The 57,671-nt window shown below is 63.8% G+C and carries 51 protein-coding genes (1 of these 51 running past the window's edge); 26 read left to right on the top strand and 25 right to left on the bottom strand.

Going from position 1 to position 57,671, the window contains the following annotated elements:
* Positions 1–292 (bottom strand): hypothetical protein (locus PV375_RS03745; protein WP_332106187.1); only part of this gene is annotated, 292 nt, incomplete at its 3' end.
* A gap of 383 nt (positions 293–675) precedes the next feature.
* Here PV375_RS03745 and PV375_RS03750 point away from each other — a divergent pair.
* The 4 genes from PV375_RS03750 (at position 676) to PV375_RS03765 (ending at position 5,110) form a co-directional block, all read left to right on the top strand.
* Positions 676–2,172 (top strand): endonuclease/exonuclease/phosphatase family protein, encoded by a 1,497-nt coding sequence (locus PV375_RS03750; protein ID WP_332106188.1) that lies wholly within the window; start codon positions 676–678, stop codon positions 2,170–2,172.
* 300 nt (positions 2,173–2,472) lie between these two features.
* Entirely contained in the window at positions 2,473–3,009 is a 537-nt protein-coding gene (locus PV375_RS03755; RefSeq protein WP_332106189.1) for a DUF421 domain-containing protein, read from the top strand.
* 149 nt (positions 3,010–3,158) lie between these two features.
* Positions 3,159–4,580, top strand: a complete 1,422-nt coding sequence (locus PV375_RS03760; protein ID WP_332106190.1) for an MFS transporter — start codon at positions 3,159–3,161, stop codon at positions 4,578–4,580.
* Between the two features lie 41 nt (positions 4,581–4,621).
* On the top strand, positions 4,622–5,110 hold the full coding sequence (locus PV375_RS03765) for a GNAT family N-acetyltransferase (protein ID WP_332106191.1): 489 nt from the start codon (positions 4,622–4,624) through the stop codon (positions 5,108–5,110).
* 26 nt (positions 5,111–5,136) lie between these two features.
* On the opposite strand, the gene PV375_RS03770 is transcribed toward PV375_RS03765, so the two are convergent.
* Entirely contained in the window at positions 5,137–7,308 is a 2,172-nt protein-coding gene (locus PV375_RS03770) for a heavy metal translocating P-type ATPase (protein WP_332106192.1), read from the bottom strand.
* Complete coding sequence (locus PV375_RS03775) at positions 7,301–7,510, bottom strand: heavy-metal-associated domain-containing protein (protein ID WP_201518334.1); 210 nt, start codon at positions 7,508–7,510, stop codon at positions 7,301–7,303. The genes PV375_RS03770 and PV375_RS03775 overlap by 8 nt, the downstream gene beginning before the upstream one ends.
* 172 nt (positions 7,511–7,682) lie before the next feature.
* On the opposite strand from PV375_RS03775, the gene PV375_RS03780 reads away from it, so the two are divergent.
* The 6 genes from PV375_RS03780 to recQ are packed head-to-tail and all read left to right on the top strand — an operon-like array spanning position 7,683 to position 14,100.
* Positions 7,683–8,828: an efflux RND transporter periplasmic adaptor subunit gene (locus PV375_RS03780; RefSeq protein WP_332106193.1), complete on the top strand. Its 1,146-nt coding sequence runs from the start codon at positions 7,683–7,685 to the stop codon at positions 8,826–8,828.
* On the top strand, positions 8,825–9,598 hold the full coding sequence (locus tag PV375_RS03785) for an ABC transporter ATP-binding protein (protein ID WP_201518336.1): 774 nt from the start codon (positions 8,825–8,827) through the stop codon (positions 9,596–9,598). The genes PV375_RS03780 and PV375_RS03785 overlap by 4 nt, the downstream gene beginning before the upstream one ends.
* Positions 9,595–10,833, top strand: coding sequence for an ABC transporter permease (locus PV375_RS03790; protein WP_201518337.1), 1,239 nt, complete (start codon positions 9,595–9,597; stop codon positions 10,831–10,833). Before PV375_RS03785 ends, PV375_RS03790 begins: the two co-directional genes overlap by 4 nt.
* Positions 10,834–10,880: 47 nt before the next feature.
* Positions 10,881–11,177: a rhodanese-like domain-containing protein gene (locus PV375_RS03795; protein ID WP_201518338.1), complete on the top strand. Its 297-nt coding sequence runs from the start codon at positions 10,881–10,883 to the stop codon at positions 11,175–11,177.
* Positions 11,178–11,181: 4 nt separating this feature from the next.
* Positions 11,182–12,267: a serine hydrolase domain-containing protein gene (locus PV375_RS03800; RefSeq protein WP_332106194.1), complete on the top strand. Its 1,086-nt coding sequence runs from the start codon at positions 11,182–11,184 to the stop codon at positions 12,265–12,267.
* 21 nt (positions 12,268–12,288) lie between these two features.
* Entirely contained in the window at positions 12,289–14,100 is a 1,812-nt protein-coding gene (gene recQ, locus PV375_RS03805; protein WP_332106195.1) for a DNA helicase RecQ, read from the top strand.
* On the opposite strand, the gene PV375_RS03810 is transcribed toward recQ, so the two are convergent.
* From PV375_RS03810 to PV375_RS03840, 7 genes are all read right to left on the bottom strand, one after another.
* Complete coding sequence (locus PV375_RS03810; protein ID WP_332106196.1) at positions 14,097–15,014, bottom strand: Abi family protein; 918 nt, start codon at positions 15,012–15,014, stop codon at positions 14,097–14,099. The genes recQ and PV375_RS03810 overlap by 4 nt on opposite strands.
* A 189-nt stretch (positions 15,015–15,203) precedes the next feature.
* Positions 15,204–15,569 (bottom strand): hypothetical protein, encoded by a 366-nt coding sequence (locus PV375_RS03815; RefSeq protein WP_332106197.1) that lies wholly within the window; start codon positions 15,567–15,569, stop codon positions 15,204–15,206.
* Positions 15,566–16,441 (bottom strand): KPN_02809 family neutral zinc metallopeptidase, encoded by an 876-nt coding sequence (gene ypfJ / locus PV375_RS03820; RefSeq protein WP_332106198.1) that lies wholly within the window; start codon positions 16,439–16,441, stop codon positions 15,566–15,568. The genes PV375_RS03815 and ypfJ overlap by 4 nt, the downstream gene beginning before the upstream one ends.
* 95 nt (positions 16,442–16,536) lie before the next feature.
* Positions 16,537–18,669, bottom strand: coding sequence for an acyl-CoA dehydrogenase family protein (locus tag PV375_RS03825; RefSeq protein WP_332106199.1), 2,133 nt, complete (start codon positions 18,667–18,669; stop codon positions 16,537–16,539).
* Between the two features lie 204 nt (positions 18,670–18,873).
* On the bottom strand, positions 18,874–20,079 hold the full coding sequence (locus tag PV375_RS03830; protein WP_201518344.1) for an ABC transporter permease: 1,206 nt from the start codon (positions 20,077–20,079) through the stop codon (positions 18,874–18,876).
* The gene (locus PV375_RS03835) at positions 20,079–20,972 is read right to left on the bottom strand and encodes an ABC transporter ATP-binding protein (RefSeq protein WP_332106200.1); all 894 of its coding nucleotides are present in this window, start codon (positions 20,970–20,972) and stop codon (positions 20,079–20,081) included. Before PV375_RS03835 ends, PV375_RS03830 begins: the two co-directional genes overlap by 1 nt.
* Before the next feature lie 130 nt (positions 20,973–21,102).
* Positions 21,103–21,474, bottom strand: coding sequence for a response regulator (locus PV375_RS03840; protein WP_201518346.1), 372 nt, complete (start codon positions 21,472–21,474; stop codon positions 21,103–21,105).
* A gap of 237 nt (positions 21,475–21,711) precedes the next feature.
* Here PV375_RS03840 and PV375_RS03845 point away from each other — a divergent pair, with 237 nt between their 5' ends.
* From PV375_RS03845 to PV375_RS03860, 4 genes are all read left to right on the top strand, one after another.
* Positions 21,712–22,257 (top strand): NADPH-dependent FMN reductase, encoded by a 546-nt coding sequence (locus tag PV375_RS03845; protein WP_332106201.1) that lies wholly within the window; start codon positions 21,712–21,714, stop codon positions 22,255–22,257.
* 149 nt (positions 22,258–22,406) lie between these two features.
* The gene (locus PV375_RS03850; protein WP_332106202.1) at positions 22,407–22,994 is read left to right on the top strand and encodes an ECF transporter S component; all 588 of its coding nucleotides are present in this window, start codon (positions 22,407–22,409) and stop codon (positions 22,992–22,994) included.
* 7 nt (positions 22,995–23,001) lie between these two features.
* Positions 23,002–24,747 carry an ABC transporter ATP-binding protein gene (locus PV375_RS03855; RefSeq protein WP_332106203.1) on the top strand — a complete coding sequence of 582 codons (1,746 nt, stop codon included), beginning with the start codon at positions 23,002–23,004 and terminating at the stop codon, positions 24,745–24,747.
* The gene (locus PV375_RS03860) at positions 24,744–25,571 is read left to right on the top strand and encodes an energy-coupling factor transporter transmembrane component T family protein (protein ID WP_332106204.1); all 828 of its coding nucleotides are present in this window, start codon (positions 24,744–24,746) and stop codon (positions 25,569–25,571) included. Before PV375_RS03855 ends, PV375_RS03860 begins: the two co-directional genes overlap by 4 nt.
* 448 nt (positions 25,572–26,019) lie before the next feature.
* On the opposite strand, the gene PV375_RS03865 is transcribed toward PV375_RS03860, so the two are convergent.
* A complete protein-coding gene (locus tag PV375_RS03865) occupies positions 26,020–29,001 on the bottom strand; it encodes a lamin tail domain-containing protein (RefSeq protein WP_332106205.1) in 2,982 nt (993 codons plus the stop codon).
* A 178-nt stretch (positions 29,002–29,179) separates the two neighbouring features.
* Between PV375_RS03865 and PV375_RS03870 the strand changes: the two genes are divergently transcribed.
* Complete coding sequence (locus tag PV375_RS03870; protein ID WP_332106206.1) at positions 29,180–29,467, top strand: hypothetical protein; 288 nt, start codon at positions 29,180–29,182, stop codon at positions 29,465–29,467.
* A 103-nt stretch (positions 29,468–29,570) separates the two neighbouring features.
* Here the strand turns inward: PV375_RS03870 and PV375_RS03875 are convergent, their stop codons facing one another.
* Positions 29,571–32,756 (bottom strand): efflux RND transporter permease subunit, encoded by a 3,186-nt coding sequence (locus tag PV375_RS03875; protein ID WP_332106207.1) that lies wholly within the window; start codon positions 32,754–32,756, stop codon positions 29,571–29,573.
* Positions 32,757–33,016: 260 nt separating this feature from the next.
* Between PV375_RS03875 and PV375_RS03880 the strand changes: the two genes are divergently transcribed.
* The 4 genes from PV375_RS03880 (at position 33,017) to PV375_RS03895 (ending at position 36,298) form a co-directional block, all read left to right on the top strand.
* On the top strand, positions 33,017–34,150 hold the full coding sequence (locus PV375_RS03880; protein WP_332106208.1) for a hypothetical protein: 1,134 nt from the start codon (positions 33,017–33,019) through the stop codon (positions 34,148–34,150).
* Entirely contained in the window at positions 34,147–34,968 is an 822-nt protein-coding gene (locus tag PV375_RS03885) for a PadR family transcriptional regulator (protein ID WP_332106209.1), read from the top strand. Before PV375_RS03880 ends, PV375_RS03885 begins: the two co-directional genes overlap by 4 nt.
* 527 nt (positions 34,969–35,495) lie before the next feature.
* Positions 35,496–35,942, top strand: coding sequence for a fluoride efflux transporter FluC (locus PV375_RS03890; protein WP_332106210.1), 447 nt, complete (start codon positions 35,496–35,498; stop codon positions 35,940–35,942).
* Positions 35,939–36,298 carry a fluoride efflux transporter FluC gene (locus PV375_RS03895; RefSeq protein ID WP_332106211.1) on the top strand — a complete coding sequence of 120 codons (360 nt, stop codon included), beginning with the start codon at positions 35,939–35,941 and terminating at the stop codon, positions 36,296–36,298. The genes PV375_RS03890 and PV375_RS03895 overlap by 4 nt, the downstream gene beginning before the upstream one ends.
* A gap of 26 nt (positions 36,299–36,324) precedes the next feature.
* Here PV375_RS03895 and PV375_RS03900 read toward each other — a convergent pair whose 3' ends face one another.
* On the bottom strand, positions 36,325–37,458 hold the full coding sequence (locus tag PV375_RS03900) for an NAD(P)-binding domain-containing protein (protein WP_332106212.1): 1,134 nt from the start codon (positions 37,456–37,458) through the stop codon (positions 36,325–36,327).
* Between the two features lie 190 nt (positions 37,459–37,648).
* Here PV375_RS03900 and PV375_RS03905 point away from each other — a divergent pair, with 190 nt between their 5' ends.
* Positions 37,649–37,864 carry a DUF3073 domain-containing protein gene (locus tag PV375_RS03905; protein ID WP_332106213.1) on the top strand — a complete coding sequence of 72 codons (216 nt, stop codon included), beginning with the start codon at positions 37,649–37,651 and terminating at the stop codon, positions 37,862–37,864.
* A 7-nt stretch (positions 37,865–37,871) separates the two neighbouring features.
* Positions 37,872–38,252 (top strand): SdpI family protein, encoded by a 381-nt coding sequence (locus PV375_RS03910; RefSeq protein ID WP_332106214.1) that lies wholly within the window; start codon positions 37,872–37,874, stop codon positions 38,250–38,252.
* A gap of 358 nt (positions 38,253–38,610) precedes the next feature.
* Here the strand turns inward: PV375_RS03910 and PV375_RS03915 are convergent, their stop codons facing one another.
* Positions 38,611–39,783 carry an FAD-dependent monooxygenase gene (locus tag PV375_RS03915; RefSeq protein ID WP_332106215.1) on the bottom strand — a complete coding sequence of 391 codons (1,173 nt, stop codon included), beginning with the start codon at positions 39,781–39,783 and terminating at the stop codon, positions 38,611–38,613.
* Positions 39,784–39,881: 98 nt separating this feature from the next.
* Entirely contained in the window at positions 39,882–40,985 is a 1,104-nt protein-coding gene (gene purM, locus PV375_RS03920; protein WP_332106216.1) for a phosphoribosylformylglycinamidine cyclo-ligase, read from the bottom strand.
* A 477-nt stretch (positions 40,986–41,462) separates the two neighbouring features.
* Here purM and PV375_RS03925 point away from each other — a divergent pair, with 477 nt between their 5' ends.
* Both PV375_RS03925 and PV375_RS03930 read left to right on the top strand, forming a co-directional pair.
* Positions 41,463–42,266, top strand: coding sequence for a DsbA family protein (locus tag PV375_RS03925; RefSeq protein ID WP_332106217.1), 804 nt, complete (start codon positions 41,463–41,465; stop codon positions 42,264–42,266).
* 6 nt (positions 42,267–42,272) lie between these two features.
* Positions 42,273–43,112 carry a cytochrome c biogenesis CcdA family protein gene (locus PV375_RS03930; protein ID WP_332106218.1) on the top strand — a complete coding sequence of 280 codons (840 nt, stop codon included), beginning with the start codon at positions 42,273–42,275 and terminating at the stop codon, positions 43,110–43,112.
* Positions 43,113–43,153: 41 nt separating this feature from the next.
* Here the strand turns inward: PV375_RS03930 and PV375_RS03935 are convergent, their stop codons facing one another.
* Together PV375_RS03935 and PV375_RS03940 are read right to left on the bottom strand one after the other, a co-directional pair.
* The gene (locus PV375_RS03935; protein WP_332106219.1) at positions 43,154–43,981 is read right to left on the bottom strand and encodes a hypothetical protein; all 828 of its coding nucleotides are present in this window, start codon (positions 43,979–43,981) and stop codon (positions 43,154–43,156) included.
* Positions 43,982–44,020: 39 nt separating this feature from the next.
* On the bottom strand, positions 44,021–44,794 hold the full coding sequence (locus PV375_RS03940; RefSeq protein WP_332106220.1) for a tyrosine-protein phosphatase: 774 nt from the start codon (positions 44,792–44,794) through the stop codon (positions 44,021–44,023).
* 167 nt (positions 44,795–44,961) lie between these two features.
* On the opposite strand from PV375_RS03940, the gene purF reads away from it, so the two are divergent.
* Positions 44,962–46,425 carry an amidophosphoribosyltransferase gene (gene purF, locus PV375_RS03945; protein ID WP_332106221.1) on the top strand — a complete coding sequence of 488 codons (1,464 nt, stop codon included), beginning with the start codon at positions 44,962–44,964 and terminating at the stop codon, positions 46,423–46,425.
* A 183-nt stretch (positions 46,426–46,608) separates the two neighbouring features.
* On the opposite strand, the gene PV375_RS03950 is transcribed toward purF, so the two are convergent.
* Genes PV375_RS03950 through PV375_RS03965 form a run of 4 tightly spaced genes read right to left on the bottom strand, consistent with a single transcriptional unit; the run spans position 46,609 to position 50,985 of the window.
* Entirely contained in the window at positions 46,609–47,379 is a 771-nt protein-coding gene (locus PV375_RS03950) for an amino acid ABC transporter ATP-binding protein (RefSeq protein ID WP_332106222.1), read from the bottom strand.
* Between the two features lie 20 nt (positions 47,380–47,399).
* The gene (locus PV375_RS03955; protein ID WP_332106223.1) at positions 47,400–48,347 is read right to left on the bottom strand and encodes an amino acid ABC transporter permease; all 948 of its coding nucleotides are present in this window, start codon (positions 48,345–48,347) and stop codon (positions 47,400–47,402) included.
* A gap of 26 nt (positions 48,348–48,373) precedes the next feature.
* On the bottom strand, positions 48,374–49,345 hold the full coding sequence (locus PV375_RS03960) for an ABC transporter substrate-binding protein (RefSeq protein ID WP_332106224.1): 972 nt from the start codon (positions 49,343–49,345) through the stop codon (positions 48,374–48,376).
* Positions 49,346–49,347: 2 nt separating this feature from the next.
* The gene (locus tag PV375_RS03965; protein ID WP_332106225.1) at positions 49,348–50,985 is read right to left on the bottom strand and encodes an amidohydrolase; all 1,638 of its coding nucleotides are present in this window, start codon (positions 50,983–50,985) and stop codon (positions 49,348–49,350) included.
* Between the two features lie 101 nt (positions 50,986–51,086).
* On the opposite strand from PV375_RS03965, the gene PV375_RS03970 reads away from it, so the two are divergent.
* Positions 51,087–52,013: a LysR family transcriptional regulator gene (locus PV375_RS03970; RefSeq protein ID WP_332106226.1), complete on the top strand. Its 927-nt coding sequence runs from the start codon at positions 51,087–51,089 to the stop codon at positions 52,011–52,013.
* Positions 52,014–52,395: 382 nt separating this feature from the next.
* On the opposite strand, the gene PV375_RS03975 is transcribed toward PV375_RS03970, so the two are convergent.
* Positions 52,396–52,911, bottom strand: coding sequence for a hypothetical protein (locus PV375_RS03975; RefSeq protein ID WP_332106227.1), 516 nt, complete (start codon positions 52,909–52,911; stop codon positions 52,396–52,398).
* Positions 52,912–52,939: 28 nt separating this feature from the next.
* The gene (locus PV375_RS03980; RefSeq protein ID WP_332106228.1) at positions 52,940–53,302 is read right to left on the bottom strand and encodes a sterol carrier family protein; all 363 of its coding nucleotides are present in this window, start codon (positions 53,300–53,302) and stop codon (positions 52,940–52,942) included.
* Positions 53,303–53,466: 164 nt separating this feature from the next.
* Here PV375_RS03980 and purD point away from each other — a divergent pair, with 164 nt between their 5' ends.
* Entirely contained in the window at positions 53,467–55,767 is a 2,301-nt protein-coding gene (gene purD / locus PV375_RS03985) for a phosphoribosylamine--glycine ligase (protein WP_332106229.1), read from the top strand.
* A 287-nt stretch (positions 55,768–56,054) separates the two neighbouring features.
* Here purD and PV375_RS03990 read toward each other — a convergent pair whose 3' ends face one another.
* Together PV375_RS03990 and PV375_RS03995 are read right to left on the bottom strand one after the other, a co-directional pair.
* On the bottom strand, positions 56,055–56,816 hold the full coding sequence (locus PV375_RS03990) for an ABC transporter substrate-binding protein (RefSeq protein WP_332106230.1): 762 nt from the start codon (positions 56,814–56,816) through the stop codon (positions 56,055–56,057).
* Positions 56,817–57,138: 322 nt separating this feature from the next.
* Positions 57,139–57,671: the 3' portion of an ABC transporter substrate-binding protein gene (locus PV375_RS03995; RefSeq protein WP_101630785.1), read on the bottom strand. 520 nt of this gene lie beyond the right edge of the window; the window shows 533 of its 1,053 coding nt (coding positions 521–1,053); its start codon lies off the right edge, out of view; the stop codon is at positions 57,139–57,141.

Here is a 57,671-nt window from a genome sequence, read left to right on the forward strand (position 1 = left end):
CAGGCATGTCACGCTCTTCACCGGTCTCTTCATCGGTGAACTTCGGTGCGGCAACCTCAGCAACCTCACCCTCGGTGACAGTCACCTCGGTGTACACCGGCTGGTAGAGCTTGGCCTGCTCAGTTGCTGTTTTCTGGGCAGTTACCTGAGCTGCAGTCATATCACCAGCAGCGAATGCGTTCGATGCGTTTTCAATGGCCACAGCGCCAACAACGCCGCTGGTTCCGAGGATGGCACCGACGGCCAGAGCAGCAGCGCCACGCCGACGCAGAGGTGTGGTTGAGGATTCCACTCGGTCATTGTTCCGCTTTTGGAAAGTGTCAAAGACCATGAGTTTCTATCTTTCTCTGTCGGGGGGAGGGGAAGGAATTGCCGTGCAACTACTTCTGTTGTTGTTGGCTTCCTATGTTTGACATTATCCGATTCCAGAGTTTTTGTGAAGTCCGGAATTGTTCCACTGATCGACGTGATTCTCCTTAAAGACACTCGACCATTGGGAACATTGCGCATCTGCGGCCCGCAATCTCGCGACCGCACCCATCCCCGCAGCGCTCCGTTCGCCCACCGTTCACCCGCGACAACCATGCTGCATCCAGACACTCGCATCGGCGCCGCAACTACGCGCACCGACCGCGAGCGCATTCCAAACCAGCAGCATCGATAGAGGAAAAATCCGTGAAACTCCGCACCGCTGTGCTCACTGCTGCCGCCGCAGCACTGGCACTTTCGAGCGTCGCAACCACCGCGGTCGCTGAAGAATCCGCATCCAGCACCGAAACCCTGAAGGTCGCCACTTTCAACGCCAGCCTCAACCGCAACGAAGCCGGACAGCTGCAAACCGACCTCGCCACCCCCAACAACGAGCAGGCCCAAAACGTAGCCGAAACCATCCAGCGCACCGAACCCGATGTGGTGCTCATCAACGAGTTCGACTACGACGCCGAAGGCAAATCGGTGCAGCTGTTCAGCGACAACTACCTCAAACAGTCGCAGAACGGCGCGCCGGCCATCGACTACCCCTACTCGTGGAGTGGCCCGGTGAACACCGGTGTGCCCAGCGGTTTCGACCTCAACAACGACGGCGAGGTCGGCGGCCCCGACGACGCGTTCGGGTTCGGCATGTTCCCCGGCCAGTACGGTTTTGTCGTCTACTCGAAATACCCGATCAACGCCGAGGATGTGCGCACCTTCCAGAACTTCCTGTGGCAGGACATGCCCGGCGCCTACCTGCCCGAAAACGCCGACGGCAGCCCGTGGTACAGCGAAGAAGAACTCGCGGCGATGCCGCTGTCATCGAAAACTCATGCCGATATCCCCGTCGACGTGAACGGCACCACCGTGCACGTGCTCGCCGCACACCCCACCCCGCCCTCGTTCGACGGTGAAGAAAAACGCAACCAAAAACGCAACCACGACGAAATCCGCATCTGGAGCGACTACGTCTCGGGCAAGGCCGACTACCTCTACGACGACAAGGGCGTCACCGGTGGCCTCGCACCCGGCGCCAATTTCGTGATCGTCGGTGACTACAACGCCGACCCCTTCGACGGCGACTCGTGGCAGGGTGCGATTGATCAGCTGCTCAACAACGAAAACATCCTCGACCCCAAGCCCGCTTCGGCAGGCGGCGTTGAGGCTGCGGGGCAGGGCGGCGCAAACGAAACCCACGCGGGCGACCCGAAATACGACACGGCCGACTTCAACGACAAGCCCTCCCCCGGCAACCTGCGCGTCGACTACGTGCTCGCAAATAGCTCGGCAACGGCTGTGGATGCTGGCGTGTTCTGGCCCACAAACGACGATGAGCTGTTCCGCCTCACCGGCGAGTACCCCTTCCCCACCTCAGACCACCGCCTTGTGTGGGTGAACTTCGAGTTCCCGGCGGCAGCGTCTGGGACACCGGGGCCGACCGCAACTCCGGATCCCACCGCGACTCCGCTGCCAACCGACGAGGATGGGGCCCCCGCCCCCGAACCCACCGCGACCGCGACCGCGGACCCAGAGGCAACCGATACGCCGCAGCCCACGGCGACTGACAACGGTCGCCAGGATGCAGCCGGCAAGCTCGCGACCACCGGTGCATCCGGTCTGCCGATGCTGGTCGCAGCCGCAGCTGTGGCAATCGCCGGTGGTGTTGCATTCACGCTGCGTCGCCGCAACGCCGACAGCTAACCGTTAGCTATCAGTGGGAGCTCGCCGAGCGCGGGCTCCCACTTTGTTTTTCCGTGCATCCTGCCAGCGCGCAACAACCTGCAACTTGCTGCATCCACGTTGTGTGTGTCTCCGCGTTATTTGTATGTGGCAGAACACACACAAATGACGCGGAGGCACACAAATCCGAACGGGAAGCCGCGGGCACCCGCGGCGAAGGGCGGGAGCGAGCCGCGGGCACCCGGGGCGGGCGCCACAGCGCAAGCGAGCGCCACCCAGACCCACGCGCTGCAACAATAGGGATGCACGAGGGAGGACCACATGGACGCGCTCACCGAACTCTTCGCAATCAGCTGGCAGGAGGCCACCGCGGTCGTCATCTCGACCGTGGCCATTTACCTCGTGTTTTTGCTGCTGGTGCGACTATTCGGCGCCCGCGTGATTTCGCAGCTATCCACCTTCGACGCGCTCGTGGCCATCATGCTCGGCGCGGTCGCCGGCCGCGTCATCCTGATGGACACCCCGGTGCTCCCCGCCGGCATCCTGGGCCTCAGCACGCTCTTTTTACTCGAGGTCACGATCGGTCAGCTCGGCCGCCACACCCGCGCCGATCGGGTCGTGAACCAGCGCCCGATCGTGCTCGTCGATGCCGGCGAAATTTTGGATGCGGGGCTACAGCGGGCGCATATGTCGCGGGATGAACTGGCCAGTTCGCTGCGACTGGCCGGCATCCGCCAACTCAGCGAGGTGGAGCTTGCGGTGTTCGAACCCAATGGTCGGGTCTCGGTGCTGCGTACCGGAGCATCCATCGACGCCGAAGTGCTCGGCTCGGTTCACCGCAGCTCAAAACCGCAGTAAACGGACCAGTCACCGAATCCCGAAGCACCCCCCAGCGCCCTAAGCGACCCAGCGAACAAGCACCCCAAGCATCCCGAAACACCACGTAATCGAGCGCCCAAGCCCAGCCAGTAACGCATCGGCAATCTCGGCCACCTACACTGCGGCACGTGAACCAGCCCGCAAAAGCTCAAAACACCCGGCTGACGATGCTCGACGGCACCGAGCTCAGCCGCCAAGAACAGCGCCGGCGCGCCCGCGCCTGGCAGATGTACGACGTCGCCAACTCAGCGTTCCAGGCGATCGTGGTGACGTTCGTTTTCGCCACCTATCTCGCATCCGATCTGTTCCTCGACCCCGAGGTGGTGGCGCTCGGCGCAGCCGATCCCGACAACCCCGTCTACCGCGCCGCTCAGGCCGGTTCGCAGCAGGTGATTTCGGGACTCGATCTGGCCGCCGCAATTATCGTGGCGGTGCTGGCACCGGCGCTCGGCCGCGCCACCGACGGCAGCGGCCGCCGCAAACGCCTCATGGTGGCGTTTTCGATGGTGACGATCGTCGCAATGTTCGCCATGTTTTTTGTGTACCCCGGCGCCGATTTCCTCTTTTTTGGGGCGCTATTGCTGGCGATCGGCATCGTGTTCTCCGAGCTCGCGGGAGTGAACTACAACGCGATGCTTTCGCAGGTGGCCACGCGCGAAAACGTCGGGCGAGTGTCGGGCACCGGTTGGGGGCTCGGCTATCTCGGATCGATCGTGTTGCTGCTGGTGGTGCTGGTGCTGTTCATCCAAAACTTCAATGGGGATGCACCGGGCGCCGGCATCCTTGGGGTGCCGGATGGGGCTGATGGGGATGCACTCAATATCCGCCTCACGGTGCTCGTTTCAGCGATGTGGTTCTTGCTGTTCATGATCCCGATCATGCGGCGCGTGCCCGAAGCCGCCCCGAACGTCGCCGAAAAGCGGGTGAGTTTGCTCGGCGCCTACCGCGAACTCGGTGCCACTATCGGCCGGCTGTGGCGTGGCGACCGCAAATTGCTGCAATTTTTGCTCGCGTCGGCGGTGTTCCGCGACGGACTGGGCGCGGTGTTCGCCTGGGGCGCGGTGCTCGCCGCTCAGGTATACGGTTTTTCGAGCTCCGAGGTGATCTATTTCGCGGTCGCTGCCAACCTCGCCGCCGGTTTGGGCACGCTCGCCTCGGGGTATGTGGATGACCGCCTCGGCCCCAAACCGGTGATTATTGGTTCATTGCTGTCGCTGATCACGGTTGGCCTCGTCATGATGATGACCCCGAACGACAAGCTATTCTTCTGGGTCTTCGCACTGCTGCTGTGCCTATTTGTTGGACCGGTGCAATCGGCGTCGCGCTCGTACCTGGCCCGGTACACACCCGAGGGCCGGCAGGGCGAAATTTTTGGGCTCTACGCCACCACCGGTCGCGCTGCCGGCTGGCTGTCGAACCTGCTGTACTTCGCGTTCATCACGTGGCTGGCGCATCCAAAAGCTGGTGTGTGGGGCATCCTGATTGTGTTTGCGCTGGGGCTGTTGCTGATGATCACGGTGCCGGCGAAACGCGAAACGGTGCAGCTCTAGGTTGAGCTGTCGGGCAGCGATGCGGCGCTTAGGATGCGACTATGACGCAATGGCTGATCCGTCCCGCCGCGCTGGATGATGTCGATGGCATCGTCACCGTGCACATCGATGCCTGGCGTGAAACCTACGCCGGGCTGCTGCCGGACGAGGTGATTACGGCTCGTTCTGACCGCGCCGAACGCGCCGCAATGTGGGCCAAGGTGCTGCAACCCGGCAGCGAGGCCACGGTGTTTGTCGGCGAGGTTGATGGCCGTGTGGTGGGTTTTGCCTGCGCCGGCCCGGCACGGGATGCGGATGCGCCGGTCGAGTACGAGTTTTGGATGCTCTACACGCTGCAATCAACCCACGGCAGTGGTCTGGGGCAGGCGCTCACGGATGCGGTGCTCGGTGATCGCGAGGCGTACCTGTGGTGCCTGATTGAAAACCGCCGCGGGATGGGCTTCCATCGCCGCAACGGGTTTGTTGTGGATTTGCCGCTGGGCTTGCAGCACGGCGGCGGCGATGTTCGCCTGGTGCGCACGCCGCGGTAAGCGGTGCTGCTGCCGCGGCCGCTGCGCTAGCGGAACCGCAGCAGGCGCAGCGAGTTCAACACCACGAACACACTCGAAAACGCCATCGCGGCGCCGGCGATCATCGGCGAGAGCATCCCGAACGCGGCAAGCGGCAGCGCCAGCACGTTGTATCCGAACGCCCACACCAGGTTTTCGGCGATCACGCGGTTGAGGCGCCGCGACAACCGCACCGCATCCACCGCAGCGTCAAGCCCAGCCCGCACCAGGGTGATGTCGGCAGCCTGCATCGCTGCATCCGTGCCGCCACCCATTGCGATCCCGAGGTCGGCGGTGGCCAGCGCCGGAGCATCGTTCACACCATCGCCCACCATCGCCACGCGCTTACCCTGCGCCTGCAGCTCGGCGATGGCAGCCACCTTCTGCTCGGGCAACACCTCGGCCACCACCTCGTCGATGCCCACCTGTTTGGCGACCGAACGAGCCACCGATCCGGCATCGCCGGTCAACAGCACCGGATGCATCCCCAGCTCACGCAACTGCGCAATCGCCGCCACTGAAGTGTCGCGCACCGCATCCGCAATGCCGATGATGCCAACCGGCCGCTCATCAATGGTGACCATCACCGCTGTCTCGCCGCGCTCACCGTGACCGCGCACGGCATCGGCGAGCGCACCACCAAGATCAGCGGCTGGGCGTGTCACTGACACTCGCATCCCGGCCACTGTCGCGCTCACGCCATGGCCGGTCTGGCTGGTGAAGTCGGTGGCGGCAGGATGCGCACCATCATGAGCGTCAACGATCGCCATGGCGAGTGGATGCTTCGAACCTTCTTCGACGGATGCGGCGATGGCCAGCACCTCGGCCGCATCAAACCCGTCGGCGGCAGTCACGTCAGCCACGCGCATCTGCCCCTCGGTAACGGTGCCGGTTTTATCGAGCACGACCGTGTCGATCGATCGCGCGCGCTCAAGTGCTTCGGGCCCAGATATAAGGATGCCCAGCTGTGCGCCGCGGCCGGTTCCAGCCAGAATCGCAGTTGGGGTGGCAAGTCCCAGCGCACACGGGCAGGCGATGATGAGCACCGCCACCGCGGCGGTGAACGCCATTTCAACCCCGCCACCAACGAGCAGCCACACCACGAGTGTGAGCAGCGATAGCCCGATCACGACCGGCACAAAAACGCTCGAGATGCGGTCGGCAAGGCGCTGAGCCGCGGCCTTACCGCTCTGCGCCTGCTCGACCATCCGGCCCATCTGCGCCAGCTGAGTGTCGGCACCAACGCGGGTGGCTTCCACCACCAGGCGACCGTCGGTGTTCACCGTCGCGCCAATGACCTCGCTCCCCTCGCCAACCTGCACCGGCACCGATTCGCCGGTGAGCATCGAGGTGTCGAGCGCGGCTCGGCCACTGACGACGCGGCCATCGGTTGCCACGCGATCCCCGGGACGAACCACAAACCGGTCGCCAACCCGCAGCTGCGCAACCGGCACGCGGCGACCGTCTTCGAGCTCGGCCTCTTTTGCGCCCAGGCTCAGCAGTGCCCGCAGCGCTGAACCGGCCTGCCGTTTGGCGCGCGCTTCAAAATAGCGCCCGAGCAGCAAAAACGTCACCACGCCGGCAGCGACTTCAAAATAAACATTCCCGAGCCCCGAGGTGGGGGTGGGCTGCCACGCGAAACCGTGACGCATCCCGATCTCACCGGCATGACCGAACACGAGCGCGTACAGCGACCACAGCGTTGCCGCGCTCACCCCGAGCGATACGAGCGTGTCCATGCTCGTGGTGCCGTGGCGTGCGTTCACGAACGCCGCGCGGTGAAACGGCCACGCCGCCCAGGTCACCACCGGCAGCGTGAGCACCATCGACACCCACTGCCAGCCGGCAAACTGCCACGCGGGAACCATCGCCACCGCGATAACTGGCACGCTGAGCACCGCCGCAATAATGAAGCGGCGCAAATAGGCGCGCGCCTCGTCGTTATCGGGCTCGGTCGCTTGTTCGCGATGCTCGGTGGCGTCGTAGCCGGCGGCGCGCACGGTGGCGATGAGTGCATCCACATCGGCGCTGCCGCTCACGCTGGCACGCTCGAGCGCAAAATTCACCGATGCGGTCACACCCGGCATTTTGTTGAGCTTGCGCTCGATGCGGCCCGCGCAGGCCGCGCAGGTCATACCCTGCAGATCGAGTTCGATCGTGTCGGCAGCCGGTTCAGGCAATCGATGTCACCTCGTACCCTGCCTCGGCGATTGCATCGCGAAGCAGCTGCGGGTCGATCGGTGCCTCGCTCGAAATTTCAGCGACACCGGTGTTGTGGTCTACCGCAACCACCGTCACACCGTCAATTTCGCTCAGTTCTTCACGCACGCTCATCTCGCAGTGTCCGCAGGTCATACCGGTGATGTTGAGCTGGGTAATCATGTTGGCTCCTATCGGATCGCGCCGTGTGGGTTATTTATGACAACAAGACTCGTCGTTGACTATTCCGTATGCAACAGTTTCGCCGGCGCGCATCACACAGTTGAGAACTGTTATTGTGTGGAAATCCGCCTTCGGCACTTCGGCATCATGCATCCCGAAAGTTTGAGACACCATGCATCCTGACGCCCCGGAGCAACCGGCCAGCGAAGCATCGCCGCAACCGGCCAGCGAGACTTCGCCACAACCGGCGACCGCACCGATCCTGCCCCGTAAAAAACCCACCGTGCGACAGGTGATTTTCGCATCGATTTGGCTCATCGTTGGCGTCGCCGTGGCGGTGTCGCTCGTAAAACTCGCGTTTTTCAATAGCCGCCAAGCCGATGCGGCCGCCCCCTCGGGCTCGCTCGCCTCGCCCACGGTGACGGTGACGCGCGACACCGTCATCAACGAGTTCACCGCCTCCGGCTCACTCACCGCCGACCCCGGCGTACCCCAGCGAGCCACCGACCAGGGCACGGTCACCGTGGTGTTCGTCAAGCAGGGCGACCGCGTCGAACGCGGCCAGCCGCTATTCGAAGTGCGTGAAGAAATCGGCCAGACCGAACCTGAACCGATTGGCGAGCCCGACCCCACCAGCACCGAGCCGCCCGAAATGTCGACTCCCGAGCCGATCTACCAGTACCACGAGATCGTCGCCACCGCCTCGGGTGTGCTGACCAAATTCACCCCGCTACCAAAAATGCAGGTTGGTGTGGGCGACGTAATCGGCGAGGTCGGCCCCGGCACGTTCACCGCGGTTGCGAATATCAGCGCCGATCTGCAGTTCCGGATGCTCGATCAGCCGTCACAGGCCACAGTTTCGATTGCCGGTGGTCCGGCGCCGTTCGACTGCGGAAAGATCGAGATCGGTGCGGTCGAGGGCGACCAGGCACCGGATGCGGCGCAACCTGATCCGATGTATGCCGACGACCCGTACGCCCCGCCGGCGGAGGGCGGCAACAGCCCCGTCACTGGCCAGCTGCGCTGTGCCGTGCCTGAAGATCAAAAAGTGTTCGCCGGGCTGAGCGCCGAAATCACGGTGGTTTCGGGCAGCGCCGAGGATGTGCTCGTGCTGCCGGTGACCGCGGTGCGCGGCGATTACGCCACCGGCATCGTGTACCTGCCGAGTGATTCTGGCGACCCCGTCGAACAGCCCGTTGAGCTCGGCCTCACCGACGGTGTCATGATCGAAATTAAGTCGGGCCTCAACGAGGGCGACACGGTGCTCGAATATGTGCCGAGCGAAGTGCCCATGTATCAAGAGGACCCGGGCTGGTGACCGAGCCACGCGAGCGGGTGCTCGAGGTGATCGAGGTGACCCGCGAGGTTGACCTTCCCGACGGTGACAAGCTGCGCATCCTGCGCGGGGTGAACCTCACCGTGTACGCGGGCGATCGTGTCGCGGTGCTGGGCCGCTCGGGTGCCGGAAAAACGACCCTGCTCAACCTTTTGGGGATGATCGACCAGCCCACCAGCGGTCAGATCGTGTTCCGCGGCCGGGATGCATCGCGGCTTCCCGCAAACAAACTCGCCAAACTGCGCGGCCGGTCGGTGGGATTTGTGTTCCAGCAGTTCAATCTGCTCGATAATCGCACCGCGCTCGAAAATGTGATGATGCCACTGCACTACGGCACCCCGTGGCAATTTTGGAACCGGCAGGCGCTCGCGGCCCAGGCGCTGGCGCAGGTGGGACTGGCTGATCGCGCCGACCAACTACCGCGCCGGCTTTCGGGTGGTGAACAGCAGCGCGTTGCCATCGCCCGCGCGATCGTGCGTCGGCCGCAGCTGCTGCTGGCCGATGAGCCCACCGGCGCACTCGATGTTGGCACCGCCCGCGATGTGATGTCGCTGCTGAAATCGAGCAGTAAACACACCGGTGCGGCGCTGCTCACCATCACGCACGATTTGCAGGTGGCGGCACAATTCGACCGCATCCTGGTACTACAAAATGGTGTGCTCACCGAGTGCACGGTGGCTGAGGCCGAGCGGCTGCTCACCGAGCAGGTAAAAGCTGCAGCCCCCGCAGCCGACAGCGAGGTGGATGCATGACTACCGAACGCAAGCGGATCAGGGCTCGGCAGCCGCGCGAGAATGAGCGAGGCGCCCGCCTCACTGGGTTTGTGGCGCTCATTGTGGACGCGTGGCATGAGCTGCGCGTGAACCGGCTGCGCATCCTGCTGGCGCTTATCGGTATTACCGTTGCCGTGATTGGGCTCACCGGCGCGCTGGGCGTGGGGCAGATTGCCGCGAGCGTCACCCAACAGACAAGTGAACGCAGCGGCGGACGCACCGCCACCGTGCAGGTGACGGGTCGATACACGCCCGAACAGCTCGATCGGCTGCAGCGACTGCCGAACGATTTCGGGGTTACCCACCATTCGATGCACACCGAAGCGAATGGCACCGCCTGGACTCCGAGCCAGAAAATTCCGGTGGATTTGTATGCCATCGATCCCGTTTACAGCACTATTTTCCGGCAGCCAATCAGCCAGGGCCGGGTTTTGCAGGAGTCAGATGCCGACCTGCTGGCGCCCGCCATCGTCATCAATGAAAAGCTGTGGCAGGTGCTCGGCGAACCAAATATTTCATCCGGTGCCACGGTCGATTTTCGTGACGGCGACCGGCGACAGCTGTTCACCATTGTCGGCGTTGCCAAAGCCGAGTTTGGCGAGTTTGAACAGCCACGCGCCTGGTTTTTGTTTGACCAGCTGGAGCTCATGCCGGGCGTGCAGCCCGATCAGCTCAACGTGAACCTGTTCATGTGGGTGCCGCCCGAGATCGGCGACCAGCTCGCCTATCAGCTCAATGAACAGCTCAGTTCGAGTGGGATGACCGCCTTCCGCAGCGACTGGGGACAGCAGGCCGCGCAATCAACAGCGGTGATCACCTGGCTCGTAATCGGAGCCGCCGCCGGAATGTTCGCGCTCGGCGCGCTGGGGCTCATCAACATCAACATCGTGACCATGCAGCAGCGTGTGCGCGAAATCGGTATTCGCCGCAGCTACGGGGCAACCAGTGCTCGCATCTTTTTCGGTGTGTTGCTCGAATCGGTGGTCGCCACGTTCATCGCCGGCATCGTCGGTGTGACCCTCACCGTGATCGCGCTACAAAACCCGTTGACGCTCGGGTTTTTCCGCGACATGGGGCTGGTTGAGGCGCCACCGTTCCCGATGGTGCCAGCACTGATCGGCCTGGCGGCGGCCACCGTGGTGGGTGCGCTCGCCGGGGCGCTGCCGGCGTTCAAAGCCACGCGCGTGCAAATCATCGACGCGATTCGCTATTGATCGCGCATCTCAGCGTGTCAGTCAGCCGCTGCCCGTATCGTGGCCGTATGCAGAACATCACGGTCGACGAGCTGGGCAAGCTCGGCGAAAACATCAACCTGATCGATATCCGCGAGCCCTACGAGCACGACGAGGTGCGCGTGCCGTTCGCCAAGCACATTCCGCTGAGCGAGCTCGATGCCCGCATCGATGAGCTCGGCGAAAACCCCTACATCATGTGCCACGGTGGCGGCCGCTCGGCCCGCACCGTGCAGCTGCTCGCCCAGCAGGGCATCGAAACCACCAATGTTTCGGGCGGCATTTCGGCCTGGGAAGCAGCCGGCCTGCCGGTTGAACGCGGATAGCACATTGCCAGGCTCCGAGCGGGTGCGCCAGCTCGCCGCCAAACGCGGTGGGCCGGCGCACCTGCTCATTGAGCACCGCGGCGAAATTGTTGTCGACCACCGCATCGGGGTTGGCCCGCGAGCCGCATTCTGGCCGTTTTCGGTGTCGAAGATCTTCATTGCGGCGCTGGTGTGGTCGCTGATCGCCGACGGCACACTCGACCCGCACACCCCCATCGTCGAGCACTGGCCCGAGTTCGCGAGCGCCAGCTCGGCAGCCGAGGCAAAATCGGCAATCACCGTGATGGATGTGCTCACGCACCGCTCCGGGCTGCCGCGTCCGGGCGGTCCGGCGCGTGAAATTTTGGCGCTGGGAGATTACGCCCGCAATATCCGGCAAATTGAAGCCGCATCCCCCATTCGCCCACCAAGCGGCCGACCCGCCTATGAGTGGCTGGCGTGGGGCTACATCCTCGGTGAACTGGCCTGCCGCGCCACCGGCACGAGCGGCATACGGGATGCGGGGCGCCCACTTGCCGAACTGCTGCGGCAGCGCGTGCTCGACCCGATTGGGGCACACGACACGTTTTTGGGCTTGCCCGCCACCGAACGCTGGCGCGCGGTGCCGATGACCGCTCGCGGCCCGGCAACACTGCCGGTTGCCACGGTGCTCAATAGCGCCCGCGTGCGCGAGGCGGTGATTCCCGCCGGTGGCGTTTCAACCACCGCCCACGATGCCCTGCGGCTGCTGCGCGAACTGCGCGCGGGCGGTGAACGGCTGGGGTTGCGTCCAGAACATGTGGCGCAGCTGATCGCCCCGTCGAACGACGGCGAATATGACCCGTTCGCGGGTTCGCGCACCTGGTGGGGACATGGCGTGCAGCTGGGGCACCCGGCAGCGCACGCGGTCAACGCCTCGGCGTTCGGCCGGCTCACCTCCGAACGCGCCTGGGGTCACAACGGTTCAAATGTGGCAACCGCCTGGCACGACCCCGATCGGGATCTGAGCTTCGTGTATTTTTCGGGCATCATCGAAATGTTCCCCGTCAACCGGATGCGGTTTCTGCAGCTTCAGGACGCGGCGGTGCGCGCGGCCGACAGCACGAATTAGCGACCGGCTACGCTGAACGCCATGGGTGATCTGGCTGGTGAACTGCTGCAGCGGGTGTGGGGCTATCCCGATTTTCGCGGTAATCAGCGCGAAATCATCGACCATGTCATCGCCGGCGGTGACGCCCTCGTGCTCATGCCAACCGGCGGCGGCAAATCGCTGTGCTACCAGGTGCCCGCGCTCGCCCGCCCCGGCACCGGGGTGGTGATCTCGCCGCTGATCGCGCTCATGCACGACCAGGTGGATGCACTCGCGCAGCTCGGCGTGCGTGCCGCCTACCTCAACTCGACGCTCGATCAACCCAGCCGCCAGGCGGTCGAACAGCAGTTTTTGGCCGGCGAGCTCGATTTGCTCTACCTGGCGCCCGAGCGGTTGCAGCAGTCGCTGCCGCTGCTGCAGCGCGGCACAATTTCGCTGTTCGCAATCGACGAGGCACACTGCGTTTCGCAGTGGGGGCACGATTTCCGCCCCGACTATTTGCAGCTGGGCATTCTCGGCGACACCTGGCCCGATGTGCCTCGTATCGCACTGACTGCCACGGCCACGGTGCAAACCCGCGAAGAAATTGTCGAGCGGCTGCAGCTGACCGAAGCCCGCCGTTTTATTTCGAGCTTCGACCGGCCAAATATTCAGTACCGCATCGTGCCCAAAGACCGGGTGAGTGATTCCCTCATCCGATTCATCCGCCGCGAACACGCTGGCGACTCGGGGGTCGTCTACTGTCTGTCACGCAAATCAACCGAGCAGTTCGCCGCCAAACTCACCGCCGCGGGCCTACCCGCGCTCCCCTATCACGCTGGGCTACCGGCCGAAACGCGGGCCGATCACCAGGCGCGGTTTTTGCGTGAAGAGGGGCTGATTATTTGCGCCACGATCGCGTTCGGGATGGGGATTGACAAACCCGATGTGCGCTTCGTTGCGCATGTTGATCTGCCAAAATCGGTGGAGGGCTACTACCAAGAAACCGGCCGCGCGGGCCGGGATGGCGAACCGGCCACGGCCTGGCTTGCCTATGGCTTGAACGATGTGGTGCAGCTGCGCCGCATGATCGATCAGGGTGCCGGCGACGAGTTCTATCGCCGCCAGCAATCGCTGCATCTGGATGCGATGCTGGCCCTGTGCGAAACCGCCGGTTGTCGTCGCCAGATGCTGCTCGCCTACTTTGGTGAGGACTCTGCACCCTGCGGCAATTGCGACAACTGTCTGCAGCCACCCGAAACCTGGGATGGCACCGTTGCGGCCCAGAAGCTGATGTCGACCGTTGTTCGGCTCAACAGCGAGCGCGGGCAGCGCTTTGGTGCCGGGGCGAGCATCGATATTTTGCTCGGCCGCAAAACCGAGCGCACGCAGCGTTTTAACCACGAGTCGCTGTCGACGTTCGGAATCGGTGGCGAGTTGGATGAGGCCGGTTGGCGGGCGGTGGTGCGGCAGCTGCTCGCGCAGCGCTATGTGGATGCGGTGGGCGAATACGGAGTGCTGGTGGTCACCGAACGCGGTGGCGAGGTGCTTTCGGGCCATGAGCGGGTCACCCTGCGGAAGGATCCGAAACGCCAATCGGCGACTCCTCGCCGCCGCGTATCGAGCGCACTGGAGGAGCTCTCAACGGATCAGCGCAAGCGCTTCGATGCGCTGCGCGAATGGCGGCTTGAGATCGCCCGCGCCCAGGGAGTGCCGGCCTATGTGGTGTTCACGGATGCGACCCTGCGGCAGATCGCAATCGAACGGCCGAGCACCACGGCCGAGCTGGCAGAAATTTCGGGTGTGGGCCGCAGCAAACTCGAAAACTACGGCGACGAAGTGCTCGAAGTGCTTGCCCTCCAGCAGGGCACCTAAGTAACCCACAACTCAACGTCTGACCACCTCGCCGGGGCACCGGTTCGGGAAAACGGAACCATGTCGTTGTGCGGGTAACTGCGCATTACAGCCGGTAGTTCAACTGCCGGAGATAAGTCAAGCTGTCGATGTAAGTACTGGATCAACGTCAACTGTCCGAATGCACGGTTCATTACGTCACGCATTGGTGCTAAACGCTGGTCGTTATTCAACTTGGGTTGCATACCGTAAACCCTGTTGAACATGCGCGCATGATGGGCCACAAGATTCCGTAAGACGTTGAGTGACCTCAGCCACGACTGAAGTTGCGGGCCGGTCAGCGCGCATCGAGATGCGATCTTGTCACGGGCAGTCTGTGGCGCCATTTCATACAGGTACGAAAGCATGCCCCAATCCATGATTTCTACGGCAGCCCATATCGGCATTTCGCCACGGTAATTGACGCGGTGATGAATGACAAAGTCTTCTTGAGAGGTCTCCAGTTTGCTTTCATACTTACGCAACCAGATTGCGTGCACAGTCCTACCGCTCCTACCTAATTGTCGTGCCTTCGGACCAAGCCTGTCTGGTTTGAGGTGGATGAGCGGATCCAACCGACCAAGCTCATGCCCGAGCATGGCTCGAATCGCCATTTCGATACGGTCTAATTCAATGAACACACCGTGTCGTAACCGTTCGTCAAATTCATAGAGTTGCACAACAAGTTCGAATGAAGCACCGGGCTGGAACTCGTCTAACGCTGGCCCATCTCCTTGTGGAAAGCGGCGCATGGGGTACCAATATCCGGACAGCCGGTAGTAGTTGAGCCGCGCGAGCAGGTGTTCGGCTCTCGATTCCCCCTCGACCCGCATACCGCGAGCGCGAAGTAGTTCGACTTGTTCGGAGTACGTTTTGAAATGCTTTGTCGGAGTCAACTGTTTGGCTGCCTCTCTCGTACAGCATCGGACGAAAAGCACTATCTAAAACAAGGACCGGCCCTGGACTCCCCGCACAGCGGGCAGCGGAACCGGTCTTATTAAGCACCAATATACACCCTCATCTGAGGAGTAGCAAATACACACGGCCCCTGCCTGCGCACCGCCACTGTGCGCTCAACCGGATCGCTAGAAGTTCATCCGAATAAAAAACAGCGCCGCACCGGCCAAAAACAGCACGGCCCCGCTGACAATGAGCGCGATCGCCGGCCGCCGTTCATTTTCGGGCTTATGGCTGCTCACCACAGTGGGCAGTGTTTCATCTTCGAGACCGTGCACCCAGCGCTGCTGACTGTCGAAATTGGCCGGCACTTCCAGCCCGTCATCGACGCTGCTGTCGCCCGCGTCCGATCCAAAAACGGGATGCGCGGGGCGACTCAGCGCCCGCAGCCGCGCCACCCCAAAACCGATCAGCAGCACGCCCGCCAGAATCAGCACGCTGGCGAACACAAACATCGCGGCCTGCTTGACGAACAGGCTCAAAAACGACATCACAGTTTTGAGCCTCGCACTTCAAAGGTGTTGCACGCACCAACGCCCTGCTCGTACCCGGTCATGAGCCAGCGGGTGCGCTGCTCGCTGGTGCCGTGTGAAAACGTTTCGGGCTGCACTCGCATCCCCGACTGGCGCTGAATCGTGTCGTCGCCAATCGCCTGCGCCGCCGAGATGGTCTGCTCAATTTCTTCACGGGTCGGCTCGCGCAAAATCTGGTTGCCCTGCGCATCCGTGGCCCGGGTGGCACCGCCCATCCAGGCACCCGCATAGCAGTCGGCCTGCAACTCGAGCCGCACCATACCGCCGGTGGGTCCGAGATCTCGGTGGTCGACCTGCGAGAGGATGCCCTGCTGGTGCTGGATGTGGTGGCCCCACTCGTGCGCCAACACATACATTTCAGCGAGTGGCCCGCCGGATGCACCAAACCGGTCGGTGAGGATCTGGAAGAACGCGCCGTCAATGTAGATCGACTCGTCGGCCGGGCAGTAGAACGGCCCCACCGCGTTCGACGCGGCACCGCAGGCGCTATTGGTCGAGTTGTCATACAGAATCACCGACGGGTCGCGATAGTCGCGCACCCCCAGGTCGGCAGCCTCGGCAGCCCAAAATTGCTCGAGAGTAACCGCCCCGCCCTCCATGCGGCAGTCGATGGATTCATTTGCCTGAGCACCGGTGCACTGCAGGTTTTCCTCCTGCTGCTGCGAGCTCCCCGCGCTCGGCACAAAAAACTGTGTGACATCAACGCCAAGAAATTGCATCGACAAAAATCCGAGGATGAGCACCAGTGCGCCACCGCCACCGGCGGCAGCAACTCCACCGCGGCGGCGCCGCACATTTCGCGAATCAAAATTCGCATTGTCGTTAAACGTCATGTCACTAATCTATCGGCGCCGCGAAACAACACGTGGCTAAAACCCAAACACCGCGAGGCCCGACCGGCGCGGACGGGCCCCACAGCATCCAATAACTATCGGCGATCACGCTGCGAACGCAGGGTTTTTTCATGCACCGGGGCATCACCGGATGCGCGCAGCTGCTCGTAATACTGCGCCGCTTCAGCCTGCCGCTCGGCCTCAGCACCGGTGGCGATCTTGGCTCGCAGATGCGCATCCTCATACCCGTATGCTGCCACGAGATCCTGCGCGTGCGGGCGCAGTTTTGCAACCAGCCGGTTGAGATACGACGACACCATCCGTGCCCGCTGCACCGTCAACCGACCCGACATCAAATACCAGCCGAGGTCGCGCTCAATGACCTCGAGCCCGTACAGGTCTCGCAGGGCGGTGAGGATGCGATGGGTATCGCTGGCGGGATCAAAACGGTCGAGCGCGCGCGTAAACGACTCCCACTGCAGCAATTCGCCGTAGGCCCGCCCCGCCATAATCAACTTGTGCTGCTGCTGATTAAACACATCCCGCTGCACCTGCTTCGACTCGTTCCGCACCCGCGCAAGCGCCGCCGCAATCTCACCAATCGGTTCTTCCACCCGCGCGGCGAGCAACTGCCGCTGATGCACGGGGTCACGCAACCAACCCACCGAGCGGCCAAACCGGCCAAAGTCACCAACATTGGCACCCAGCCGCGCCAGCCCAATACCGCGGTAGGCGCGCGACCCAACCTGTGAGGCGACGGTGCGCACCGCATCCTGTTTTAAACGGGCAAGGTGATCGTCAAGCAAACGCTTCCCCACCAGCTGCAACAGCACATTGTTGTCGCCCTCGAAGGTGGCGTACACGTCCATATCGGCGCGCAACCCCACCAGGCGGTTTTCGGCGAGGAATCCCGCGCCACCGCATGCCTCACGCGCGAGCTGCAGACTGTCGAGCGCCTGCCAGGTGGCGACCGGTTTCAGCGCCGCCGCCAGGGTTTCGAGATCGGCACGGTTTTCGGGGGTGTCGGCAATGTCTTGGAACACCTCGTGGAACTTTCGCAGCAGCTCATCGTGCGCGAAGGTTGCCGCATAGGCGCGCGCCACCTCGGGAAGCAGCCGGCGCTGGTGGCGCTGATAGTCGAGCAGCGTCACCTCATCGCCGTCACCGCCGGCAAACTGTCGCCGCTGATTGCCATAGGTGACCGCAATCGCGGTGGCGGCGCGCATCGCCACCGCCGAGGCGCCGTCGAGCGAAACGCGCCCCTGAACGAGCGTGCCGAGCATCGTAAAAAAGCGTCGGCCGGGCGAATCGATCGGCGAACTATAGGTGCCATCGGCGGCCACATCGCCATAGCGGTTCAGCAAGTAGTCGCGGGGAATGCGCACATTCGTGAAGTGCAGGCGGCCGTTATCGATACCGTTGAGACCGCCCTTGAGGCCGTCATCTTCGCCACCAACGCCGGGCAAAAAATTGCCATCGTCATCGCGCAGCGGCACAAAAAAACAGTGCACACCGTGGTTCACTCCCCCGGTGATCAGCTGCGCGAACACGGTCGCGGCTCGGCCGTGCAGCGCCGCATTGCCCAAATAGTCTTTCCAGGCGCCGCGGAACGGGGTGTGGATGATGAACTCTTCGGTTTCGGGATCGTAGGTGGCGGTGGTGCCAATCGAGGCGACATCCGAGCCGTGCCCGGTTTCGGTCATCGCAAACGCGCCGGGCAGCTCGAGACTCATCACCTCGCGCAGCCAGCGATCGTGGTGCACCTCGGTGCCCAGGTGCAAAATCGCGGCCCCAAACAGCCCCCACTGCACGCCGCCCTTGATCTGCAGGCTGGGGTCGGCGAGCACGAGCTCTTCAAACGCGGCGATATTGCCACCGGCCGTGTTGCCACCGCCATACTTCACCGGATACGCGAGCGCCGGCGTACCGGTTTCGACCAGTTTGCGGCTCTGTTCGAGTACGCGCTCGCGATGCGCATCCATGCCGAGACTATCGTCGCGCCAGAACACCGGGTTGGCGGCATTGCGGCGCCCCGCAAGTCGTTCTTTTGGCCAGCTGCCGAGCAGTGCCTGATGCACGGCCTCGCGGTCAATTCGGCCGCCGGCTGCCGCCGCATCGAGTTCGGGGTCTTCGAGTGAATCGGCAGCCACGGCCGCTTCAGTAGTTGACAGGTCTTCGGTTGCTGAGTCGGCCGTCTGTGGCCGGGATGCGCCTGGTTGCGTTGACATATCGAGCCTCCGTTCACGCGCCATTGCGTTATCGGAATCACGCTATGACCGTCGCCACAGGTGAACGGGGAAGTTTTGCCCGCCAACACAAGCTACCCTCCACAATCGAACCGCCAGCTTGTAGGGTTCGCGCAAATAGACCGCAAACGCATCGCGGGAACCCACCGAGTGTGGGTTCCCGCGATGCGCAGCTGCAGCGTGGCGCTATGCCTCTTGCAGCGCGTCTTTGAGTTTCACGCGGCCGCTGCGCAGCACCGTGTTTTCATAGATTCGCGCCCCGAGCCACAGGAACAGCACCGTCGTGGCAACCAGCACGGCGAGCGCCAGCAGCGGCTCCCACCAGGCAGCTGTGCCCGCAAACAGCCGCAGCGGCATCGCCACCGGTGAGGAAATCGGGATGTAACTCAACCAGGTGAGCATTGTCTGGTTCGTGTTGAACATGATGACCAGGATGTACGGCACCATCGCCACAAAAGTGAGCACCGAAGTGGCGCTGGGCACATCCTCTGGTCGGGAGACGGTTGAGGCAACCCCTGCGTACAGTGCCGCGAACAGCATGAATCCCACTACGAACAGCACCGCAAACCAGATCAGCCCAACCGTGAGCGCACCCGGGTCGCCGAAGTCGCCCCCGGAAAGCTGCCCGGTTGCCGCCATGGTGACAAGCGCGGCGACCACCACAGCCGCCACCTGCACCAGCGCAAGCACCGTGCCACCAATGACCTTGCCCGCGAGAATAGTGCGTGGCCGAACCGTCACCAGCAGCAACTCAACAATGCGCGACGCCTTTTCTTCCACAACGTTCTGCGCGATGCGCGCGGCGTAACCCACAACACCCGTCATGAAGAGCATGCCGAGGAAGATTCCCGCCACATAGGTCACCATCGGTGACAGCTCGGTATCCGGTTCATCGACCATCGCGGTGGCCGGGGCGATGGTCAGCGCATCAATGATGCTGTGGGGCGTGCCATCTTTGGCGAGCACCACCACCGGCTCTTCACCGGTGAACTGCACCTGCTCGCCGCTATCGTCATAGAGGGTGGCACCGCTGGCCTCAGCACCCGACACAATGGCCGAGCCGGCATCGCCAGCGCGCACTTTCTCGATCGCCTGCTCCACCGAATCGACGCGCTCAGCATCGATTCCGACCTGTTTCAGCTGCTCGGTATCGAGCGTGGTCACGACCCGCTCATCCGAATTCACCCCGGCGGCACTGGCAAAAAGCGAACCCAGCAGTTTCTGACCGCCAATCACCAGCACGATGACTGCGATCGTCACAATCAGCCCCCAAATATAGGCTTTACTGCGGGCGGTGGTAACAATTTCGCGCTTGGCGACGAGCATCGCACCCTGCGAGGTGCTGAGTCCGGTCGCATCGCTCGACGCGGTGGTTTGAACTGGTGCGGTCATTAGCGCACCTCCTTGAAAATCGTGGTGAGCGGAACGAGGTGGCGACCAAACTCGGTCACCCGACCGTGCGCGATAGCGTCGCGCAGCAATTGCTGGGCACGCGCGGCGGGTTCATCCGCATCCCCCGCAATACGCACCACAACGCCGTCTTCAAGACGTTCGAGCACCTCGACACCCGGCTGCTGAGCGAGCCAGGTGTGATCGTCGACACCGATTCGATAGAGCCCACGCGAATGGGCTTCCTGCAGCTCGCGACGGGTGCCGGCGGCCTTAATCTCGCCCTGCGAGATGATCACCAGGTTGTCGCTGAGCTTTTCAACCACCTCAAGCTGATGTGACGAGAACAGCACCGGCGCCCCCATCTTGGCGCGCTGATTGAGCACATCCAGCACCACTTCAACCGCGATCGGGTCGAGCCCCGAAAACGGTTCGTCAAGCACCAGGATGTTTGGCTCGTGTACCAGCGCCACACAGATCTGGGCGCGCTGCTGGTTACCGAGTGAAAGCGATTCAACGATTTCGTCGCGGCGTTCAGCGAGCCCCAGTCGGTCGAGCAGCTCATCAGCCCGTCGGTTCGCAACCGCTTTATCAACCCCGTGCAGCTGCGCGAAATACACGATCTGCTCGTGCAGCTTCATCTTCGGGTAAAGGCCACGCTCTTCGGGCATATAGCCAATGCCGACGCGATCGGTGGCCGTAATCGGCCGACCGTTCAAAAGCACCTCACCGCTGGTGGGCCGGATAAGCCCCAGCATCGCTCGCATCGTCGTCGTTTTTCCGGCACCGTTCGCCCCGACGAATCCCGTCAACTTCCCCGGCTCAACCGTGAACGAGACATTTTTGAGAACTTGCCGGTCGCCGTATTGATGGCTGAGATTGCGAATCTCAATCATTCGGGCCCTGCTTTCGTGATGTGGTGTGCTTTCGTGATGTGAAATTGAACAGGTTTCACGCTAACGCACGCGAGCAAGTCGGCTTTTCAGCGTTAGTTCACCGCGCATTCAGCAGCTCCGCGATATGCGACTATGCCGCCACCGCGCTGCGAATCGACGCCACAATGTCTTCGGGAGTGGCGTATTTGGCCACCGTGCCGTCGGCTCCCGACCGGGTGACGAGCTCGGCCACATCGCCATCGCGCGAACCAACCATGATCAGGATGCACGGCTGCGGGTCACCGAGCTGCCGGATGCGGCGAGTGAGTTCAAAGTCGCCGCTCTCACCGAGCCCCACCGAAACAAGTACGAGCTTTGGGCGGTGTTTCGTCACGAGGTCAACCGCATCGGCCACCGAGTCAGTTTCGGCGACGTTGACACCATCCAGCGATTGCAGGATCAGCGAAAATCCCGCCCGCACCAGATGATGCTGGTCAGCAATGACCGCGTCGATCCGCGCCATCTCGGCCTCCATATCTATCCGCGCTGCGCACAACCGCTCCACGAGCTCGGCATGCCGACGAACATAACGGGTAATGGTTACCGGCAATTGACGCAGAACGTCACCATCCGTTCATCCACGTGACCTGCCACACCTCGCGCCGCGCCTTCGCCCGTCCCAGCAACGGCGATAGGTCGCCACCCACATAACCGACTGTGAAAAGATGTATATGCAAGTAAATTGTGGTGAAAGGACTCTATGCACATCGGCATCATCGTCGGCTCGCTCTCACGCGAATCCATCAATCGTCGTCTCGCACTCGCGCTCGCACCGCGGTTCGAAGCCCGCGGCGCCACGGTCACCCAAATCCCCATCGATGCGCTCCCGATGTACAACCGCGACTTCGAAGACCCGATGCCGAAGGCCGTGGCCGAGTATCACGCCGCGATTGATGCCCAAGACGGAATCGTTTTCGTAACGCCCGAATACAACCGCACTTTTTCGAGCGCAATGAAAAATGCCACCGAATGGGGTGCCCGCCCGCCCGCATCCGCCTCGCTGCCCGGCAAACCCGCCGCGGTCACGGGCGCCACTCCCGGCCGACTGCTCACCATCGGTGCCCAGCAGCATCTGCGCGCCAACCTCTCGGCGATCGGGATGCCCGTAGCCCCTGCCGAGCTCTACGTGCAGTTCGACGACAACCACTTCCTCGCCGACGGCAGCATCACCGAGGCCAGCACCCAGCAATCAATCGACCGCTGGGTTGAAAAAGTGATCGCACACTTCACGGCGCTTTCCGCCTAGTGGCCCGCGGAGCCTCGAGGCATTGTATTGGCTCGAGGCTCCGCGCCTTAGCCTTGAACAGCCCCTCGCCGCGGCTGAGCCTACGGGGTTGGCCCGCTGCCGCCCTTCGGCTTGGCGCCGATAGAATGGGCGGCTATAAGGAGCCCACAGTGAAGAACGTCAGTACGCGCCTGCTCATGGCCTGCGCCGCCCTCGGTGTCGCCGGCGGGATGCTGTTTACCGCACACGCCTGGGCGGGCGCGCTCACCGTCAACACCATTCCGTTTCTCTACGGCCTCACCATGGGCATCTACTTTTTGCCGGGCACGCTCGCGCAGGCGCTCTTCCGACGGCCGGGCGTGGCGCTACTCACCACCGGTCTCGCAGGCCTCGTGGCGAGCCCCTTCCAGCTGATCGGTTTCCAGGCACTACTCATCAGCCTCGCCGTCGGCGTCGCGCAAGAACTGCCCTTTGTGGTCTCCGGCTATCGCTATTGGAAACGCTGGGTGTTCTGGGTGGCCGGGCTCGCGTACGGCCTGCTGGTCACCGGAGCAGCTTTCGGCATCCTGCGTGGTGGTGAACTCTCGGCGCTCGGCGCCACCCTGGTGGTGATTTCGTTCTTCATCTCACCACCGATCTTCACCGCGGTCGCGCTGTGGCTTGCGGATGCGCTGGCAAAGGCCGGGGTGGCGCGCGGCCTGCGCCGCAGCGAAGCCCGGCCGCTGCCCACCGACCCCACCGAATCGACGGGCAAGTAGGAGCCATTTGCAGCACGCATCCAGGCCCGACGCTAAGCCGCGCGGCAACGCGCAGCTGGCGCGCATCCATGCACTCGCCGTCACCCACCCCGACAGCCCCCGCACCGTGCCGCAGCATGTCTCTCTCGAGGTGGAGCGCGGCGATGTGCTGCTGGTGCTCGGCCCCTCAGGCTGCGGTAAATCCACCCTCACCCTGGCGCTGAGCGGCCTCATCCCGAACAGCATCGAGGCAGCGATCGAGGGCGAAGTGTGGCTCGGTGGCGACCGCATCAGCGAGCTACCGGCGCGCGAACCCGCCGCCCGGGTCGCGATGGTGTTTCAAGACCCGGATGCACAAATTGTCACCACCACGGTGATGGATGAGGTGGCGTTCGGTGCCGAAAACCTCGGAGTGCCGGCCGCTGAGATCGAGCGGCGCATCGAGCACGCGCTTCGGCGGGTGCGGCTGTGGGAGCGGCGCGACGAGCATCCCGATGTGCTGTCGGGTGGTGAAAAACAGCGCCTGGCAATCGCCGCCGCCATCGCCCAGGGTGCGCCGCTGCTCGTGCTCGATGAGCCCACCGCCAACCTCGATCCGCGCAGCTCCAGCGAGGTGTACGACGTGCTGGCCGAGCTGACCGAGTCGGGTGAGTTCGGCATCGTGCTGGTTGAACACAACCTTGACGAGGCGCTGCGCATCGTCAACCGCGTGCTCGTGCTCGATCAGCAGGGTCGCGAGGTGTGCACCGGCACCCCCAAAGAAGTGTTTATCGGCAACGCCGCACTGCTCGATGAGCTCGGCGTTTGGCGGCCGCTGGCAGGCCTCGCCGCCGAACAGCTGTGCCGGGCCGGCCTGCCGGTGGCGCATCCCCTTTCGCTTGCCGAACTGGTTGCGCAGCTTGAGCAAGTGCTGCCAGATGCAGACGTGCCAGCTGAAACGCGCCCGCCGCTACCTGCAGCGTCCCCGCCGCTGATTTCAGTGCGGCAGCTCACCGTCACCCGCGGCGGCAGGCAGCTGGTCGGCCCGGTGAGTCTCGACATCCCGCGCGGGGCGTTCGTGGCGCTGATCGGCCCCAACGGCGCCGGCAAAACGACGCTCTTGCAGGCAATTGCCGGCATTGAACCGCCACCTCGCGGCACCGTGTCGGTGGCCGAGCAGGATGTGCACCGACTGCACGGCAAACAGCTGCGCGACACCATCGGCTACGTTTTTCAAAACCCCGAGCACCAGTTTTTGGCCACCACAGTTGCTGATGAGCTCGCACTCGAATTGCGCGCGCGAGGGATGACCCACGCCGAGCTCGCGCCGCTGGTCGCCGAATCGCTACAGCGGTTCGGGCTCACCGAACACGCCGATGAGCATCCGTTCCTACTGTCGGGCGGCCAAAAACGCCGCCTTTCGGTGGCGACGGCACTCGTCTCGGGTGCGCAGTGCCTGATTCTCGACGAACCCACCTACGGGCAAGACCGCAACCGCGCTAGCGAGTTGGTATCGGTGCTGCAGCAGCTCAACGACGCCGACACCACGGTGCTGATGGCCACCCACGATCTGCAATTGGCGGCCGAACATGCCGATCACCTGGTTGTGATGACAGACGGACACATCGCCGCCGCCGGCCCTACGGCCACCGTGCTCGAATCGGGCGCACTCGAAAAGGTTGGGCTGGGGATGCCGCCGCTCGCGCGAGTTTTCGCGCAGGCACCCGCGCCGCTGCGGGGAATGTACCGGATGCAGCAGCTGGTCGATTTTGCTGCCGAGCGGAGCGCGCGGTGAGCATTCAGAGTCGTAACGCTGTCGTCGAGCGGCCAACCATGCGGCAGGCCGAACAGTTTGGGTTGCCCTATCTGCATCGCCTGCATCCGCTGGCGAAGCTGCTGCCCACCACGCTCGCGCTGGTGGCGCTGTTTTTTGTGCACGATCTGTACACACCGCTACTGGTGGGCGGGATCACCTTGCTGCTGCTGATGACCGGTGCGCAGCTCACGCGCCGGCTGTGGCTGACGCTGCTGGTTGGGTTGCCGCTCGTGACGGTGGTGCTGGCGGTGACGATTGGCTTCTGGGTTGAGCCAGCGCGGGTGGCGGATACACCACTGCTGTTCGCGATTGGAGCCTACGAGTTTCGTTTCGGCGCGTTTGTGTCGGGAATGATCACTTCGGCGCGACTGGCTGCGATCGTGGTGTTAGCAATGCTGAGCGGGCTGACGATCGCCGGCACCGACCTGATCCGTGCGTCGGTGCAGCAGCTGCGTATCCCCTATCGGCTTGGATACGCGGGGCTCGCGGCCTTTGGGTTCGTGCCGCGGTTTCAGCGCGAACTGCAGACGATCCGCAAGGCGCAGCGGGCGCGCGGTATTGTCACCGGCAAGGGGATTGGAGCGCGGCTGCGGCGGCAGCTGACCACGCTGGTACCGCTGATGGCGGCGGCGCTGCGGCACGCTGATCGGGTGGCGCTGGCGATGGATGCACGCGGGTTCGGCTACCGCTCGTGGCGCACCGAGCGCCACCCGGTGCCGCTGCGCCGGCGCGATTGGTGGTTTGGCGCGGGGCTGCTCGGTGTTTATGTCGCGGCCTTTGTGGCCGGAGCGCTGCTCGGGTAGTTGTGCCGCTTGCGCAACTGCGCTGGTAGCTGCGCTGTCCGGCTCGGCCACGGCCCCGCTCATCCAGCCAGCTGCCCCTCCCCCAGGTGACCACCCCAGCCAGCCCGCCCACCTCTCTCGGCCAGCCCGCCCCTCCCCGAAGTGACACTGCAACTGCAAAGTGACCCTGCTATAGCAGGGTCACTTGCCAACAACAGGGTCATTTGCTGAGGTGAGGCGCCGCCGCGGTGCCTTTTCCGGGGATCAGGGGGTGAGCGGGGAGGCGGCGAGGAGGGGTAAGCGGGGAGGCGGCGAGGGGGCGAGGGGGCGAGGGGGCGAGGGGGCGAGGGGGCGAGGGGGCGAGGGGGCGAGGGGGCGAGGGGGCGGTGCTGGCAGGGATGCGCATCCCCGGAAAAGGCGGGGTGGGAGCGACTGAAAGTCGCCCCCACCCCGCTGCGCGTGCGGCCGGCTAGTTGTTGTCGACCGGGCTGTCACCTTCTGGAGCATCGCCGTCAGCTGCACCAGCTGCGCCGCCGGCGATTGCGTCATCCGCGTCAACATCGATACCGTCGCCCTCGGCACCGCCGCGGCGGCGCAGTGCAAACAGCGCGATACCAGCTACCACCAGGGCACCGGCAACCCAGAGCACCCAGGTCATGTTCTGCGCACCAGTGGCTGCAAGGCCAGCTGCGTCGTCGCCACCATCGGCAGCATCAGGCGCCTGCTTACCCGGTTCGGCAACGCCACCGGGCTGCTCGGTAGCGCCAGGAGCCTCGGGCTCATCAGTCTCACCAGGCTGCCCACCGGGCTGCTCGGGCTCACCAGGCTCACCAGGCTCAGCCGGCGGCACGGTGCAGGGCAGGCTCACAACCCGAACCGCGTTCGATTTAACACCGTCTTCGGCGTACCAGGCGAAGCGAGCACCACCCGCACAAACCGAGCTCAGCGCGAATCCCTCGTTGTTGACATTCGGCATCGATGCGGCGCGCTCGAAGTGGGCAAGCGCCGGCGTCTCGGTGCCGTCGAGCTCAAACGCAGCGTGCTTACCGTCGCAGCCGTTGTCGCACACCACCCAGAGCTTGTTTTCGATGGTGTCGTAGTCGAGCGCCATCACACCGCCGAGCTTCGGGTCGAGCACGTTCACGATCGTGGCGCTGCCGTTTTCAGCCAGTGCGACCGCATAGACGAGGCCGTTGTTTTCAACACCCACGAAGAACAGCCCATCAGCCCAGGTGGCGTACTGTGACGCATCGTAGGGCTTACCGGTGTTCTGGTCCCAGAGCTTGCCGTTGAGGTCGTCGTTCGACACCCACTCGACGGCTTCGATACCGGTGTTCGCGCTCACGGCGGGCAGCACCTCGGTGAGGTTCCACTCCTTTTCGGCCACCAGGTCGGGGCCGGGCTTGTTCGGGTCGACCATCAGAATGGCGTTGAAGTTCGTGCCCTTATCTGAGTTGTCGCGCTCGACACCGATGTAGACGTTGCCCGCACCGTCAACTGAAATGCCCTCGGCGTCAGGACCGGCAGCATCCGGGTTGTCAGCATCCTTCTGGAAGCGCACCCGCTTACCGTCTTCCCAACCGGCGGCAAATTTCAGCGAACCGTCAGCCTGCGCATCCATCAGCCAAAACTTGCCGGTGCCGTTATCAACCACGTAGAGCTGGTTGTCGCCGAAAGTGTCGAGGCCCGAAGTGTCCTCAAGGAACATCGGGTCGCCATCAACCGCCCGCACATCGTCGCTGCCGGGCCAGGGCTGCGCCTCGATCTCACCAACACAGAGGTTTGCCTCGCCCTTGGTTGCGCGCTGGCTCACGCCCCAGCTGCCCGAGCACAGGGCGTGGGTGGTGGGGGCGTGCTCGGTCCAGCTGTATTCCTGCACCAGCTCGTCACCCTCAAAAATGCGGACGCTATCGGCACCACCGAGACCAAAACCGAAGTCGGCCTCTTCAAGCACGAAGTAGCCGCCGGCGGCGATCACAGTGCCCTCGGGGATCGTGTAGGCGTGCGAGTCGTCGTTGTCTTTGATCACAAGACCGCCCACTTCGAGGTCGGTGTCGAGCGGGTTGTACAGCTCAATCCAGTCGCCCGGTTCGCCGTCCTTCGACTCAATTTCGCTCAACACCACCGGGTTACCGCAGGCGTTGCGGGCGCCGATGGTCGACACCTCCACATCCCTAAATTCGCCGGTGCCGTCGGGGCAGCGGGCCAGCACACCGGCGGCGTGCCCGGTCCAGCCGTGCTCGGCTACAACCACACCGTCAGCATCGTGGATCGACACGAGATCGTTCTTGCCCAGTCCAAACGAGAACTGCTTGTTTTCGGCAAACACGAAGTAGGCACCCGGTTCGAGCACCGTGCCCTCGGCCACCGGGGTGACATCGGATGCGTGACCCGTCGGGTCGTTGTCGAGCAGGTGCCAGCCCGAAATGTCGACCGGTTCGGTGCCGATGTTCTTGATTTCGGCCCAGTCACCGTTGACGGTGTCACCGTTCGATTCGATCTCGTTGATGACCACCTTTGGCGCCACACACTCGTTGGCAGCGCCCATGGTTACGCGCGCGAGCTTGAATGCGCCGGCTCCGTCGGGGCAGCGGGCGAGAGTTGCGGATGCTTCATCACCGTCGATATTTGCGTGGCCAACCCACGAGTGCTCGTCGATTTTTTCGCCGTCGGCGTTGTAGAGCCGCATCGAGTCGGCCGAGCCGATGCCGATCGCGCCTTCAAACGTGCCGTCGACATAGGCGTTGGTGGCCTGGTTCCAGATCATGCCGGGCGATTTTGCATCCACGACCAGGAATTCACCGGGCTCGATCGTGGTGCCAGCCGGGAACATCCAGCGGTGGTCGTCCGAGTTGTCGCGCAGCTCGTATCCGTCGAGCGAAACGGGCTGGTCGCCCTTGTTGTACAGCTCAACCCAGTCGGCAGGCCCCGAGTCGATCTCGTTGAGCACCACTTCGCCGGGCTGGGTGGGCAGTTCGAAAATATTTGCTGCGCCGGGAGTTTCCTGCGCGGTCTCGCCCCACACGCCCTCGGCGTTGCGCCCGTAGGTTACCGGGGCGTGGGCGCTCCAGCTGTACTCGTCAACCGCCTGCTGTGTCTGGTCGTACAGTCGCACCGAGTCGGCCTTGCCGAGACCAAATCTGAAGTCGGCCTCCTCTTCAATAACGAGATACGCACCGGGTTCAATCACCGTACCGGCGGGGAAAACAAAGGCGTCGTTACCGATGCGGTCTTTGTCGTCCTGCACGATCCAGTTGCTGATGTCGATCGCGGCGTCGGTGGGGTTGTGAAGCTCGACCCAGTCGTTGCCGGGGCCGCTCGATTCGATTTCGTTGATGACGACGCTATCGCCATAGCTCGCGGCCGATGCGAGCGTCGCAGGCACGAGCAACGCGCTTGTTCCCAGCACGGCAGCCGCAAAGAAGGCTGGAATACGGCGGAATGAAGGCACAGAAACTCCTTGGTAGATCCGGTGATGCTAAGCATCATCGGCAAGCCGACCAATCAGCAGGTTGCGCCAAGGTAAACGGGGCGTGACCAAAAATTCTCACGCCCCGTAGTATGTGGCGTGCTCGCCGTTGTTTTCGGCGTCCGCACTCGAGGTTCGTCACGGCTGGAGGTGACACAAAATGCTGCTGGTAGTGGGGCGGGTCATCGCCGTGTGGTTCGCCATTATCGCCGCAATTCAGTTCGTAACGGCAATTGTGATGACGCAGTGGCAGTTCTGGATCTCCGGCGCAGGGCTCTTGACGACCGCGTGGGCATGGTGGCGCTTGGCCGACGTTTGGCGGGAGGCGACACTCAACCAGCCCCTTCAAACAGCCCGTTTGCTGCGGAGTAAGGAGTCGGCGAAGTGGGCGCTCATCGCTTTGGCGGGCATCGCTGCCACCGTGATCGTGATGGCAACGCTGGGTTGATCGCGAGCGCATCACTACTAGACAGGCGCTAGCCACACACCAGCCGACGACGCTTTTGCAAACTACAGTCAGAGCTGCGAGCTACAGCCAGCCGCCAACTCAGCTACTCGGCTGTGGATGCATCCGGTTCAAGCCCCGCGGCCGCGATGCGCTGCTCGTTACGCTCGGCACGCCGGGCCGCGCGCCGGGCCAGCGGCCGCTCTACCGCCACATACAGCGCCGGCAACACCAGCAGCGTGAGCAGCGTCGACGAAAGCAGACCACCGATCACCACCACCGCCATCGGCTGCGAAATGAATCCGCCGTGGCCGGTGATCCCGAGCCCCATCGGGGTGAGCGCGAGCACGGTCGCGAGCGCCGTCATCACAATCGGCCGCACACGTCGTGACGCACCGGCAAAAGTGGCGCCGTCCACATCCATCCCCTTGCCGCGGTATTGATTCACAAGATCCACCAGCACGATGGCGTTCGTCACCACGATGCCGATGAGCATCAGCACACCGATCAGCGAGGCCACACCCAGCGGGATACCGGTGACCACCTGCAGCAAAATCGCCCCGGTGGCGGCGAATGGCACCGAAATGAGCAGCAGCAGCGGCTGCAACAGGCTGCCAAATGTGGCCACCATCACGATGTACACAATCAGCACGGCACCGAGTAGCGCCAGGCCGAGCTGCTGGAAGGCGGTGCGCTGGTCGGCAGCCGAGCCGTCAAGCTCGGCGGCCACACCGTCGGGCAGATCGGCGTCCGCGAGCGCCCGCTCGATTTCGCCGCTGAGCCCACCGAGGTTGTCGCTGCTGCTGGCAATCTCGAGCGTGGTGTAGGGGGTGCCGGATGCGGCGGTGACCGCCACCGGGCCATCAACAACCTCAACATCGGCGAGTTCGTGCAGCGGAATCGCGCCGAACCCAAGCTGCAATTCGAGGTCGCGCAGTTCGTCAACCGAGGTCGGCGGCTCGGCGTCGTCAACGATGTACATGCGCACCTGCGTGCTGTCCATCGTCACCGAGCCGATCGGCAGCGGCTGCAGTGCCTGGGCGACCATGCCGCCCACCGCAACCTCGTTCAGGCCGTACTGCATCGCGGCCGCTCGGTCGATATCCATGCGGATGAACGGGCGGGTTTCATCCAGCCCGCTGTGTACCGATTGCACGCTGTCGACCGATTCAATCGCGCTGCTGGCGGCCTTTACCGCATCGTCGAGCTGGCCGCGTTCGGGTGCCGAAACGCGCACCGCGAACCCGTCGCTGAAGCCGCCGGCTTCGACACCGACGGCCACTTCGCCGAGGTCGTCACGTTTGTTGACGCGGTCGCGCAGCTCCTGCTCGATGGCGTCGGGGTTGGCGTCCGGTTCGGTGCCAATGACCCAGCGGATATTGCCGGAGCTCATGCCGAGCATCGACGCCAATTCATCGTCGCCGTAGTTCAGCTGCACGGTTTTGATGCCGTCGACCTGTTTAATTTCATTCTCAAGCCGCTCGGCATATTCGCCCATATTCGCGAGGGATGCGTTGGCGGGCGGCGTTTGCCGAATGCTGAAGCTCTCTTGTCCGGTTGATCCGAGGAAGTTGGTTTTCATCAGCGGTGCGACGGCGACGGTGCCGCCGAGCACCAGCGCGGCAGCGATAAGCACCAGCGCCGGGCGACGGATAGCAAAGCGCAGCGCCGGCGCATAGGCGCGCTGCAGCCAGTTGGTTGGCTCGTCTTCGCTGGCGGCCTCATCGCTCGCATCCTCGTCTTCGGCGGCGTGTTTACCGTTCTTTTGCGCCTGCGCCGCGGCACGCAGTCGCCCGCCGGCAAGGAGCCAATAGGCCAGCACCGGCACAATCGTGAGCGAAACGATCAGGGATGCGAGCATCGCGATGGTGCTGGTGAGCGCGAAGGGCCGGAAGAGTTCGCCGGTGACATCGGCAACGAACACGATCGGCAGATAGACGGCCACGGTGGCGATAGTGGATGCGGTGATGGCGGTGGCCACCTCGCCCACTGCCCCGCCAACCACGCGGGCGCGTTCGGCCGGACGCAGTGCGGCGGTGGGGTGCAGCTGCAGGTGACGGCGGATGTTTTCTACCACCACGATCGAGTCGTCCACCACGCGCCCGATGGCGATGGTGAGCGCGCCGAGCGTGAGGATGTTGAGCGAATAGTCGGCGAATCGCATCGCGATGAAGGTCACCAGCAGCGAGGTGGGAATGGAGATCGCGGTGACCAGTGTCGCGCGCACCGAGAGCAGGAACACAAAAATCACGAGCACCGCAAAGGCGAGCCCCAGCAGGCCCTCGGTGACAAGCGTGTCGATTGACTGGGTGATGAACGGGGCCTGGTCGGTAACGACTTCGAGTTTGGCTCCGTCGGGGATGAGCGTGTTGAGTTCGGGCAGCAGCTCGGCAACCGCATCCGATACCTCGACGGTGTTGGCGGCGGGGCGTTTGGTGACTGAGATCGTCAGGGCGTCTTCGCCGTTGACCCGCGAGACGGTGGTCTTGGGTGAGGGTTCGAGCTCGACATCGGCAACATCCGCGAGGGTGATGAGCTTGGTGGGGTCGAGCCGGTCGGGTTTAAGGGCGATTTTGCCGAGATCGGCGGCGTCGTTGACCAGGTTGCCGGCCTGCACCGTGAGCGTGTTGTCGCCCTCGGTGAGCTGACCGGCGGGGATGAGCACCCCGGCGTTTTCGAGTGCGTCGGTGATGTCGGCGATCGCCACTGCGTTTTCGACCATATCGCTATCGCGCGGTGTGATTGAGATGCGGTCGGGCTGGTCGCCGGTGATGGTCACGCCGCGTACGCCGTCGAGTTCACGCAGTTTTGGAACGACGTAGTTGTGCAGGTGTTCGGCGAGCTCGGTTTCGTCGCCACCGGTGGCGCCCAGCTGCACGACCGGCAGATCGTCGAAGCTACCCGAGAGCACCGTTGGGTCGACATCGTCGGGCAGATCGGAACGGATGCGGTTGACCGCCTGTTGGATGCGCTGCTCGGCGTACACGAGATCGGTGCCGTAGCTGAATTTGGCGGTGACGACCGAGCGACCGGCGCTCGAGGTGGTGGTGGTGCTTTCGAGGCCCTGCAGCCCCTGGAGTGCGGTCTCGACCTTGGCGGAAATATCGGCGTCGACGATCTCTGGTGAGGCACCCTGGTAGGTGGTCATGACGCTCACCTGCGGTAGCGAGATCGAGGGGATGAGCTCCTGCTTGAGCGAGTTGAGGGTGACCACCCCAAAAAACGCGATCGCGAGGGTGATGAGCGCGATGAGGGCTCGGTTGGCGAGGGAGAGTTTTGCTAGTCGACGCACACGCCCAGTTTTTCATGCAAAGTGCGCCGCAACCAGGTTCGGAATTATCCCGTGGTGAATTTGCGTGGCCCGCGGGCGCGGATGCATCCCATTTAGTTCTGGATGCGGTGCGAAATAGAGGTCACCAGTCACTGAAAATCTCGCGATATATCTTGACTCTTGCACCGCATCCCATTAGTTTCAAAATCGAGATATATCGCAATCGCGACCCACTCTCGCCCACCCATAGCCGGCATCCCAAACAGAAAGTTGGAATCGACATGGAACAGTGGCTCATCAACTCACCCACCACCATCGACCTCGAAGTGGTTCGACACGTTCGCGCCAACCTCATGCAGGGGTCAATCGACATCATCGCCCACGATGAACCCACCTGCCGCGTCGAAGTGTCGGCAGTAGAAGGCAGCGAACTGCGCGTCGCACTCGAAGGCGATGTGCTGCTCATCAACCACCCGCAGCTGCGCTGGAACGAACTCGGCAGCTCAGCCCGCGCCCTCTTTGAAAACCCCAAAGTGCGCGTGAGCGTGCTCGTGCCCGCCCAGGTAGAGGTCAATGTCAAGGCCACCAGCGCCAATGTGCTCACCGTCGGCGTGCACGGCAATGTGACCATCACCACGCTCGGTGGCGAGCACTTCTGCGATAACACCGCTGGCAAACTCACACTCACCTCAGCCACGGGCGAGCTCTCGGTGCGCGGCCACAGCGGCTCGGTTGACACTCGCACCGCCTCGGGCGATGTCACCGTCACCGGCCCGATCACCGAGTTCAGCGGCAACACGATCTCGGGCTCCACAGTGGTGGATGTGGCGGGCTCGGTCCCCACGCGGATCAGCAATATCAGCGTCTCGGGCGCCACCACAGTGCGCCTACCCGCCGACGTCACGCCCTTTGCCGAAGTAACCGCCGTAACCGGCCGCGCTCAGCTCGGCAGCACCGTGCTCGAACCGCTGCGCGGCCGCACCGAGCGCGTGGGCGATGCCGAAACTGCCACCACCAAACTGCGGCTCTCGACCGCGACCGGACGCCTGGTGGTGCTGCGCGAAGGCGGCAACTGGCCGGATGCAGCCAGCACGGCCGGTGCTGGTGAGGCCAGTGCCGGTGCCGGTGCTGGTGCTGCCGGTGCTGGTGCTGGTGCTGCTGTGGGTGGCGACGCCGCTGGTTCTGATGCCGCGGCCGGTGACGATGCCGCTGCCGCATATCGCGTCACCGATGCGGTGAATGTCGACCTCAGTTCGGCACCGAAGCCCACCCGCATCCACAACACTCAATCTGAAGCGGCACCGGCCACAGCAGCCGGCGACGCTGACGCGAGTGACGCTGAAAACCAGCCGCGCGCATCCGGTCACCAGCCGTTTGAACCCGGCCAGACGCAGACCGCAGGAGGTAACGAATGACTCCCCCGAAATTCCGTCACGGCCAGCTGCGACTGGTGCTCCTGACCCTCATCGCCCGCCGGCCGCAACACGGCTACGAGCTTATCCAAGAACTGAACGATCTGTTCAACGGCAACTACGCGCCGAGCGCCGGCACAATCTATCCGCGCTTGGCCAAACTCGAAAGCGAAGGCCTGGTCACCAAGCACGACGACGGTCGTAAAACCGTGTACGCGATCACGCCCGAGGGGCAGACTGAGGTGGATGCCCGCGCCGACGAGTTCGCGCAGATTATTGCCGAATCAGCCGAGGCGATCGCACCCCAGGCTGACTCGGCTCGCGACGGCCTGATGCAGGCGCGACTGGCGCTGCGCAACGAACTCGACTGGCTGGCAAGCGAGTTGCGGTCGGAGGCTGCCGGTGCGACTGGTGGTGGTGCTGGTGGTGCTGATGCCGGTGCCGGTGCTACCGGCGCCGGTGGCGCATCCTCTGGTGGCGGTGCTGATGGTGCCGGTGCTGATGGTGCCGGTGCTGCATCCGCTGCTGATGCATCCTCGGGTGGTGATAGTGCCGGTGCCGGCGCTGCTGGCGCATCCTCTGCTGATGCCGCTGGCGCTGAAGGCGCCGACGACGAAGCCGAGCAGGCACAGCCAACACCGGACGATCTCGTGCGGGAGGTGGACCAGCTGCTGCAGCGGTTCCGCCAGGATGTGCGTCAGGATGCGCGGCTCGCGGCCCGCTCCGGATCGCTCGTCAGCGAGGCTGTCGCCGACCTCGGCCAAAGCCTCGGCGAACACGCCCGCCGGTTCGCCGAACAGGTGGGCATCCACCGCCGCTAGCCCCGACGCGGGGGCGCGGGGGCGCGGGGCGCCGCCCGCACCCGCGCATCCACCCCCGCGTTTTACCAGCAAGTGACCCTGTTACCGCCAAATGACCCTGCTATAGGAGGGTCACTCCGCAATAACAGGGTCACTTGGCGTCGTGGCAGCGCTAATTGGCGTCGTGGCAGCGCCATGTTGAACACGCGCATCCCTACCCGCGAGGCCACACCGCGCAGCCGCCCGCATCCCGCGAAATCATCCCGAGCCCGCGAGTCCTGCGCGGCCACACTGCGCCACCTCCGCTCCCCCGCACCCGCGCCCGCCCTTCACCAGCAAATGACCCTGTTACCGCCAAATGACCCTGCTATAGGAGGGTCACTTAGCAATAACAGGGTCACTTGGTGTGGGGCAGCGCTAATTGGTGTGGGGCAGGGTCACTTGGTGTGGGGCAGCGCTAATTGGAGGGGCGGCGCCAATCGGTGTGGGGCAGCGCTAATTGGTGAGGGCAGCATCAATCGGTGTGCGAGCGACGCTAAGTTGAACATGTGCATCCCAACAACCCCGGCATCGGCGCCAACGCATCCACCCCCGCAGCCCGCGAGGTCACCCCGACACCGCAGCTGCTGCTGAACGCTGGCATCGTCTTCGCCGGCGGTACCGTGGGCGCACTGCTGCGGGCCCTGCTGACCGAACTCCCCCAATCATCCACAGCAGACCTACTCACCCTCTTCGCCATCAACACCCTCGGCGCCTTCGCACTCGCCCTCATCACCGCCCGCACGATCCCCACCAGGTGGCAGCTCGCCCTCGGCACCGGCCTGTGCGGCGGATTCACCACCTACTCCACAATGGCTGTGAGCGCAGCCACCGGGCTCAGCACCCAAAACGGCACCGCCCTCGTGGCCGCCCTCGCCACCGTCATCATCGGGCTCGGCGCATCCGCACTCGGCTGGCGCCTCGGCACCACACAAACACGCGGAGGCGACCAGTGACCATCCTGTTCACAGCCATCGGTGGCGGCCTCGGCGCGATGCTGCGCTACATCCTCGACACGATCCTGAAAGAGCGCGCCAGGATGCATCCGGCGCTATCCATCCTGATCATCAATGCGCTCGGCTCGCTGGTGCTCGGATTCACCGCAGCCGCCATCTTCGCAGCACCCGCAGTCGTCACCCTGCCAATCATCGGTATCTGCGGCGGGTTCACCACCTTCTCAACCGCAAGCCTCGACACCTACAAACTGCTGCAACAGCGCGCGATCAGTCTCGCCGTGGCCCATACAATCGGGCAGCTCGCGATCTGCGTCGCCCTCGCGTTCGCCGGCTTTTTCATCGCCAGCAGGATGTGACCGGCACCGCAGATGAAAATCGGCCACTAATCAGCCACCCGATCAATCGCCGACTCTGCCAGCCCAACGGCACGATCAAGCGATTCGGATGCATCCAGCCCCGGACCGTAAGTCAAAAAACCAACCCGCGGATCCCGTCGCGACCAGCCGGCACGCACCTTCACCGAACCGCCCACATCCCGCAACCCCAGCGGCCGCAAATGCCCCGTGACTTCCCGGCCGCCGGTGGCCCACACCACCGCATCGATCGGCTCGCGCGAACCATCATCCAGCACCACTGCATCCGATTCAAACCGCACGAGCGGGCCGCGCGACACCAGCAGCCCCCGCCGCTGCGCCCCAAACACGGCGCGAGTCAGCGGAACCGCGCGCACCGACGCATCACTCGGCAACCAGTTGCCGCGCTCCACCATCCGCTCAAGCCGCTGCCGTCGCCGCAAACCCAAATCACCCGCGCGCACGCGCGGCCGCCGCAAACCCAGCTGCGGGGGATGCTCAAACTGCGGATCGCGTAGCGTTGACCACACCGTGTGCGCACCAAGCCGCTCAAGTTCAAGCAGCCCCGCAACCGCGCTGCGACCCGCACCGACCACCAGCACCTGCCGACCGGCCAACTCGCTCAACGACGACACCTGATACAGGTGTAACTGCGCACCCTCGAAACGGTCGACACCCGGATACCACGGCACAAACGGCCGCGACCAGCTACCGGTCGCATTCACCACCACACCGGCCTCAATCACCCGCAACTGGCCACCCGGCATCGCAACCGTGATGCGCAGCTCGGGGTTACGGCGCTGCTCATCCACCCGCAGCGCCCGCACACCGTGGGCAACAAACAGGCCGTACGCATCCTCGTATTTCGCCCACACCTCGGGAATCACATCCCGCACGCGCGCATCGACGTCGAAGTGCTCAAATCCGAGCCCGAGTTCACGCTGCCCCGGAAGATCGGCAATCTCACCAACTCGCACCGAACTGCCAACCGTGGCCCAATCCCAACCGTGCTGCCAGGTGGCGCCCGGGGCAGGGTGATCGTCAATGATCAAATAGTCGCGCACCGCCTCGAGCCCCAGCGCGCTCAGCGAATAGCCCAGCGCAAGACCGGACGCACCCGCGCCAATGACCGCAATATCCACCGACCGGTACAGCTCTGCCAAATCAGCCTCCCGCCGCGTCGTGATGCGGACAATCGCGTCGCACCGACCGCAATGATGACCGACAGCGATGCGCTTCTCGTGTAGGCAATCTTACGGCGTGGTAAACTCTTCGGGCATTAGCATCTGTCGTTCATCCGGCCGGTTGACCCATTTCTCGACCGGCCCATGCTTGTTAGGGGGGTTACGCGCTATGGGGCGTGGCCGTCAGAAGGCGAAGCACACAAAGGTCGCCCGGGAACTCAAATACAACATTCCCGAGACCGACTATGAGCAGCTTGAGCGTGAGCTCGCTGGCCAGCGAGCCAACAAAGAAAACGACGAGCTGTCGAAGTGGTCAGAGTACCTCGACGACGAAGAAGACGGCACCGACGACTACGGTAGCTACAACGAACGTCGCTTCGCGTAACTAGACCATGCTGCAACCGCCGGGGCTCGTGATGAGCCTGCTGCTCGCCGCGATCATCGTGGTGGGTAATACGCTTACGCTGGTCGCAATTCATGGCTCGGCAGCCGGCCGCTTTGGCCCGTTTTCGGGGATTCTTGGGGTGCGTACTGCCGCAACTCGATCATCTGAAGCAGCTTGGCAGGCAGCGCACCGCGCCGCCTGGCCGTGGGCGTTGGGATGCAATGGGGCCGCAATCGTTGCGGCAGCCGTTGGCGGGATGCTTGGCACCACCGTCACTCCGTTCCTCGTGCTGATGGGGCTTGCCATTGCCGCATCGCTCGCGGGCGCGGTCGCGCAGATCGTCGTGGGTCACCGCGCCGCGGTGCGCGAGCTGGGCGACTCGAAGTAGGCGACTGCCCGCCGCCGGTTGCCTTGAGCGCTCTTCTCTGCGCGCCCGTGGCTCTCATCCATGCGCGCACCCCGCGGCGCTCATCCGTGCGCGCACCCCGTCGAGACGCTTGCACGCACCGGCGGCGCTCAGCCTCAAGCTCCTGCCCCGCGCCCGAGGCTCCCATCCTCGAACTCCTGCCCCGCGCCCGAGGCGCTCATCCTCAAGCTACTGCCCCGTGCCCGAGGCTCCCGTCCTCGAACTCCTGACGCGCGGGCTTTGTATGTCTGCGCGGGCTTTGTATGTGGCAGAACACACACAATGCGCGCGGACACACACAATGCGCGCGGACACACACAATGCCCAGCAGCGCGAGTCTTTACAGCTCGGGTTTGGGCCACTGCTGCAGTCGCTGCGTCATCGCGCTCATCACCTGCGGTGGCATGAGGCGAGTGAGCGCATTGCGGAACCCGACAGCAGCTGGATGCTCTGCCTGGGCCATGAGCCCGGCCGAGCGTGAGCGTCGCAGCACCGAGCTCGTGCGCTTCTGCCGCAGCTGCGAGTATTTCGCCAGCGCCGCATCGAGTGCTTCGCCACTCGCATCGCGAAGCATCCGACCACCCGCGTCGCGAAGCAAACAGGTGAGCGTTGCGGCATCTTCAATGCCCTGACCGGCTCCCTGCCCGAGATTCGGCGTCATCGCGTGCGCAGCATCGCCAAGCAACACGGTGCGGCCGCGCACGAAAGAGGTGAGCGGCTTGGCAAGGTCGTAAATGTCGTGCCGCATCACCGCATCCGGGGCCGTGACTGCGATGCATTCCTGCACCGTCTCGTGCCAACCCGAAAACTCTTCGCGAACAAGCTCATATTCGTTGTCGACCCGCTGACCCTCGGCCGTGTTTCGGGTGGCATACCAGTACACTCGCGCATCCGGTAGCGGCACCATGCCAAACACCTGACCGCGGCCCCAGATTTCGCCCGGCTGCACCGCAAAACTCACCGGCTGCTCGGTCACACCACGCCACGCCGTATAGCCGGCATAGCGCAACCCCGTGTCGAGGCCGAGAATCTCGCGGTTGCGGCTGCGGAGCCCATCGGCGACCACCACTAGGTCGAACTGCTCGGTTCGGCCACTGGCCGTCACTTGCGGAGTGCCATCGGCGGCGACCAGCGCGGCACTGCCAGTACGCACGGTTCCGGGAGCAAGCTGCGCCATCAGTTCTCGATGCAGTGCCACGCGGTGCACGCTGCGCATCGTTGCTGTAGCACTCGAGGGCACCGACAGCAGCCACGAAACCTTCGGGCCGTTTCGGGTCGGGCGCATGGCGGCAATCGCGCCACTGACAATTCCGTCGCGCGAGATTTGCCGAATCGAATCACCCAGTCCGAGCAGGTCGAGCGCTGCAAAGGCGTTGTTGAAAAGCGTGAGTCCCGCACCCACCGGGTTTGGTTCATCCCGACGCTCGAAAACCGCCACCTCGTGACCGTCGGCCTGTATCCCAGCCGCGGTGACCAGCCCGGCGATGCCAGCTCCGACTATGGCAATACGCATCGTCTCTCCCACCTTTGTGTGCCTGCGCGGGCTTTGTATGTGGCAGAGCACACACAATGCGCGCGGATGCACACAAAGCCCGGCGGCAGCTCAGGACGTTAGCTGCTGTAGCCGCCGACGAGACGCACAGCGCCGCCGTCGACGCCCTTCGCGCCCTGAATAAAACCGTCGAACGAACGCTCGGCGAATGACACCTCGCCGGCGACCCAACCGTCAAGTCCCTCTTCCCGGCAGGCCGCAAGCACTGCATCCGCCTGCGCCGCTGAAACGACCGCGAACATCCCGATGCCAAGATTCCAGGTGCCCTCGACCGACTCGAGCGATGCATCCGCAAGATCACAAAGCACGCGGAACACCGGAAGCGGCGACCAGCGCGAACGGTCGAGTTCCACCCATGAGCCCTGCGGCAACACGCGTGCGAGATTCGCGGCGATCCCGCCACCAGTGACGTGCGAAAGCGCATGGATAGCGCCGTCAAGCTCGGGGCGCGCGAGCACCCGCACCAGTTCACCCGTGTAAAGACGCGTTGGTTCGAGCAGCGCCTCGCCCCAACTGGTCCCGAAGTCGGCGGCGTGATCGCGATAGTCGATACCGCGGTCGGCGATGATGCGGCGGATGAGCGAGTATCCGTTCGAGTGCGGGCCGGATGCGGCGAGCGCGAGCACCACATCGCCATCAGTGACGCGCTCGGCACCGAGCACGCGATCGGCCTCAACCACACCCGTCGCGGCACCGGCGACATCGTAGTCATCGGGACCAAGCAGACCCGGGTGTTCCGCGGTTTCGCCGCCGGTGAGCGCGGTGCCGGTGGCGGCGCATGCCTTGGCGATGCCCTCAACGATTGCGGCGATGCGCTCGGGGACCACCCGTCCGCAGGCAATGTAGTCGGTCATGAACAGCGGTCGGGCGCCGACCACGATGATGTCGTCGACGACCATGCCGACAAGGTCCTGGCCAATCGTGTCGTGCTTGTCGATCGCCTGCGCGATCGCCACCTTGGTGCCCACCCCATCGGTGGATGTAGCCAGTAGCGGGCGACGCATCCCGGTCAGCGCCGATGCGTCGAACATGCCGGCAAATCCGCCGACGCCGCCGAGCACTTCTGGCCCGTGGGTAGCCTTCACCGCCGCTTTCATGAGTTCAACTGCGCGGTCGCCCGCAGCAGTGTCAACACCGGCCGATGCGTAGAGGTCGTCACTCATGCTTTCTAGCCTAGGCGGTTTGCGCGCCGGCGGCTGGTGCCGGCGCGCATATCGCCGTCCCGGCCGCGTCCTGCTGTCCCGGCCGCATGCCTGCCCCCTGCATCCCTACCCCCTGTTGTTGCTGATTTTTGTTTCCTGGCCTCAGATTTTTGTTTCCTGTTTTTTGTTTTTTGACTGCAAAACCGGGGTTTGAAACGTTTCACCCGAGAAAAACCCCGATTTTGCAGCCAGGAAACAAAATTCCGCAGGGCGCCTGCAGCCAGGAAACAAATTTCGCAACAGGGATGCAGTCAAGAAACAAAAATCTGCACGGGCCCCGCACTGGCCTGCACGGGCCTGCACGGGCCCGCACTGGCCTGCACTGGCCTGCACGGGCGCACGGGCCTGCACGGCACCCAGGTATCAGAGCAGGGCAAACTAGGGGGCGGCTGCAATAATGCAGGTTGGTTTGGGTCGGTACCTGGAGTGGATGCAGACGTGAAGTTTTCGAATCGTGAAAAGTGGCTGATCGGCGCGATTGTGGCGGTGGCGCTCATCGCCGTGATCGCAATTTTTGCTCGGCCGGCAGGGCCCGGAAGCGAAGTCACACAGGAACGCGCCGCCAACAACCAGCCAGCAGCCACCCAAAACAGCCAAAGCAGCCAAAACAACCAAAGCACCCAACAAGACGCAGCGGCAAACCAAAACCCCGAAGCAAAACAGAAAACGCAGCCCGAATCGCTCGCCGACCTCGCCCGCCGCGACGCCGACGACTACACGGCAATCGGCGATGTGGATGCACCGCTGGTGATGATCGAATACAGCGACTACCGCTGCCCCTACTGCGCGCTCTACGCCACCGAAACCCAGCCCGAACTCATCAAAAAATACGTCGAAACCGGAAAACTGCGCATCGAATGGCGCGACACCCCCATCTTCGGCGAGCAGTCGACCGGCGCCGCGGTAGCTGCCCGAGCCGCCGGCGAACAGGGCATGTTCCTCGACTACAACCGCGCGATTTTCAACGAATCCACCGGCAGTGGCCACACCGACCTGCCGCGCGAACGCATCCTCGAAATCGCCAAAGAGGTCGGCGTTCCCGATCTCGAAAAATTCGAAGCCGATCTCGACTCGCCCGAACTGCTGCAGCTCGTGCAGGCCGACTACGAAGAGGCCGTGATGATTGGCGTGAACTCAACGCCCACGTTTGTGCTCAATAGCGGTGCGCTGCGCGGTGCCTATCCGCTCGAAACGTTCGAGCACGTCATCGATGAAGAGCTCGCCCGCCTGGGTGTGGAGTAGCGGCGGATGATCGACATCGGTTTCGCGGGCGCGCTGGTTGGCGGTGTGCTGTCGCTGCTGAGTCCGTGTTCGGTGATGCTGCTGCCCGCGTTTTTCGCAACCACCTTCGCCGATCCGCGCACGCTGCTGACCCGCGCGGGCCTGTTCACGTTGGGCCTACTCACCTCGCTCGTGCCGTTGGGATTGTTCGCGGGTGCGGTTGGCGGCCTGCTGCTGCAGCATCGCGGCACACTGATCTCGGTCGCGGTAGTCATTTTGTTGGCGCTGGGGCTCGTGCAAGTGCTCGGTATCCAACTTCCGGGGCTCAGCCGCGGCGGCACCGACTCGACTTCGGGCGCGGCGATGTTTCTGCTCGGGGCGGTGTACGCGGTTGCGGGAGTGTGCGCGGGCCCGATTCTCGGCTCGGTGCTGACGGTCGCCGCTGCCGGCGGGTCGGCGATTTATGGCGGGATGCTGCTGGCAATTTATGCGCTCGGGATGGCACTGCCGCTGATCGTGCTTTCGCTTTTGTGGCGGCCGCTCGGCCCGCGGCTGCGCAATTGGTTGCGCCCGCGCGAGCTGCGCGTCGGTAAGTGGCGCAACGACTGGGCGTCGATCATTTCGGGCCTGATCGCGATCGGTTTCGGCATCCTGTTGTGGTGGTCGAACGGCACCGCGAACCTGCCGGCGTTCCTGCCGATCGGCACGCAGCAGCAGATCGAGGTTGGCGCGCTGGATGCAACCGCGGGCGTTTCTGATCTTGTGGTCGTGTTGGTCGCGGCGCTGGTGGCGTTGGGGGCGGTGTTCATTGCATCCCGAAACCGGCGGGCTGAGGCGGCAGGCGCGGATGATTCGACGGATGCGTGAGCTACCATGAGCCGATCTTCCGTCGGCGGACCACGCCTCCACTAACCAGCTAGGCCCGTGAGGTCGCTTTCGGTCGCGAGCCGGATTTCGGAGACCTGTGCCCGCACGTCGCACGTCCATCCGGGAAGCGTGACTTCGTGAGGCGTGCGCAGCCGCAGCGCGTGAGTGCACTCGCCGCGCATCGGAAGTCGAAGCACACCCCCGCGCACCTCGTTGCTGGTGACCGACGTGTCGAGCTGTTTTGCTGCGGCGCTGATATTCCTGAGCGGGATGCGGGCAATCTCGCGCGTGCCCGACCGCAGCACGAGTTCGTCTCGTGTGACGTAGTGCGGAAATTGGTGCGGCACGAGCATCTGCCCGAGCACGAAGATGATCGCGTACGCCTCAAACACGTGGATGATCAGGCGCAGCTGCAGCCACGGCACCACCAGTTCCATAACCGCGGCTTCGATCGCAACGATCACGATCATTGCGGCGAGAAACGCATCCACCCCGCGGCGAGGATGCACAGGCGTCGCGGCTGCCGGGACGATCGGTTGTCGCCGCAATATCGTGCCCGCGAGTGCGCGCAGGCCGGTCAGTTCGAGCAGAAAAAAGTGGCGCACACTGCCCGGGACGACTCGCCTGGCCACCAGCTGCCATGATTGACGAACGGTGCGTCCGCACTCGCGGGTGCGCAGAAAATAGATGCTGATACCGGCGGCGGTGAGCCACGCCACATCGAAGACGAAGGCTTCTACGATGAGGGCGTGCGGGCCGAGGTCGGTGGTCGCGAGCAGTGTGAGCGTCACCGCGCTGAGCGCGCCAGCGAGAAGCAGCGCGGCACGAACCACGCCGGTCGCCCGGTCGATAGTGCGCAGATTGTTCATAGCTTCATGATGCCCGATGCGCCAGTCTGCCGGCCACCGTCAGCCGATTAGCGGCGCCGCCAGCCGCTCGAGTTCGGCATCCGTGAGCCCGGCGCGACGCATCACATCCCAAGCATCGAACCCGTCGAGCTGTTCGAGCACGGCCGACTCGACCGTGAACCCGAGTTCGGCGAGCCGCTCGGCAATGTGCGGGCCGTGATCGGGAAACCCCATGCGAGCGAAGAACGGCGCCAGTTCGGATGCGGTGAGCGCGTAGTCGGCAGCGATCGCCTCGGGTTCGACACCGGCGAGCGACAGCAGCACCGCGGTGATCAGCCCGGTGCGATCACGGCCAATGGCGCAGTGATACACGACTCCCCCGGGTGCGGTCGCCATTGTGCGCAGCACAGCAACCACTCGATCGGGGGTTTCTTCGAGCACCGGACGGAAAAAGCGTGGCGTCCCGGCACGGTGCTCGGCGCGCATCCGCTGCCAAAATTTGCTCGCCCGGATGTCATCAAGCGGCACCCGCACCCCGAACATCCCCTCGGGCAGCTCAGCTTCGGGGCTCGGCGGCACCCGACCAGCGTTCGCGCGCTCATCATCCGGGGAGCGCGGCTCAATCCGAGTCTCGAAGTCGTTTCGCAGATCGAGCACCGTGCGAAACCCCTCGTCGTAGGCTGCGCCGAGGCCCGATTCGGTGGCGTAACGCAGATCGGCTGAGCGCACATAGGCACCGAACCGGGTGCTGCCACCATCGCGCAGCGGCAACCCGCCAAGGTCGCGTGCGTTGTAAAAACCTTCCCAATTTCGGATGCGTTGCTGATGCGCCATGCCGACATTGTCCGGGATGCAGCTAGCCGCGGCCTGGGTGTGTGGCGCGGCGATGCGTGCATCCACGCTCAATATCCCAATTTTTCGCATCCACCGCCCCGCAAAAGTGACAGAATGGTGAACAGCCGTTTCTCTGCAACTCTAACCCTGAGGGAGTATCCCCTACCGTGTGTGGCATCGTCGGTCACGTTTCGACCAGCCCCGTCAACCAGCAAATCTACGACTCGCTGCTGCTGCTGCAACACCGCGGGCAAGACTCGACCGGGATCACCACCCTCGAAGGCAACACCCTGCACAGCGTGAAGGCGAAAGGGCAGGTGCGCGAGGCATACCGCACCCGCGATATGCGCTCACTGCTGGGCGACATGGGCCTGGGCCATGTGCGCTACGCCACTAGCGGTTCGGCCTCGCGCGAGGATGAAGTGCAGCCGTTCTACGTGAACGCCCCCTACGGCATCGTGCTAGTTCACAACGGCAATCTCACGAACACTCGCGAGCTCAGCGACGAACTGTTCCGCATCGACCGCCGCCACCTCAATAGCGACTCCGACACCGAGCTGCTACTGAACGTGCTCGCCAATGAGCTGCAGCGCACGATGACTTCGGAGCATGCCGATCTCACGGCCGATGACGTGTTTGATGCGGTTGCCGGTGTGCACCACCGCGTTGAAGGTTCGTACGCCGTGATCTCGTTGATCGCAGGGCGCGGGATGCTCGCCTTCCGTGACCCGTTCGGTATCCGCCCGCTGGTGCTCGGCCACCGGCTCGACGACAACGGCCGCGACGAGTGGGTGGTTGCATCCGAGTCGCTCGTGATTGATGCCGGTGGTTATGAGCTGGTGCGCGAGGTGCGGCCGGGTGAGGCCGTGTGGATCACCACCGCCGGTAAGCTGTACAGCCGCGAATATGACGGTGCGACCAAGTTGGCGCCGTGCTCGTTTGAATACGTTTATTTGGCGCGTCCCGACTCGACCATGAACGGTATTTCGGTGTATAACTCGCGGCTGCGGATGGGTGAGAAACTCGCTCGCAAGGTAGAACGCGAGATTCCGCTCGACGATATCGACGTGGTTATGCCGATCCCCGACTCAGCCCGCCCCGCAGCGATGGAGCTCGCACGGGTGCTCGGCCTCGACTATCGCGAGGGTTTTTACAAAAACCGCTATATCGGCCGTACGTTCATCATGCCCGGTCAGAAGGTTCGCAAAAAGTCGGTGCGCCAGAAACTCAACGCGATGCCCGTGGAATTCGAGGGCAAAAATGTGCTGCTCGTTGACGACTCGATCGTGCGCGGCACCACCTCGAAGGAGATCGTGGAGATGGCGCGCGCTGCCGGTGCGAAGAAGGTGTTCTTTGCCTCGGCTGCGCCGCCGGTTCGTTATCCGCACGTGTACGGCATCAATATGCCCACTCGCGGTGAGCTGGTGGCATCGGCCCGCACGGTTGAAGAGGTGCGTTCGGTGATCGGGGCGGATGCGCTGGTCTACCAGGATGTAGACGATCTGTTCGCGGCGATCACCGAAGGTACCGAGCTCAAGCAACTGGATATGTCGTGTTTCACCGGTGAATACGTGACCGGCACGGTGACCCCGGAGTACCTCGCCTGGCTCGAGAACTCGCGCAAGTCGTAGCGCCGGCGCGCAGCAGGTGCGCGACGTGCGGTGTGCACCGAGCGACCCGAGGCTTGTGTGTGTCTTAGCGTCAACCGTGTGTGGCAGAACACACACAAACGACGCGAAGACACACAAATGCCGCTGAGACACGGCGAGGGGGATGCCGCCCGCAGGCGTGCATCCCCCTCGCCGCCTTCCGCGCTAGCGCACCGCTTCGATGAAGTTTTGGATGCGAATCGACTGCGTTTGCGTCAGCAGCTCTTCCGGCGAGCGCTTTTCAACCACAGTGCCCTCATCGAAGAACGCGAGCGAGTCTCCCACCTCACGCGCGAATCCGATCTCGTGAGTGACCACCACCATCGTCATGCCGGCAGCAGCAAGCTCCTTCATCGTGGCGAGCACCTCATCCACCAGCTCGGGGTCGAGGGCGCTCGTGGGCTCGTCAAACAGCATCAGCTCGGGATCGAGGGCCAACGCCCGGGCGATCGCCACGCGCTGCTGTTGACCACCCGAAAGCTGGTGGGGCATCTTCTCGGCGTGCGAGCCAAGCCCAACGCGCTCGAGTTCTTGCATCGCCCGTTCCCGGGCCGCCGACTTGCTCATCTTTTTCACGTGGATCAGGCTCATGGCCACGTTCTCCAACGCATCCACGTGGTTATACAGGTTGAAGCGTTGGAAGACCATGCCGATCCGTGAACGGAAATCGGCAAATTCCCGGTCGCTCCACTCTCGAGCCCGCCCATTTTCGAGCGTGTAGCCCACCTCTTGGCCATCGACAGTGAGGCTGCCTTCATCAATGAATTCGAGTCCATTGATGGCGCGCAGGAAGGTTGATTTCCCCGACCCCGAGGGGCCGATGATCACGCTCACCTCGCCGCGGTGCACATCAAAGTCGATGCCGCGCAGCACTTCTACCTCGCCAAAGCTCTTGCGCACACCCCGTGCGCGCACCAGAACCTCATTTGCAGTCATGGTTTGTTGTCCTCTCGAGGTTATTTCGCGTTCCGAGCCGGCATCTTGATGGGGCTGGTCACCAGGTCGATGAGACGCCCCTGGGTGCCGTTGCCGCGCGCAACCCGCACGCGATCCTTGCCGAAGCGCCGCTCGAGACGCGACTGCAGGTAGGTGGCGATGGCGGTCATCAGCATGTACCACAGGCTGGCCACGATCAGCAGCTCAATAATCATGTTGTTCTGCTTGTAGATCTTGCTTGCCTCTGACATGAGGTCGTTGCCGGCCACCACGATAATGAGCGAGGTGGTCTTCAGCATCGAGATAAATTCGTTGGCGGTCGGCGGGATTACGATGCGCAGGGCCTGCGGCAACACGACCAGGCGCATCGCCTGACCACGGGTCATTCCGCCAACGAGTGCGGCTTCGGTCTGCCCCTTGTCGACGGCGAGGATACCGGCACGCACGGTCTCGGCGAAGTAGGCCGCCAGGTTCAGCCCCAGCCCCAGCACCGCTGCGGTCGCTCCGGAGATGACATCGTTAGTGTCCCAGCGGTAGCCGATCAGTGTCCACGGAATTTGGATGGTGATATACGGCAACAGGAACGCCAGGTTGAACCAGAAGATCAGCTGCACCAGCACCGGCGTGCCGCGGAAAAACCAGATGTATGCCTCGGCGATCCACTTCAGCACCGGATTGTGCGAAAGCTTCATCACGGCAATCACCACACCGAGCACCAGGCCGAGTGCGGTAGCCGTGATACTGATCCAGATCGTGACGCCAATACCGCGCAGGATTCGGCCATCGAAGAGGTACTGGCCCACCGCATCCCAGTGGATACGTTCGTTAAAGAAAATGATCGAAGCAACCCAAATCACCACGAGAATGGCGACAATTGCGGTTACCCAGCGCCAAGGATGCGCGCGGCGTTCGATCGCGAATTCGGAGCCGTCATCAGTAGTGAACGGCGCTGTGCGTCGATTCGACATGAGTGCCCTTTCTGCCACGGATGCGGCTAGTTATTGCCACCGTTGATGGTTGCGGTTTCGATCGCCATTTCCTCGACATCCCAGGCGGCGAGAATTTTGGCGTAGGTGCCGTCGTCGATGAGTTCCTGCAGCGCTTCCTGCAAAACCTTTGCGAACTCTTCGTCATCGTTGCCAACGCCGATACCCCAGATACTCTCGTCACCCTCGATGACGACCGAGTCGAGTTTGTTCTCGGGGTTGGATGCGTGCCACTGTGCCACCGGATAATCGGTCACGGTGGCGTCAGCGCGGCCACTCTTCAGCGCCAGGTTAGCGTTCTGGTCGCCCTCGAAGCGCAGCACCTCGTAGGCGGGTTTACCCGCGTCGACGCAATCCTGTGACATTTCATCAACGAGCGCGGCGCTCGAACCGGCATCAACCACGGCGATGATTTCGCCACACAGGTCCATCGGGTTTTGCACGCCCAGTGGATTCCCCTCAGCGACCAGGAAGGCGTTGCCCGACTGCACATAGTCGACGAAGGTCATGCTCTGACGTCGTTCTTCGTTGTCGGTCATCGAGCTGATCACCGCGTCGTAGCGACCGGCGAGGACACCCGGAATCTGCGAGTTGAACTCCTGGTCTTCAATGGTCATTTCAAGGCCGAGTTTGCGCATCAATGCCTGAGCGATCGCCGGGTCGACCCCGATGATGTCTTCGCCGTTCTCACCAAATAGCTCCATTGGCGCATAACCCACCGACGTGGTCCATTTCACGCCGTTTGCGAGGTACTCCTCGGGCACCTTGGCGCGCAGCTCTTCGTTGGGTTCAATACCCTCAATGATCGACTTGGCTCGTTCGTCGTCGGGCACAGGCAGGTAATTGACCTGTGAAAGGTCTTTCGAAGCGGCCTGTTCCACCTCCCACAGCCACTGTCCACCGCATCCGGTGAGTGCCGTGGTGACCGAGAGCATCCCGGCGGCCGCCACGAGCGCACGGGCACGCATCCTATTCATCATTTTCACTCCTCATTGAGTTGGTAAACGACTTCACCATCCACCACGGTCTGCTGCACACGGATGCGCCACAGATCACCGGGTGAACAGGTGAACGGGTCAGCGTCAAGCGTGACGAAGTCGGCATATTTGCCCGCTTCGAGAGTGCCGAGCCGGTCGCCGAGGCCGAATGCGTCGGCTGCGCGGCCGGTGTAGCTATCAACCGCATCCGCAACACTGATGCGCTCTTGCGGTTCGCGGCCCTCGGGAGGTTCGCCGTCGCGGCGCTGCCGAGTAACTGCCGCGTGGATACCGTACAGCGGCGCAACCGGCTCGATCGGCGCATCCGAACCAAATGTCACCAGCGCCCCACGCTCCATGAGCGTGTGCCAGGGGTAGTGGTGCGTGGCGCGGTCACCCAGCAGGGTGACGCTGAGCGGGTAGTCGCCGGTGCAGTGAATCGGCTGCATGGATGCGATGACATTCAGCTGCTGGAACCGGTCGATGTCCGATTCGATGATGTGCTGGGCGTGCTCGATGCTGTTGCGCAATCCGTGCTGCCGCGTGATTTCGGCCGTGGCTTCGTAGGCGTCAAGCACATTGGTGTTGGCGCGGTCGCCGATGGCGTGGGTGCTGACCGCGATGCCGTTGCTATTGGCACGGGCCACATCGGATGCGAGATCAGTCGAGCTGGTCACCTCGACACCGCAATTGCATTCGTCGCTCTCATAGGGTTCGTGCATGAGCGCGGTGTGTGATCCGAGAGCTCCGTCACTGAAAAACTTCACCGAACCAGTCACCACCCAGCGGTCGCCGTCGCCGGTGCGTCGTCCCTCGGCAATGGCGCGGTCGAGGGCGGTTACCGGGATGCCCTTACGAACGCGCACGCGCAGGCGATTTTCGGCAGCCAACTTGAGGTATCCATCCCGCACCTGTTCGCCATCGAGGTCGGTGATTGCGGTCACGCCAAAGCGGTGTAGATGCTGCTGCACCTGGTCGAGCAGTTCGGCGCAGTCGTTGAGCAGCAGTTCGGTGACGCGGCTACGAGCCACATCGCTATTGTTTTCGCGCAGCACGCCGGTGAGCTGGCCGCTTTCGTCGCGCTCGATCACGCCGCCGGGAAGCTGCTCGGTGTTGTCGTCGATGCCGAGCTGTTCGAGGGCGCTGCTGTTCAGGCACACCGAGTGGCCGTCAACGGTGTTGAGCGCAACGGGGCGGTCGCCGAACACGTCGTCGAGGTCGCGGCGGTGCAGCGTCTCACCGGCAAGCCAGCGGTTCGCGTTCCAGCGCCCACCAACCACCCAGCCGGTGCCGGGGTTTTCGGCGTTCCATGCCCGCAGCTGTGCCAGAGCTTCCGCCAGCGAATTGGCTTCGCTGACATCGGGCGACTGGAATTGCAGCGCCATGGCGCCGGAGTGCAGGTGGGTATCGAAAAAACCCGGAAGCAGCACGGCGCCGCCGAGTTCGGTGACCGGTGCATCCATGCCGGCGATTTCGCGACACTCTTCAAGGCTGCCGATCGCGGCGATATCGCCGTCAATCACCGCGATTGCGCCGCTGAATGGCGTGGCATGGGCATTGGTCAGGATGCGCGGGTGAACAAATACTTTGGCGGCCACCGGTCCTCCTAGCTCGTTGACAAAGGGGTCACGAATTTGGTTCATGACTCTATGCGCTGTCACGCGTTCACGGGGGCGTGAATTGAATCGGGTTTCTATCGCCCATGACGCCAATTGCTAATGAATCGGGCGTAGTGTGAATGGATATGCTGAACCCCCTCCACCTGCGGACCCTGCGCGTTGTGATTGAGCAGGGATCGTTTGTTGGAGCAGCGAATCGACTGGGGTACACGCCCTCCGCGGTGTCGCAGCAGATGTCGACACTCGAACAATCGACCGGTCGGCAGCTGTTCAGCCGTTCTGGTCGTTCGATTCAGCCGACTGAAGTGGCGCTCACGATCGCTGAACATGCGCACGAAGTGCTCAACAGTCTCGATGCGCTGATGCACGCAGCCGCCGCCACCTCCGAGATGGTGTCGACCACGTCGGTTATCGGATTTTCGTCGCTGATGAGTCGAGTAGTTCCGCTGATTCTCAGCGATGAAGAGTGGCTGGCCACCAATCATCGACTTTCGGTAAGCATCCACGACCCATCGCGTGCCATCCGCGAGGCCGCAGCCCGGCCCACCACAACGGCCGTACTGGTGTATCTCATGGGCGACCGCGGGCTGTCGTGGCCAGAAGTATTTGAGCCGGTTTCGCTCGGCATCGACCGTTTTGTGGTCGTCGTGCCGCCGCAATGGCAGCTGGATTCGCAGCTCGACGACGTAGCACCGCTGCGCAACCGTCACTGGGTGCTGCATCATCCCGGTTCAAGCGATGCCGACCTGATCGAACAGACCATCAATTCTCTGGCGCTGAGCCCCGATGGCATCTCGTATTCGGATGACTTCACCGCCACAATTGCGCTGGTGGCCGGTGGGCTCGGGGCTGCGATTGTGCCCGAGTTTGTGGCCGCCGAAGCTGGCGACCGGGTGGCGACGGTGGGCGTGCCAGGTTTTGAGATGCATCGTGAGCTTGTGGCGCTGATATCGAAGCGAACACCCGAAACGTGCCGCTCGGCGTTCGAGGCGGCGCTGCGGCGAGCCATGCGCGCGCTCGGCTACGAGGCGCCGACAGAGAGCGTGACCTAGCCACGCTGGCGCGGGGCGTCCGGAGTGAGAACGGCCCGGCACGCGACCAAGCACCCGCGTGTCTATACCCGGCCACACCCGCGCGCCGACACCGGGCCAGACCCGCGCACCGACACCGGGCCACACTTCGGGATTTGTGTGCCTTAGCGTCAATTGTGTGTGGCGAAGCACGTACAAATGACGCGGACACACACAGATCCGGCAGGGACGCGCGGCGAGAGCGGTGCGCGGGACGCGCGACGAGAGCGGTGCGCGGGCGCCGCGGTGCGGTGCGGTACGCGGGCGCGCCCCACCAAGTGTGTGCCTTAGCGTCAATTGTGCGTGGCAGAACACATACAAATGACACTAAGCCACACAGATCCGACAGAAGCGAGCGAAGAGGCTACGCATCCGAGCGGCCGCCGGCGCCATCGACCCCAGCGTCACCAGCGTCACCAGCGTCACCAGCAGCACCAGCAGCACCAGCAGCACCAGCAGCACCAGCAGCACCAGCAGCACCCGCGCCAGGCACGCGGCGTACCGTCACTTTGCCGCGCTTACGCGACACAACAGCGTTGATGATCAACCCAACCGCCGCAAACACAATCACGCTCAGCGCGGTAATAAACACCAGGAAAAAGCCCAGCGCCTGCTCGGGCGTGTGCACCTGATACCCCTGATACAACGCCTCGGGCGGCGGAAAACTGTAGGCACAAATAATCGACGCAATCACGCCAACAACAACGCCGATCGCGATGAACAGCGGCAGATTCACCTGCCGGCGCACCGTCAGCTGCAGCTCATCCGGTAGCTTCCGTTCGGCCGGCTGCTCGGCAGCACCGGGCACCACCTGCGCGGATTCTCCAGCATCGGATGCAGCGGCTTGCTCAGGTGAGCGGTCATTATTCGCGACAGACATACGAACCATTGTCTCCCATCCGCCACCGTTACCGCAGCCGCAGAACCGGCAGCACCGCATCCAGATTCGCTCGGCCACCTGATGCGAGCACGGTACCGGATGCGCGCGCCACCTCCCAGTCCAGCGTGCCGGTCGCCAGCCGCAGCCAGGTGTCGGCATCGGTTTCGATCACGTTCGGCGGTGTGCCGCGCGTGTGTCCCGGACCCTCGATGCACTGCACGGCCCCGTAGGGCGGCACCCGCACCTCCACCGACTTACCGGGCACGCGATCGGCCAGCGCCTGCAGTGAGTAGCGCACCGCCGTCGCCACCGTATTTCGGTCACTGGCCCCTGCCACCCACTGCTGCGCTGCGGCCAGACCCGCCGCTTCATCAATTCGTTTGCGTGCCATATCCCCAGTTTCTCGCAACGCTGCGGGACCCGCATAGCAATATCCAGACCGCCCGGACCACAGCATCCGGTAGCGAATTTCGCAAGGCTGCCTGACCCGCATCCACACGCCAAAGTGGCACCCCACGAACCGCAGCCGAACCAAGTGCCGGTAACCTGGCTGTCGTGAAGATTCTGGTTTTGGGGTCAGGCGCCCGTGAGCACGCCATCATCACCGCACTCCACCGTGAGGGCGGGCACGAAATTGTTGTCAGCCCCGGCAATGCGGGGATGGCCGACATCGCTCAGCGCATCCGAATGAGCATCACCGACCCCGAGCTGGTCGCTGACTTCGTCAAAGAAGAACAGTTCGAGCTCGTGGTGATCGGCCCCGAAGCGCCGCTTGTGGCCGGGGTGAGCGACGCGGTACGCGCGCTCGGGGTGCCGGTGTTCGGCCCTTCGCAGGCCGCCGCCGCGATCGAAGGATCGAAGGCCTTCGCGAAAGACATCATGCAGCGGGCCAATGTGCCCACCGGCCGCGGCAAACAGTGCCACGACATCGACGAACTCATCAGCACCATCGATGAATTCGGCGCCCCCTACGTGGTGAAAGCCGACGGCCTAGCCTCGGGTAAGGGCGTCATTGTCACCGAAGACCGCGGCGAAGCCATCCGTCACGCTGAGCAGTGGATCGTTTCGGGGCCGCTGCTGGTGGAAGAGTTCCTCGACGGCCACGAAGTGTCACTGTTCTGCTTCAGCGACGGCAAAACCGTTCGCGCACTCCCCCCGGCACAAGATTTCAAACGGCTCCACGACGGCGACCACGGCCCCAACACCGGCGGCATGGGCGCCTACACCCCGGTGCCCTTCTTGAACGACCGCTTCGGCAGCGAGCAGCAGTTCGTCGCCGAGGCGATCCGCTCGGTGGCGCAGCCGGTGATCGACACGCTGCGCGCCGACGGCAAGCCGTTCCAGGGGCTGCTGTACTGCGGGCTGATTGTGACCGCCGCGGGGATTCGCGTGATCGAGTTCAACGCGCGCTTCGGCGACCCCGAAACGCAGGTGGTGCTCGAGCGGCTCGGCGAGCCGCTTTCGCCGCTGCTGCTGGCCTCGGCCAATGGCGCGCTCGGCGAGCGCGACGAGCAGCTGGCGCTGCGCGATAACGCCGCGGTGACCGTGGTGGTGGCCTCCGAGGGGTACCCCGAGCGGCCGATCACCGGGCGCCCGCTCGCAGGGCTCGATGATGCTGAGGCCGCGGGCGCACTGGTGCTGCACGCCGGCACCGCCACCGATGACGACGGGCAGCTGGTTGCCACCGGCGGCCGCGTGCTGAACGTGGTGGCCACCGGCGACACGATCGCCGACGCTCGCCGCACCGCCTACACCGCGGCCGCGCGCATCCAGCTCGAGGGCGCGCAGTATCGCAATGACCTCGCCCAGCTCGGCGCGGCGCTGCAAGACACGCAGCGGGCGCATGCGAATACCGCTGGGGTTTCAGCGGGTTGTGCTGGGGCCGGCGCTTCCACACCCGCTGCACCGACCGCATCCGCCCGCCCGGACCTTGCCGACACCCCGATCGCCGCGGCAACCGCTCGCGCGAACGGCGCATCCCGCCCACACGACGCCGCTTCCTTCGCCGGATACCGCCACGTCTACTCGGGCAAGGTGCGCGAGATCTACGAGAGCGACGACGCGCTGCTGCTGGTTGCATCCAACCGCGTGTCAGCATTCGACCACCTGCTCGAGCCCGAGATCCCCGCCAAGGGTGCGATGCTCACGAGGCTGAGCCGCTGGTGGTTCGACCGCCTGGATGTGCCGAACCAGCTGCGCGAGCCCGCCGGTTGGGATGCGGGGCTCAGCGCCGAGGATGCGGCCCGCACGATGCGTGTGGCGAAGCTCGACATGTTCTCGGTTGAGTGCGTGGTGCGCGGCTACCTGACCGGATCGGGGCTGAAAGAGTACGAAGCAACCGGCGCCGTGTGCGGTGTGCCGCTACCCGAGGGGCTGCGCGATGGTGATCGCCTGCCCGAGCCGATTTTCACGCCGGCCTACAAGGCGCCGCAGGGTGAACACGACGAGAACATCAACTTTGAGCGCGTGGCCGAGCTAATCGGTGCCGACGACGCCGAGGCGCTGCGCGCGCTATCGCTGCGGATCTACCGCGTGGGTGCCGAGGTGGCGCTCGAGCACGGGCTGGTGCTGGCCGACACGAAGTTTGAGTTCGGTCGCGACCGCGAAACCGGTGCGATCACGCTGGCCGACGAGGTGCTGACGAGCGATTCGTCGCGGTATTGGGATGCGGCGGCCTATGCGGATGCGGATGCGCCGCTGAGTGCGCGCCTGGCCTCGTTTGACAAGCAGATCGTGCGCAATTGGCTGCGCGAGAACTGGGATGGGCAGGGCGTGCCGCCGGTGCTGCCCGCCGAAATCGTGGAGCGCACCCGGGCGCGCTACGCCGAGCTGCTGCGGCGCCTCGGCGTGGAGTAGGCCGGGCCGCGGGCCCGGTGACCCGCTAATCCTTCCGGTTTTGTTGGGTGTAGCTAGCATTGTTGGTCTTGCACGCCCAACAATGCTGGCTATACCCAACAAAGAGCGAGTGCTGTCGCTTACCAGGATGAGGTGCTGCGAGGCTCGACGGCTGGAGCGGGGCCTGCGGCGGCTGCGAAACATCATCGTGAGCCAAACCACACCGCCCGCTTCCACCCATTCGCGATGACGTCATCTCTGCCATCTACGTGCCGGCAGACGGCGCCGTTCACTGCTCGGCGTGACCGCTATTCGTCGCCGGTGCGCACCACCGCATCGGCCCCGAGCGCGGACGTGATGTCATCTAGGAATCCGTGCTGAATGGCCCAGGGGACACTCAACACTGAGGGAGTAGTCACTGCGATCAGAAGCTTCGGGTCTTCCAAGTAGTAGTAGCGGCCCTCGGCAATCGGAGCCCACCGCGACATCAGTGGATGGGCGAGAGTCTGCGCGATCTTGTCTGGGGAGTTCGACCATCCGATGAACACGTCGGTGGTGAGCGCATCCAGTCTCTCGAGGCTGACGGAGCCGTAGTAGTCGTCCCCAAATGAGCCGACTTCCTGAACGACGGACGGGTCGTCAGTCATCCCGAACTCACGAAGCAGTGTAGGTCGGGGGTCATCCGGCGAGTAGACGGCAAGGTCCGTGAAACCGTCTTCCAGCCACTCGCCGAAGATGAAGGTCTTCCCTTCGAGCTGAGGGTGCGCATCGCGCGCTGAATCGATCGCTGCCTGCGTTCGTGAGATCAGTTCCGCAGCCTGCTCAGGGCGTCCCAGCGCGGTGCCTGCGAGCTCGACGATGTCTGACCACGAACCGTAAGTCCACGGTGTGCGCGCATAGGCGATCGTCGGGGCGATTTCACTGAGCCGCTGATAGTCGGATTCGGTGATCCCGGAGTATGGCGCGAAAATCAGATCCGGGGCGTAACTGAGGATCTCCTCTGGGTCGTAGGCACCGTCCTTTCCTGGCGAGAGAATCGGCGGCAGTTCGGCACCGAGTTCGACAGTCACATGCTCGCGGAACCAATCGCTATAGCCGTCCGGTGTGCCGTATTCTTTGGGGACCGCGACGGGAACGACGCCCAGCGCGGCGACCGCGTCTTCGGCGCTGGCCCGAGGACAACCACTCGTTCTGGGGTTGACTGGATAATCGTCTCGCCGTGCGCATGTGTTACGGATATCGGGAAGGCGCCCGACTGCTGCTCTGAGGTCGGGCGGTCGCCTGGCGATGATCCGCACGCCGTCAAAGACAGCGCGAGAGCCAGAACGACGAACGGAGCCAGAACGCGGCGACGCCCGGCCCGACGCGGCGCTTCCCGAGTCATCTCGGAGGTCACGATGCGCCTCCTTCCCCGCGGGTCTCGGTGACGACGCGGCTAATCCTGTCGGCGATGGCGTCGATGCCCCAGTCGATGCCGAGCGGGGTGGCGGTAGCGAGGGCAAGCCCGGTGGCGGGGTCGTCGATCAGTGCGACCCGGTTCTCCGACACAGGCGCCCAACTCTGGAATGCGGCGTTCGCGGCAACGGCTTCGCGCCAGGTGTCCTCATCGGAGATGACGACGTGGACATCGGGGTTCAGCTGGAGGAACTGCTCCATGCTGACGGTGAAGCTGGCGGGGTCGCCTGCCTTGCGCTGCAGTTCGAGCGTTCCGGCGAGGGGCTCAAGCCCGAGAGCTTCGAGAATCTGGGCTCGGGGGTCGACGGAGCCGAAGACGACGACCTGTCCGTCGTCGGAAGGCAGGAAGCTGTGCAGGTAAGTGACTCCCGACAATTCGGGGTGCGCTGCCGCGACATCGGCGATGCGCTGCGTGGTGTCTTTCTCGATCTGGGTGGCATATGCCGGGCGCCCGAGCGCGGCACCCATCA

The sequence above is a fragment of the Gulosibacter sp. GYB002 genome (assembly GCF_036577665.1).
GTDB lineage: Bacteria > Actinomycetota > Actinomycetes > Actinomycetales > Microbacteriaceae > Gulosibacter > Gulosibacter hominis.

What these genes read in the sequence shown, in the direction of transcription:
- PV375_RS03755 (WP_332106189.1), top strand. Translation starts at nt 2,473, where the DNA reads ATGGACGCGCTCACCGAACTCTTCGCAATCAGCTGGCAGGAGGCCACC.
- PV375_RS03765 (WP_332106191.1), top strand. Translation starts at nt 4,622, where the DNA reads ATGACGCAATGGCTGATCCGTCCCGCCGCGCTGGATGATGTCGATGGC.
- PV375_RS03775 (WP_201518334.1), bottom strand. Translation starts at nt 7,510, where the DNA reads ATGATTACCCAGCTCAACATCACCGGTATGACCTGCGGACACTGCGAG.
- PV375_RS03780 (WP_332106193.1), top strand. Translation starts at nt 7,683, where the DNA reads ATGCATCCTGACGCCCCGGAGCAACCGGCCAGCGAAGCATCGCCGCAA.
- PV375_RS03790 (WP_201518337.1), top strand. Translation starts at nt 9,595, where the DNA reads ATGACTACCGAACGCAAGCGGATCAGGGCTCGGCAGCCGCGCGAGAAT.
- PV375_RS03795 (WP_201518338.1), top strand. Translation starts at nt 10,881, where the DNA reads ATGCAGAACATCACGGTCGACGAGCTGGGCAAGCTCGGCGAAAACATC.
- recQ (WP_332106195.1), top strand. Translation starts at nt 12,289, where the DNA reads ATGGGTGATCTGGCTGGTGAACTGCTGCAGCGGGTGTGGGGCTATCCC.
- ypfJ (WP_332106198.1), bottom strand. Translation starts at nt 16,441, where the DNA reads ATGACGTTTAACGACAATGCGAATTTTGATTCGCGAAATGTGCGGCGC.
- PV375_RS03825 (WP_332106199.1), bottom strand. Translation starts at nt 18,669, where the DNA reads ATGTCAACGCAACCAGGCGCATCCCGGCCACAGACGGCCGACTCAGCA.
- PV375_RS03830 (WP_201518344.1), bottom strand. Translation starts at nt 20,079, where the DNA reads ATGACCGCACCAGTTCAAACCACCGCGTCGAGCGATGCGACCGGACTC.
- PV375_RS03835 (WP_332106200.1), bottom strand. Translation starts at nt 20,972, where the DNA reads ATGATTGAGATTCGCAATCTCAGCCATCAATACGGCGACCGGCAAGTT.
- PV375_RS03840 (WP_201518346.1), bottom strand. Translation starts at nt 21,474, where the DNA reads ATGGCGCGGATCGACGCGGTCATTGCTGACCAGCATCATCTGGTGCGG.
- PV375_RS03845 (WP_332106201.1), top strand. Translation starts at nt 21,712, where the DNA reads ATGCACATCGGCATCATCGTCGGCTCGCTCTCACGCGAATCCATCAAT.
- PV375_RS03870 (WP_332106206.1), top strand. Translation starts at nt 29,180, where the DNA reads ATGCTGCTGGTAGTGGGGCGGGTCATCGCCGTGTGGTTCGCCATTATC.
- PV375_RS03880 (WP_332106208.1), top strand. Translation starts at nt 33,017, where the DNA reads ATGGAACAGTGGCTCATCAACTCACCCACCACCATCGACCTCGAAGTG.
- PV375_RS03885 (WP_332106209.1), top strand. Translation starts at nt 34,147, where the DNA reads ATGACTCCCCCGAAATTCCGTCACGGCCAGCTGCGACTGGTGCTCCTG.
- PV375_RS03905 (WP_332106213.1), top strand. Translation starts at nt 37,649, where the DNA reads ATGGGGCGTGGCCGTCAGAAGGCGAAGCACACAAAGGTCGCCCGGGAA.
- PV375_RS03910 (WP_332106214.1), top strand. Translation starts at nt 37,872, where the DNA reads ATGCTGCAACCGCCGGGGCTCGTGATGAGCCTGCTGCTCGCCGCGATC.
- PV375_RS03915 (WP_332106215.1), bottom strand. Translation starts at nt 39,783, where the DNA reads ATGCGTATTGCCATAGTCGGAGCTGGCATCGCCGGGCTGGTCACCGCG.
- purM (WP_332106216.1), bottom strand. Translation starts at nt 40,985, where the DNA reads ATGAGTGACGACCTCTACGCATCGGCCGGTGTTGACACTGCTGCGGGC.
- PV375_RS03930 (WP_332106218.1), top strand. Translation starts at nt 42,273, where the DNA reads ATGATCGACATCGGTTTCGCGGGCGCGCTGGTTGGCGGTGTGCTGTCG.
- PV375_RS03935 (WP_332106219.1), bottom strand. Translation starts at nt 43,981, where the DNA reads ATGAACAATCTGCGCACTATCGACCGGGCGACCGGCGTGGTTCGTGCC.
- PV375_RS03940 (WP_332106220.1), bottom strand. Translation starts at nt 44,794, where the DNA reads ATGGCGCATCAGCAACGCATCCGAAATTGGGAAGGTTTTTACAACGCA.
- PV375_RS03950 (WP_332106222.1), bottom strand. Translation starts at nt 47,379, where the DNA reads ATGACTGCAAATGAGGTTCTGGTGCGCGCACGGGGTGTGCGCAAGAGC.
- PV375_RS03955 (WP_332106223.1), bottom strand. Translation starts at nt 48,347, where the DNA reads ATGTCGAATCGACGCACAGCGCCGTTCACTACTGATGACGGCTCCGAA.
- PV375_RS03960 (WP_332106224.1), bottom strand. Translation starts at nt 49,345, where the DNA reads ATGATGAATAGGATGCGTGCCCGTGCGCTCGTGGCGGCCGCCGGGATG.
- PV375_RS03965 (WP_332106225.1), bottom strand. Translation starts at nt 50,985, where the DNA reads ATGAACCAAATTCGTGACCCCTTTGTCAACGAGCTAGGAGGACCGGTG.
- PV375_RS03970 (WP_332106226.1), top strand. Translation starts at nt 51,087, where the DNA reads ATGCTGAACCCCCTCCACCTGCGGACCCTGCGCGTTGTGATTGAGCAG.
- PV375_RS03975 (WP_332106227.1), bottom strand. Translation starts at nt 52,911, where the DNA reads ATGTCTGTCGCGAATAATGACCGCTCACCTGAGCAAGCCGCTGCATCC.
- PV375_RS03980 (WP_332106228.1), bottom strand. Translation starts at nt 53,302, where the DNA reads ATGGCACGCAAACGAATTGATGAAGCGGCGGGTCTGGCCGCAGCGCAG.